50 protein-coding genes (2 of these 50 cut by a window edge) are annotated in these 57,041 nt (G+C 72.0%); 30 read left to right on the plus strand and 20 right to left on the minus strand.

The genetic code is table 11. The features are described from left to right. The 3 genes from Sco07f_RS34400 to Sco07f_RS34410 form a co-directional block, all read left to right on the plus strand. Positions 1-201: the final stretch of a formimidoylglutamate deiminase gene (locus Sco07f_RS34400; RefSeq protein ID WP_087790673.1), read on the plus strand. Its footprint begins 1,149 nt before the window's first position; only the last 201 of its 1,350 coding nucleotides appear in the window; its start codon lies beyond the left edge, outside the window; it ends in the stop codon at positions 199-201. Between the two features lie 68 nt (positions 202-269). Continuing rightward, positions 270-1,445, plus strand: a complete 1,176-nt coding sequence (gene hutI, locus Sco07f_RS34405) for an imidazolonepropionase (protein WP_108990188.1) — start codon at positions 270-272, stop codon at positions 1,443-1,445. A gap of 36 nt (positions 1,446-1,481) precedes the next feature. Next, positions 1,482-1,814 carry a hypothetical protein gene (locus Sco07f_RS34410; protein ID WP_087790675.1) on the plus strand — a complete coding sequence of 111 codons (333 nt, stop codon included), beginning with the start codon at positions 1,482-1,484 and terminating at the stop codon, positions 1,812-1,814. A 108-nt stretch (positions 1,815-1,922) separates the two neighbouring features. Here the strand turns inward: Sco07f_RS34410 and Sco07f_RS34415 are convergent, their stop codons facing one another. After that, the gene (locus tag Sco07f_RS34415) at positions 1,923-2,837 is read right to left on the minus strand and encodes an RNA polymerase sigma factor SigF (protein WP_007450423.1); all 915 of its coding nucleotides are present in this window, start codon (positions 2,835-2,837) and stop codon (positions 1,923-1,925) included. 252 nt (positions 2,838-3,089) lie between these two features. Between Sco07f_RS34415 and Sco07f_RS34420 the strand changes: the two genes are divergently transcribed. Beyond that, positions 3,090-3,467: an STAS domain-containing protein gene (locus Sco07f_RS34420; protein WP_007450416.1), complete on the plus strand. Its 378-nt coding sequence runs from the start codon at positions 3,090-3,092 to the stop codon at positions 3,465-3,467. A gap of 196 nt (positions 3,468-3,663) precedes the next feature. Beyond that, positions 3,664-4,179: an ATP-binding protein gene (locus tag Sco07f_RS34425; protein WP_007450415.1), complete on the plus strand. Its 516-nt coding sequence runs from the start codon at positions 3,664-3,666 to the stop codon at positions 4,177-4,179. Positions 4,180-4,224: 45 nt separating this feature from the next. On the opposite strand, the gene Sco07f_RS34430 is transcribed toward Sco07f_RS34425, so the two are convergent. Next, entirely contained in the window at positions 4,225-4,674 is a 450-nt protein-coding gene (locus tag Sco07f_RS34430; RefSeq protein ID WP_108990189.1) for an ATP-binding protein, read from the minus strand. Between the two features lie 224 nt (positions 4,675-4,898). Between Sco07f_RS34430 and Sco07f_RS34435 the strand changes: the two genes are divergently transcribed. The 3 genes from Sco07f_RS34435 to Sco07f_RS34445 are packed head-to-tail and all read left to right on the plus strand — an operon-like array spanning position 4,899 to position 6,615. Next, positions 4,899-5,753: a helix-turn-helix domain-containing protein gene (locus Sco07f_RS34435; protein WP_108990190.1), complete on the plus strand. Its 855-nt coding sequence runs from the start codon at positions 4,899-4,901 to the stop codon at positions 5,751-5,753. Between the two features lie 11 nt (positions 5,754-5,764). After that, the gene (locus tag Sco07f_RS34440) at positions 5,765-5,971 is read left to right on the plus strand and encodes a DUF397 domain-containing protein (protein ID WP_108990191.1); all 207 of its coding nucleotides are present in this window, start codon (positions 5,765-5,767) and stop codon (positions 5,969-5,971) included. Next, positions 5,968-6,615: a DUF1963 domain-containing protein gene (locus Sco07f_RS34445; RefSeq protein ID WP_244942211.1), complete on the plus strand. Its 648-nt coding sequence runs from the start codon at positions 5,968-5,970 to the stop codon at positions 6,613-6,615. The genes Sco07f_RS34440 and Sco07f_RS34445 overlap by 4 nt, the downstream gene beginning before the upstream one ends. A 151-nt stretch (positions 6,616-6,766) precedes the next feature. Here the strand turns inward: Sco07f_RS34445 and Sco07f_RS34450 are convergent, their stop codons facing one another. After that, entirely contained in the window at positions 6,767-8,263 is a 1,497-nt protein-coding gene (locus Sco07f_RS34450) for an MFS transporter (RefSeq protein ID WP_108990192.1), read from the minus strand. Positions 8,264-8,836: 573 nt separating this feature from the next. Between Sco07f_RS34450 and Sco07f_RS34455 the strand changes: the two genes are divergently transcribed. Beyond that, positions 8,837-9,514 (plus strand): response regulator transcription factor, encoded by a 678-nt coding sequence (locus tag Sco07f_RS34455; protein WP_007450413.1) that lies wholly within the window; start codon positions 8,837-8,839, stop codon positions 9,512-9,514. 88 nt (positions 9,515-9,602) lie between these two features. Further along, on the plus strand, positions 9,603-10,877 hold the full coding sequence (draK, locus tag Sco07f_RS34460) for a two-component system sensor histidine kinase DraK (protein ID WP_007450412.1): 1,275 nt from the start codon (positions 9,603-9,605) through the stop codon (positions 10,875-10,877). Positions 10,878-10,895: 18 nt separating this feature from the next. Here the strand turns inward: draK and Sco07f_RS34465 are convergent, their stop codons facing one another. Beyond that, positions 10,896-11,480: a GtrA family protein gene (locus tag Sco07f_RS34465; protein WP_087790679.1), complete on the minus strand. Its 585-nt coding sequence runs from the start codon at positions 11,478-11,480 to the stop codon at positions 10,896-10,898. Between the two features lie 165 nt (positions 11,481-11,645). On the opposite strand from Sco07f_RS34465, the gene Sco07f_RS34470 reads away from it, so the two are divergent. From Sco07f_RS34470 to Sco07f_RS34480, 3 genes are read left to right on the plus strand one after another with little or no spacing between them, the layout of a single operon-like run. Continuing rightward, positions 11,646-12,800, plus strand: a complete 1,155-nt coding sequence (locus tag Sco07f_RS34470; protein WP_108990193.1) for a 5-(carboxyamino)imidazole ribonucleotide synthase — start codon at positions 11,646-11,648, stop codon at positions 12,798-12,800. Continuing rightward, on the plus strand, positions 12,797-13,339 hold the full coding sequence (purE, locus tag Sco07f_RS34475; protein ID WP_007450410.1) for a 5-(carboxyamino)imidazole ribonucleotide mutase: 543 nt from the start codon (positions 12,797-12,799) through the stop codon (positions 13,337-13,339). The genes Sco07f_RS34470 and purE overlap by 4 nt, the downstream gene beginning before the upstream one ends. A gap of 5 nt (positions 13,340-13,344) precedes the next feature. Further along, positions 13,345-14,523, plus strand: a complete 1,179-nt coding sequence (locus Sco07f_RS34480) for a dipeptidase (protein WP_108990194.1) — start codon at positions 13,345-13,347, stop codon at positions 14,521-14,523. Between the two features lie 49 nt (positions 14,524-14,572). Here Sco07f_RS34480 and Sco07f_RS34485 read toward each other — a convergent pair whose 3' ends face one another. Continuing rightward, complete coding sequence (locus tag Sco07f_RS34485) at positions 14,573-15,889, minus strand: outer membrane protein assembly factor BamB family protein (RefSeq protein ID WP_108990195.1); 1,317 nt, start codon at positions 15,887-15,889, stop codon at positions 14,573-14,575. Positions 15,890-16,071: 182 nt separating this feature from the next. Between Sco07f_RS34485 and Sco07f_RS34490 the strand changes: the two genes are divergently transcribed. After that, on the plus strand, positions 16,072-17,202 hold the full coding sequence (locus Sco07f_RS34490) for a dipeptidase (RefSeq protein WP_087790682.1): 1,131 nt from the start codon (positions 16,072-16,074) through the stop codon (positions 17,200-17,202). 28 nt (positions 17,203-17,230) lie between these two features. Here the strand turns inward: Sco07f_RS34490 and Sco07f_RS34495 are convergent, their stop codons facing one another. Continuing rightward, positions 17,231-17,590 (minus strand): VOC family protein, encoded by a 360-nt coding sequence (locus Sco07f_RS34495; protein WP_087790683.1) that lies wholly within the window; start codon positions 17,588-17,590, stop codon positions 17,231-17,233. 117 nt (positions 17,591-17,707) lie between these two features. Between Sco07f_RS34495 and Sco07f_RS34500 the strand changes: the two genes are divergently transcribed. Next, complete coding sequence (locus Sco07f_RS34500) at positions 17,708-18,232, plus strand: CGNR zinc finger domain-containing protein (protein WP_054103466.1); 525 nt, start codon at positions 17,708-17,710, stop codon at positions 18,230-18,232. Between the two features lie 116 nt (positions 18,233-18,348). Here the strand turns inward: Sco07f_RS34500 and Sco07f_RS34505 are convergent, their stop codons facing one another. Then, a complete protein-coding gene (locus Sco07f_RS34505; protein WP_007450387.1) occupies positions 18,349-19,692 on the minus strand; it encodes a UDP-glucose dehydrogenase family protein in 1,344 nt (447 codons plus the stop codon). A 180-nt stretch (positions 19,693-19,872) separates the two neighbouring features. On the opposite strand from Sco07f_RS34505, the gene Sco07f_RS34510 reads away from it, so the two are divergent. Then, positions 19,873-21,045 carry an acyl-CoA dehydrogenase gene (locus tag Sco07f_RS34510; RefSeq protein ID WP_108990196.1) on the plus strand — a complete coding sequence of 391 codons (1,173 nt, stop codon included), beginning with the start codon at positions 19,873-19,875 and terminating at the stop codon, positions 21,043-21,045. Between the two features lie 141 nt (positions 21,046-21,186). Beyond that, a complete protein-coding gene (locus Sco07f_RS34515) occupies positions 21,187-22,227 on the plus strand; it encodes a vWA domain-containing protein (protein ID WP_108990197.1) in 1,041 nt (346 codons plus the stop codon). Positions 22,228-22,293: 66 nt separating this feature from the next. Here the strand turns inward: Sco07f_RS34515 and Sco07f_RS34520 are convergent, their stop codons facing one another. After that, on the minus strand, positions 22,294-22,860 hold the full coding sequence (locus tag Sco07f_RS34520) for an acyl-CoA thioesterase (protein WP_007450384.1): 567 nt from the start codon (positions 22,858-22,860) through the stop codon (positions 22,294-22,296). A gap of 119 nt (positions 22,861-22,979) precedes the next feature. Between Sco07f_RS34520 and Sco07f_RS34525 the strand changes: the two genes are divergently transcribed. After that, positions 22,980-24,257 (plus strand): LCP family protein, encoded by a 1,278-nt coding sequence (locus Sco07f_RS34525; protein WP_174855461.1) that lies wholly within the window; start codon positions 22,980-22,982, stop codon positions 24,255-24,257. A 29-nt stretch (positions 24,258-24,286) separates the two neighbouring features. Here Sco07f_RS34525 and Sco07f_RS34530 read toward each other — a convergent pair whose 3' ends face one another. Further along, positions 24,287-25,798: an LCP family protein gene (locus Sco07f_RS34530; protein WP_439959705.1), complete on the minus strand. Its 1,512-nt coding sequence runs from the start codon at positions 25,796-25,798 to the stop codon at positions 24,287-24,289. A 152-nt stretch (positions 25,799-25,950) separates the two neighbouring features. Here Sco07f_RS34530 and Sco07f_RS34535 point away from each other — a divergent pair, with 152 nt between their 5' ends. Beyond that, positions 25,951-27,006 (plus strand): glycosyltransferase family 2 protein, encoded by a 1,056-nt coding sequence (locus Sco07f_RS34535; protein ID WP_108990199.1) that lies wholly within the window; start codon positions 25,951-25,953, stop codon positions 27,004-27,006. Positions 27,007-27,021: 15 nt separating this feature from the next. On the opposite strand, the gene Sco07f_RS34540 is transcribed toward Sco07f_RS34535, so the two are convergent. The 6 genes from Sco07f_RS34540 to Sco07f_RS34565 form a co-directional block, all read right to left on the minus strand. After that, positions 27,022-28,629: an LCP family protein gene (locus tag Sco07f_RS34540; protein ID WP_108990200.1), complete on the minus strand. Its 1,608-nt coding sequence runs from the start codon at positions 28,627-28,629 to the stop codon at positions 27,022-27,024. Positions 28,630-28,708: 79 nt separating this feature from the next. Then, a complete protein-coding gene (locus tag Sco07f_RS34545) occupies positions 28,709-30,415 on the minus strand; it encodes an LCP family protein (RefSeq protein ID WP_174855462.1) in 1,707 nt (568 codons plus the stop codon). A gap of 215 nt (positions 30,416-30,630) precedes the next feature. Then, the gene (locus tag Sco07f_RS34550; RefSeq protein WP_174855463.1) at positions 30,631-32,358 is read right to left on the minus strand and encodes an LCP family protein; all 1,728 of its coding nucleotides are present in this window, start codon (positions 32,356-32,358) and stop codon (positions 30,631-30,633) included. A 240-nt stretch (positions 32,359-32,598) separates the two neighbouring features. Beyond that, complete coding sequence (locus tag Sco07f_RS34555) at positions 32,599-34,311, minus strand: LCP family protein (protein ID WP_107417673.1); 1,713 nt, start codon at positions 34,309-34,311, stop codon at positions 32,599-32,601. Positions 34,312-34,574: 263 nt separating this feature from the next. Then, positions 34,575-35,765, minus strand: coding sequence for an LCP family protein (locus tag Sco07f_RS34560; RefSeq protein WP_108990202.1), 1,191 nt, complete (start codon positions 35,763-35,765; stop codon positions 34,575-34,577). A gap of 413 nt (positions 35,766-36,178) precedes the next feature. Next, complete coding sequence (locus tag Sco07f_RS34565; protein WP_108990203.1) at positions 36,179-36,943, minus strand: TIGR03089 family protein; 765 nt, start codon at positions 36,941-36,943, stop codon at positions 36,179-36,181. Positions 36,944-37,082: 139 nt separating this feature from the next. Between Sco07f_RS34565 and Sco07f_RS34570 the strand changes: the two genes are divergently transcribed. Then, positions 37,083-38,354 (plus strand): peptidoglycan recognition protein family protein, encoded by a 1,272-nt coding sequence (locus Sco07f_RS34570; RefSeq protein ID WP_108990204.1) that lies wholly within the window; start codon positions 37,083-37,085, stop codon positions 38,352-38,354. Positions 38,355-38,518: 164 nt separating this feature from the next. Next, on the plus strand, positions 38,519-39,604 hold the full coding sequence (manB, locus tag Sco07f_RS34575) for a mannose-1-phosphate guanylyltransferase (protein WP_007450341.1): 1,086 nt from the start codon (positions 38,519-38,521) through the stop codon (positions 39,602-39,604). A 199-nt stretch (positions 39,605-39,803) separates the two neighbouring features. On the opposite strand, the gene Sco07f_RS34580 is transcribed toward manB, so the two are convergent. The 4 genes from Sco07f_RS34580 to Sco07f_RS34595 all read right to left on the minus strand — a co-directional run bounded on the left by Sco07f_RS34580 (position 39,804) and on the right by Sco07f_RS34595 (position 43,760). Beyond that, positions 39,804-40,823, minus strand: coding sequence for a DNA-3-methyladenine glycosylase family protein (locus Sco07f_RS34580; RefSeq protein ID WP_108990205.1), 1,020 nt, complete (start codon positions 40,821-40,823; stop codon positions 39,804-39,806). Positions 40,824-40,884: 61 nt separating this feature from the next. Then, positions 40,885-42,219: a coenzyme F420-0:L-glutamate ligase gene (locus Sco07f_RS34585; RefSeq protein ID WP_108990206.1), complete on the minus strand. Its 1,335-nt coding sequence runs from the start codon at positions 42,217-42,219 to the stop codon at positions 40,885-40,887. Beyond that, positions 42,216-43,175, minus strand: a complete 960-nt coding sequence (cofD, locus tag Sco07f_RS34590) for a 2-phospho-L-lactate transferase (RefSeq protein ID WP_007450327.1) — start codon at positions 43,173-43,175, stop codon at positions 42,216-42,218. The genes Sco07f_RS34585 and cofD overlap by 4 nt, the downstream gene beginning before the upstream one ends. Positions 43,176-43,265: 90 nt before the next feature. After that, positions 43,266-43,760 (minus strand): cysteine dioxygenase, encoded by a 495-nt coding sequence (locus Sco07f_RS34595; protein ID WP_087790694.1) that lies wholly within the window; start codon positions 43,758-43,760, stop codon positions 43,266-43,268. 686 nt (positions 43,761-44,446) lie between these two features. Here Sco07f_RS34595 and Sco07f_RS34605 point away from each other — a divergent pair. From Sco07f_RS34605 to Sco07f_RS34615, 3 genes are all read left to right on the plus strand, one after another. Next, positions 44,447-44,710, plus strand: a complete 264-nt coding sequence (locus Sco07f_RS34605) for a WhiB family transcriptional regulator (protein ID WP_003975777.1) — start codon at positions 44,447-44,449, stop codon at positions 44,708-44,710. Positions 44,711-44,953: 243 nt separating this feature from the next. Continuing rightward, positions 44,954-48,772, plus strand: a complete 3,819-nt coding sequence (locus Sco07f_RS34610; RefSeq protein WP_108990207.1) for a glycosyltransferase family 2 protein — start codon at positions 44,954-44,956, stop codon at positions 48,770-48,772. Then, positions 48,769-50,274: a DUF5719 family protein gene (locus Sco07f_RS34615; protein ID WP_108990208.1), complete on the plus strand. Its 1,506-nt coding sequence runs from the start codon at positions 48,769-48,771 to the stop codon at positions 50,272-50,274. The genes Sco07f_RS34610 and Sco07f_RS34615 overlap by 4 nt, the downstream gene beginning before the upstream one ends. Before the next feature lie 28 nt (positions 50,275-50,302). On the opposite strand, the gene Sco07f_RS34620 is transcribed toward Sco07f_RS34615, so the two are convergent. After that, entirely contained in the window at positions 50,303-50,755 is a 453-nt protein-coding gene (locus Sco07f_RS34620) for a metallopeptidase family protein (protein WP_063739943.1), read from the minus strand. A 295-nt stretch (positions 50,756-51,050) separates the two neighbouring features. Here Sco07f_RS34620 and Sco07f_RS34625 point away from each other — a divergent pair, with 295 nt between their 5' ends. From Sco07f_RS34625 to manA, 6 genes are all read left to right on the plus strand, one after another. Then, positions 51,051-51,473 (plus strand): DUF3499 domain-containing protein, encoded by a 423-nt coding sequence (locus tag Sco07f_RS34625; RefSeq protein ID WP_063789724.1) that lies wholly within the window; start codon positions 51,051-51,053, stop codon positions 51,471-51,473. A gap of 158 nt (positions 51,474-51,631) precedes the next feature. Next, positions 51,632-53,248, plus strand: a complete 1,617-nt coding sequence (locus tag Sco07f_RS34630) for an L-lactate permease (RefSeq protein ID WP_108990221.1) — start codon at positions 51,632-51,634, stop codon at positions 53,246-53,248. A gap of 80 nt (positions 53,249-53,328) precedes the next feature. Next, positions 53,329-54,693, plus strand: a complete 1,365-nt coding sequence (locus Sco07f_RS34635) for a phosphomannomutase/phosphoglucomutase (protein ID WP_108990209.1) — start codon at positions 53,329-53,331, stop codon at positions 54,691-54,693. A gap of 176 nt (positions 54,694-54,869) precedes the next feature. After that, positions 54,870-55,040, plus strand: a complete 171-nt coding sequence (locus Sco07f_RS34640) for a Trm112 family protein (protein WP_007450268.1) — start codon at positions 54,870-54,872, stop codon at positions 55,038-55,040. A gap of 87 nt (positions 55,041-55,127) precedes the next feature. Beyond that, positions 55,128-56,255 (plus strand): SIS domain-containing protein, encoded by a 1,128-nt coding sequence (locus tag Sco07f_RS34645; protein ID WP_108990210.1) that lies wholly within the window; start codon positions 55,128-55,130, stop codon positions 56,253-56,255. A 50-nt stretch (positions 56,256-56,305) separates the two neighbouring features. Next, positions 56,306-57,041 carry the 5' portion of a mannose-6-phosphate isomerase, class I gene (gene manA / locus Sco07f_RS34650; protein ID WP_108990211.1) on the plus strand. The gene runs 416 nt beyond the window's last position, so the window shows 736 of its 1,152 coding nt (coding positions 1-736); it begins with the start codon at positions 56,306-56,308; its stop codon lies off the right edge, out of view.

Raw genomic sequence — 57,041 nt, forward strand, 5'->3', positions numbered from 1 at the left:
GCGACCGTCGCGCTGGACTCGGTCAGGACCGCGGGGCCGCTGCCCAGGCTCGGCGCCGAGACGGCCGTATTCGCCGCGACGGCAGCGGACGTACGGCACACGGTCGTGGGAGGGCGGCACGTCGTACGCGACGGGGCGCACGCCCTCGTACCGGACGTGCCGCAGGCCCTGGCGCGGGCCGTCGAAGCCCTGCGCGCCTGACCGCCGGCCCCCGCCCACGGACGGGCCCACACCCCAGCCCCCGCCCCCACGAGGACATCAGGGACCCCATGAGCAGCAGCACCGTCATCACCAACATCGCCGCACTCGTCACCAACGACCCCTCCCTCGGCGACCACTCCCCGCTCGGTCTGGTCCGGGACGCGGCCGTCGTCATCGAGGGCGACCGCGTCGTGTGGACCGGTGAATCAAGCAAAGCACCCGCCACTGACAACCGGGTCGACGCCGAGGGCCGGGCGGTCCTCCCCGGCTTCGTGGACTCCCACTCCCACCTGCTCTTCGCGGGCGACCGCACCGAGGAGTTCAACGCCCGCATGTCCGGCCGCCCCTACAGCGCGGGCGGCATCCGCACCACCGTCGCCGCCACCCGCGCCGCGAGCGACGCGGAACTGGAGGCGTCCCTCACCCGCTACCTCGCCGAGGCCCTGCGCCAGGGCACCACGACCTTCGAGACCAAGTCCGGCTACGGCCTGACCACCGCCGACGAGTCCCGCGCCCTGCGCGTCGCCGCCCGCCACACCGACGAGGTCACCTTCCTCGGCGCCCACATCGTCGCCCCCGAACTCGCCGACGACCCCGCCGCCTACGTCGACCTGGTCACCGGCGAGATGCTCGACGCCTGCGCCCCGCACGCCCGCTGGATCGACGTGTTCTGCGAGAAGGGCGCCTTCGACGGGGACCAGGCCCGCGCGATCCTCACCGCGGGCAAGGCCAAGGGACTGCACCCCCGCATCCACGCCAACCAGCTCTCCTACGGCCCCGGCGTCCAACTCGCCGTCGAACTCGACGCCGCCAGCGCCGACCACTGCACCCACCTCACCGACGCCGACGTGGACGCCCTCGCGGGCAGCCGTACGGTCGCGACCCTGCTGCCCGGCGCGGAGTTCTCCACCCGCGCCCAGTGGCCGGACGCCCGGCGCCTCATCGACGCGGGTGCCACGGTGGCCCTCTCCACCGACTGCAACCCCGGCTCCTCCTTCACGTCCTCCGTGCCCTTCTGCATCGCGCTCGCGGTGCGGGACATGGGGATGACGCCGGACGAGGCGGTCTGGTCGGCCACCGCGGGCGGCGCCGCGGCCCTGCGCCGCGACGACGTCGGCCGCCTCGTCCCGGGCGCGTACGCCGACCTGACGCTCCTCGACGCCCCGAGCCATGTCCACCTCGCCTACCGGCCCGGGGTGCCGCTGGTCGCGGGGGTGTGGCGGAAGGGTGTGCGTAAGCTGTGACCTGCGCGTGAACCGGGGAGCGGGGGGACGGGGCGGATGGCGAGGCACTGGCGGGCGTGGGGAGCGCCATTCCTGGTGAACCTGCTGCTCGGCGTGCCGGCGGTGGTGCCGATCTGGCTCGTCTGGTACGTGCTGGCGAACGGGCCGCTGGCCGAGTACGGCGGTCCCATGCGCAACCCGACGGAGAACGACGGGATGGCGCTCTGGCTGGTGATCGTCGTCCCGGTGGTCGCGCTGTTCGGGCTCATCTGGTGGCTGGCCAATGAACCCCTGCGGCGCAGGACCGCCCTCGCCCCGCACTCGTTCTGGCTGCTGTGCGTCCTGGTGCCGTTCCTGCCGACGGCCGTGCTGATCGCCAACTCCCTCTGAAGGCTCCCTGTAAAGGCTCCCTGTGCAGGGCGCGGCAACCCGAAGGGGGGCGGCCCGATGTCGGACCACCCCCCTGGAGGGCAAGCGTCACACGGTCGGGACTGAGGACTACTCCTCGACCGTGAGCCCCTTGCGCAGCCGTACGAGTGTGCGCGACAGCAGCCGCGAGACGTGCATCTGGGAGATGCCCAGCTCCTCGCCGATCTCCGACTGGGTCATTCCCGCGACGAAACGGAGGGAGAGGATCTTCCGGTCCCGCGAGGGCAGCTCGGCGATCAGCGGCTTCAGCGACTCGACGTACTCGATGCCCTCGAGCCCGTGGTCCTCGTAGCCGATGCGGTCGGCGAGCGCGCCCTCCGCGTCGTCCTCCTCCGGCTGGGCGTCCAGCGAGGAGGCGGTGTAGGCGTTGGACGCCGCCATGCCCTCGACGACCTCGTCCTTGGACAGGCCGAGGTGCTCGGCCAGCTCGGAGACGGTGGGGGCGCGGTCGAGGCGCTGGGCCAGCTCGTCGCCGGCCTTCGCCAGGTCCAGCCGCAGCTCCTGGAGGCGGCGGGGAACGCGCACGGACCACGAGGTGTCGCGGAAGAAGCGCTTGATCTCGCCGATGATGGTCGGCATCGCGAACGTGGGGAACTCCACACCGCGCGACATCTCGAAGCGGTCGATCGCCTTGATCAGGCCGATGGTGCCGACCTGGATGATGTCCTCCATCGGCTCGCTGCGCGAGCGGAAGCGGGAGGCGGCGAACTTGACCAGCGCGAGGTTCAGCTCGACGAGCGTGTTGCGTACGTACGCGTACTCGTGGGTGCCTTCCTCCAGCGACTCGAGCCGCTCGAAGAGGGTCTTGGACAGGGCCCTGGCGTCCGCCGGAGCGACCTCGTCGTACGCGGGGATGTCCGGAAGCCCGGCGAGTGCGCCGTCGTGGTCGACGACCGCGTCGTGGTGCTCGATGGGATCCAGATGTTCCGGAGGGAGTGTCGACGTCGCTTCCTGGGTACGCGATCCGTCGAGCCGGGGTGACATGATGTCCTCCATCGTTCTCGGCATACGGCTGCCGAAGCCAAATTCGTGCACTGCGGTGTGCGGCGCCTCCAAAGCCGGCCGTGTCGGTTTACGTGTCTTACTAGCCCTACCGGGTTTACCGAGCCGACCGCAAGTGTGTTCTGTGCGGGTATGTCCGTTTGTGTGCGGTTGTTCGGGTGTCGGAGTGCGGTGGGAAGGCGTAGTGTTCGAGTGCGTCAGCAAGCAGTCACGACCTCGGGAGAGAGAAACGGCATGGACCGCGGGACGGTCGGCAGTGCCCAGTCGGGCCGGCTTCTGGTCGAGGTACGGGAAGAGGGCCCCAGTGCCGTCGTGACCCCGGCGGGTGAGCTGGATCACCACACCGCCGATCTGTTGCGCGAGCCGCTGGAGGACTGTCTCGCCAAGGGATTCAACCGGCTCGTCGTGGACTGCTCGCGGCTGGAGTTCTGCGACTCCACGGGGCTCAACGTCCTGCTGGGCGCGCGGTTGAAGGCGGAGGCGGCGGGGGGCGGAGTGCATCTGGTGGCCATGCAGCCGGTGGTCGCCCGCGTGTTCGAGATCACGGGGGCCGAAGCGGTCTTCACCCTGCATGACACGCTTGCGGCCGCCCTGGCCGACGAGTCCGACTGAGCCGTCCTTGTCCGGCCGACGGAGGGGTGCGTGTGCTTCCCGGGGCGGGCGTTTTCGCGCCGCGCCGGGTTCAGTGCCGAATACAGGGGTGTTCGTACGGTCCGGTCGGGCAGGAGAGACCCTGAACCGGCTGTGTACGACATCGCTGACTACGACTTTGAAACGTGAACTGGTGAATCGGTGAGGTGAAGCGCTGATGAGCACCACCCGGCCCTACTCGCCGGGCGACCGCGGTCCGGAGCCCGGCGGCGCTTCCGGGGCGCCGCCGTCCGCGCCCGCCGCCGTGCCCGGGGAGAGTGGCGGGCGGCAGGCCCGCAGGCTGAGCTTCGAGGACGCGAGCGGGGTCGTCCCGCTGGCCCGTGACTTCACCCGCGAGGCGCTGTACGCCTGGGGCTGGCTGCCCTCCGCCACCGCGGATCAGCGTGCCGCCGCGGAGGACGTCCTGCTCGTGGTGTCCGAGCTGGTCACCAACGCGTGTCTCCACGCGGAGGGCCCGGACGAGCTGCGCATCACCTGCGAGAAGAAGGTGATCCGGCTGGAGGTCTCCGACCGCGGCACGGGCCAGCCGGCGCCGCGGACCCCGCACCGCGCGGGACGCCCCGGCGGCCACGGGATGTTCATCGTGCAGCGACTGTGCCTGGACTGGGGCGTCGTGCGGACGCCGGGTGTCGCGGGCAAGCGGGTGTGGGCGGAGCTGGGCGCTCCCGCGTAAGGGGTTGCCGTGCCTGGGGCTCCGCCCCGGACCGCGCGCCCCGCGCTATCCCCGCACCTCGAACCACAGCAGCTTCCCGGCACCGCGCGGAAGCACGTCGTCACCCAGCGACCACCCGCCCCACGAGTCGGCACACGCCCGCACGAGCTGCAACCCGCGCCCGCCCTCCGCGTCGCCCGGCGGGGTGGGGGCCGCACGGTGTCCTCCCGGCGGTTCCGCGAAGGGGGAAGGGACGTGCGGGCTGCTGTCCCACACCCCGACCCGCAGCCGCCCGTCACTCAGCGCGGTGAGCCGCAGCGAGCACGGGCCGCGGGTGTGCCGGTAGGCGTTGGTGACCAGCTCCGACGTCAGCAGTTCGACGCTGTCCAGTACTTCGTGCCGCCCGTGTCCGCCGAGGACGGCCCGTACGGTCACCCGTGCGACGCGTGCGGCTCTGGGGTCGTGAGGGAGGCGGAGGGCGTAAGCCCAGGTGTCGGACGGGGATACGGTGCCCATGAAGCAGCCTTTCGGGAGGGAGGGGTTCGGCTGCCCAACGGCCGCGCCGGGCGGTGGCTGTGCCCAGGGGGTGCGCTTTCGGCTTACGGGGGCGGGGAGTTGGGTGGTGGAGCGAGACTCACCATAGAGGGTTCGATGTGATACTTAACATCGAACAGAGTGGAAGATTTACATTTCCCTCGTGTGAGTGATGCGAGGGAGCGCGCCGTGACGAGAGAAGGACCGTGCCGCCCAGCACCCCGCCCACCTTGCGCCAGCAGCGCCTCGGCGCCGAACTCCGCAAGCTCCGCGAGCAGTCGGGGCTGACGTCGACTGCCGCTGCCGCGCTCCTCGGCCTCAAGCAGGCGCAGATCAGCAGCATCGAATCGGGCCGCTACGCCGTGGGCGCGGACCGGGTGCGCACCCTCGCGCGTGCGTACAGCTCCTCGGAAGAAGCACTGGTGGAGGCACTGGTCGCCATGACGGGCGGCCGTACCCGTGGCTGGTGGGACGAGTACCGGGACTACCTCCCGGTCGGCCTGATCGATCTGGCCGAGCTGGAACATCACGCGACCGCGCTGCGTGTGGCTCTCCCACTTCACATCCCCGCGTTGTTGCAGACCGCCGACCACGCTCGGGCCATGTTCAGGGAAGCCGTCCCGCCCTTCCGGCCGTACGAACTCGAGCACCGCCTCTCGTACCGCATCAAGCGTCAGGAGGTACTCCATCGCGTCGACGGCCTTCCCTACACGGCACTGGTGCACGAGGCGGCGCTACGGATGCAGTACGGAGGGCCGGACGTCACCCGCGCCCAACTGCTGCACATCCTCGAAGCGAGCGAACAGGCCAACGTGACCGTACGGGTCATCCCGTACGCCTCGCTCCACTTTCCGGGCAACGGCCAGCCCTTCGACTACGCGGCCGGTCCGGTCCCGCAACTCGACACCGTCCAGCTGGACACCCACCACGGCGGTTGCGAGTTCCTGGACGCGGAGGCCCAGCTCTCGAAGTACCGGACCCTCTTGGACCGCATGGAGGCCTGCGCGCTCGACGTCGCCGCCTCCCGCACATTCATCGCACACCTCGCACAGAACCTCTGAAAGGCAGCAACGTGCAGCCCCTCACCTGGCGCAAGTCCACCTACAGTCCCGACGGTTCGAACTGCCTCGAGATAGCCACCACCCCGGCGACGATCCTCGTCCGGGATTCCAAGACCCCGAACGGGCCCCGCCTCGCCCTCCGTCCCGCCACGTGGACGCGCTTCGCCGCACACACCGCCGCGGACGCCCACGGACGGAACTGGGGTTCTCGACCGTGACGACCACTCTGATGACGTACGCCGGCCCGGTCGACGACCTGGCGCCGGTGACACGCACCGGCGGCGTTCCGCTGGTGCCGGCCGGGTTCACCTGGCCGCAGTGCGCGGAGTGCTCGGGACCTATGCAGTTCCTCGCGCAGTTGCCGGTGACAGTCCCCGGCGCCCAGGACGTCGAGGCGGCCGCGGTTGCCGAGCACGTCCTGTCGGTCTTCATGTGCCAGAACGACCCCGGGCTGTGCGACGAGTGGGACCCGGTCGCGGGTGGCAACCGGGCGCTGCTGTTCCCCCGTGCCGGACTCACGCCCGCCCAGGTGCCGGCGGGAGACGAGACCCTGCTGGCAGAGACCTGCGGCATCGACTGCACGGCGCGGGACGCGGCTCCCTACGGCGAGGCGCGCGATAAGTGGGCGGAGGCTCACGGCCGTCCCGTGCGGGACGTCCTCGGCCAGCTGGGCGGTACTCCGTCGTGGCTGCAGCACGACGAGACGCCCGCCTGTCCGTCGTGTGCGCGGCCGATGAGCTTCATGGCCCAGCTCGAGGAGGGACGCGACCACCGGACGGCGATGAACTTCGGTGGAGGCGGCTGCGGATACGCCTTCGCGTGCGCGCCGTGCGAGGAGGGCTCGTTCCTGTGGCAGTGCTGACCGGCGGCCGCTGCTGAGAAGACGTCGTTGCGAGTGGCGCTCGGAGCACTCACGTTCTCGGGTTGCTCGGCGCCGTTCCAACGCCCGGAGGGCCACCCCATCCGTCGGACGAGGTGACCCTCCGAGAAGAAGCGGGCGTGCCCGCAGGGGCTCAGCGCACGTCGCCCATGAGTTCCTTGACGCGCTTGCGGTACATCCAGATCGCGACGCCCGCGACCACCGCGAGGGTGGCCTCCGCGGCGACGATGCCCGTCCTGTTGAGGTCGACGCCGGCGATGGAGAGCAGGCCGGTCGTGGCGTCACCGGCGGTGACGGCCAGGAACCAGACGCCCATCATCTGCGAGGCGTACTTCACCGGCGCCATCTTCGTCGTCACCGACAGGCCGACCGGGGAGAGCATCAGCTCACCGCAGGTCTGGACGAAGTAGATCGCCACCAGCCACAGGGCCGCCGCCTTGTGGCCGCCCTCCGCGATGCCCAGCGGGGCCAGGAAGAGGAAGAAGGACGCGCCGACCAGGACCAGGCCGAAGGAGAACTTGACGACCGTGCTCGGCTCCTTGCCGCGGCGGTTGAGCGCCAGCCACACCGTGGCGAAGACCGGGGCCAGGGCCATGATGATGACCGGGTTGACCGACTGGAACCAGGAGACCGGGAACTCCCAGCCGAAGACACTGGTGTCCGTCGAGGAGTCGGCGAACAGCGACAGGGTCGAGCCGCCCTGGTCGTAGATCATCCAGAACACGGCCGCGGCGACGAAGAACCAGATGTACGCCGACATCTTGGACTGCTCCGCGCGGTCCAGGGACTTGTCGCGCTTGATGTTGGTCAGCACCAGCACCGGGACGATCACGCCGAGCAGGGTCAGCGGGACCAGGATCCAGTTCAGGGTGTAGTGGCCGGAGAAGCCGACGATCGCGTAGAAGACGACGGCCAGCGCGGCCCAGAACGCGGCCTTGCGCAGCGTCGAGGTCTTCTCCTCGAGGGACAGCGGCTTCGGCACCGTGCTGGAGTGCGGGGCCAGGTGGCGGCTGCCGATCAGGAACTGGATCACGCCCAGGCCCATGCCGACCGCGGCGAGCGCGAAGCCTAGGTGCCAGTTGACGTTCTCGCCGATGGTGCCGATGGTCAGCGGCGCCGCGAAGGCACCCAGGTTGATGCCCATGTAGAAGACGGTGAAGCCACCGTCGCGACGCGGGTCGTCGGGGCCGCTGTAGAGCTGGCCGACCATCGTGGAGATGTTGGCCTTCAGCAGACCCGAGCCGATGGCGACCAGGCCGAGGCCCGCGTAGAACGTGCCGGAGGACGGCAGCGCCAGCGTGAGGTGCCCGAGCATGATCACACCGCCGGCGATGGCGACGGTCTTGCGGGGGCCCCAGACGCGGTCGCCGAACCAGCCGCCCGGCATCGTGAGCAGGTACACCAGCGAGAGGTACACCGAGTAGATCGCGGTCGCGGTGCCGGCGCTGAGGCCGAGACCACCCGGGGCGACGAGGTACAGCGGGAGCAGGGCCCTCATGCCGTAGTAGGAGAACCTCTCCCACATCTCGGTCATGAAGAGTGTGGCCAGTCCGCGGGGGTGGCCGAAGAAGGTCTTCTCGGAGCCGGGGGTGCCCGGGGTGACCGAGTCCTTCGTCAGGCTGGACGCCATGGTCGATCCTTGCTGGTCGGGACGCGCTCATGAGGCGATGCGCGCCCGGTGGGGGGCGGCCGGCACCGGCGGCCTTCCCCGCCCGTCCCACGCCTGGGGGATTCCGCTCCGGATTGCGAAGCGGTGGGCGGCGGCCACCGGGATCCACGCCTCCGTGCGCGTCACTGCACGCGGTGAGGCCCGGCCACAGGTCATTCCTTTCAAGGCCGGCCGTGGGGGCCGGCCCGCACACAAAAGAGACCTTCAGCGTCGAACTGTCGCCAAAGGTCCTCTGGGTGCTACAGGCGCTGATTCACCATACGGCAGGACACCGCCCGGTATGGAAGGACTTGAGACGTGAATCACAGGTGACTGTGGAACCACGAACGATCTTTCGAAGGTTTCCTACAGGATGACACCCCACAGCCGCAGGTGCGGATGCGGGTGGCCGGGGACGGGCCGCGCGGCGCACATCCGGCACATGCCCGGCTTGTCCCCGAGTAGTCCACAGGTGACGCACAGGTGGTGCGCGGGCGGGAATGCCCTGGGGCGATCTTGCCCCGGGCGTTGCTCCGAGCGGTCTACCATCAGGTCATGACCCGTGTACTGCTCGCCGAGGACGACGCGTCCATCTCGGAGCCGCTGGCCCGCGCACTGCGCAGGGAAGGGTACGAGGTCGAGGTGCGTGAGGACGGACCCGCCGCACTCGACGCGGGGCTTCAGGGCGGCATCGACCTGGTCGTGCTGGACCTCGGCCTGCCGGACATGGACGGCCTCGAGGTCGCCCGCCGGCTGCGGTCCGAGGGCCATGCCGTGCCGATCCTGATCCTGACGGCGCGCGCCGACGAGGTGGACACCGTCGTCGGTCTCGACGCGGGCGCCGACGACTACGTCACCAAGCCCTTCCGCCTGGCCGAGCTGCTCGCCCGGGTCCGGGCCCTGCTCCGGCGCGGCGCGGTCGAGCCCCCGCAGCCGCCCGCCACCCACGGCGTGCGCATCGACGTCGAGTCGCACCGGGCCTGGATGGGCGAGGAGGAACTCCAGCTCACCGCGAAGGAGTTCGACCTGCTGCGGGTCCTGGTGCGCGACGCGGGCCGGGTCGTCACCCGCGACCAGCTGATGCGCGAGGTCTGGGACACCACCTGGTGGTCGTCGACCAAGACCCTCGACATGCACATCTCCTGGCTGCGCAAGAAGCTCGGCGACGACGCGGCCAACCCGCGCTACATCGCCACCGTGCGCGGCGTGGGCTTCCGTTTCGAGAAGAACTGAGCCGAGAAGAACTGAGCCGAGAAGAACTGAGTCGAGAAGAACTGGGCGAGCCCGCGAGGGCCCGCGCGGGCGACCCGGGTAAGAGGACATGCGCCGTCGACTGATCCAGTCCACGCTCGCCGTGGTGCTCGTCGTGATCGCCGTCTTCGGCGTCTCCCTCGTCATCGTCGAGACCCGGACCATCAGCAGCACCGCCCAGGAGCGGGTCGACCTGGAGGCGGTGCGGCTGGCCAGCATCGTCGACAGCCGGCTCATCGGCACCGGCTCCGTCGACGAGCGGTTCCTGCGGGAGCAGATCCGCGACGCCCGGTACGCCGTGATCCGCATCCCCGGCGAGCCGGTCATCGAGGTCGGCAGCAAGCCGTCCGGTGACGTCCTGCGGGGCAAGGCCACCGGCGAGGAGGGCGAGACCGTCCTCGTCGAGGAGCCCAGCTCCTCGGTGACCCGGGAGGTCGGCCGGACCCTGCTGATCATCGGCCTGGTGGCGCTGCTCGCGGTGATCGCCGCCGTACTGCTGGCGATCCGGCAGGCCAACCGCCTCTCCTCCCCGCTCACCGACCTCGCCGAGACCGCCGAACGCCTCGGCTCCGGCGATCCGCGCCCGCGGCACAAGCGGTACGGCGTCCCCGAGCTGGACCGCGTCGCCGACGTGCTGGACTCCTCCGCCGAGCGCATCGCCCGGATGCTCACCGCCGAGCGCCGGCTGGCGGCCGACGCCTCCCACCAGCTGCGTACGCCGCTGACCGCGCTGTCGATGCGGCTGGAGGAGATCACCCTCACCGACGAACCGGAGACGGTGAAGGAGGAGGCGACGATCGCGCTGTCGCAGGTGGAGCGGCTGACGGACGTCGTGGACCGGCTGCTGACCAACTCCCGCGACCCGCGCAGCGGCTCCGCCGTCACCTTCGAGCTGGACGACGTCATCCAGCAGCAGATCGCCGAGTGGCGCCCCGCCTACCGCAGCGAGGGGCGGGCCATCGTCAGCTCGGGCAAACGCCATCTGACGGCCGTGGGCACCCCGGGCGCCGTGGCGCAGGTGCTGGCCGCGCTGATCGAGAACTCCCTGATGCACGGCGGCGGCACCGTGGCCCTGCGGACCCGGGTGACCGGCAACCAGGCCGTGGTCGAGGTCACCGACGAGGGTCCCGGCGTCCCGGGCGACCTGGGGGCGCGGATCTTCGAGCGGGCGATCAGCGGGCGCAACTCCACGGGCATCGGCCTCGCCGTCGCCCGCGACCTGGCCGAGGCGGACGGCGGACGGCTGGAGCTGCTCCAGGGGCGTCCGCCGGTCTTCGGACTGTTCCTGTCCCGTACGCCGCCACCGAAGAAGCCCTCGGGGGAGGGCGGTCAGACGGTGCGCTGAGGGCGCGCGGAGAGCGGGTCAGCGCTGACCGGCGGGGGCGCCGTCCGTGCGGGGGAGCGCGGTGGGGTGCTCGTGCTCCAGGAAGGTCTCGGCCCGCGTCGGCGCCGGTTCACGGGCGGGCAGCGCCCGGAAGACCCAGCTGCGGTACGACCAGAAGCGGAACAGGGTGCCGATCCCGATGCCGAGGAACTTGAAGATGTTGCTCTGGAGCGGGCTGTCCCAGCCGAACCCGTACGTCGCCGTGTAGAGCACACCGTTCTCGATCACCAGCCCGACCGCGCTGAACAGCAGGAACAGCGACATCTCGCGGGTCCGGCCGCTCTTGTCGCGGTCGCGGTAGGTGAAGTACCGGAAGCCCACGTAGTTGAAGGCGATCGCGACGATCGTGGCGATGATGCTGGCCCGCACCACCTGGAGGTCGGTCGTGTGCCGGACGAAGTTGAAGACGAGGAGGTTGACCAGCACTCCCGCGCCGCCCACGGCGCCGAACTTCACGACCTCGCGCACGAGCCGGTCGATCCGCCCCCGCATTCCGTCGCGGGGCGCGTCGGGCGCGTCGGGCGCGGAGGGAGCCGTGTGAGCACCCGAGGAACCATGTCCCATGGCCGTGCAGGCCCCCGTCCATCGATTGGCGTCAATCCGTTCATGCTAACCACCCGGACGCGCGATCTTCCTGCGGACGGACGCACGGGGTCCGGAACGGGCGCGGGGAACGGCGGGAAACGGCCGGTAAACAGGTGGGCTCCGCGCGGCCGATACGCTAGGGGTGTGACGTTCCCCGTAGTCGGCATGGTCGGCGGTGGCCAGCTCGCTCGTATGACACACGAGGCGGGCATCCCGTTGGGCATCAGGTTCAGGCTTCTCAGTGACACTCCTCAGGACTCCGCGGCGCAGGTCGTGAACGAAGTCGTCGTCGGCGACTATCGCGATCTGGACACGTTGCGCGAGTTCGCGCGCGGCTGTGACGTGATCACCTTCGATCACGAGCACGTGCCGACCGAGCACCTCAAGGCCCTGGAGGCGGACGGCATCCCCGTCCGCCCCGGCCCGGAGGCGCTCGTGCATGCCCAGGACAAGGGCGTGATGCGCGCGAAGCTCGACGCGATCGGTGTGCCCTGCCCGCGGCACCGGATCGTGAGCGATCCGGCCGACGTGGCCGCCTTCGCGGCGGAGGGCGCCGCGGAGGGCGGCGACGGTTTCCCCGTCGTGCTCAAGACGGTCCGCGGCGGGTACGACGGCAAGGGCGTGTGGGTCGTGGACTCCGTGGAGGAGGCCGCCGAGCCCTTCCGCGCGGGTGTGCCCGTGCTGGCGGAGGAGAAGGTCGACTTCGTCCGCGAGCTGGCCGCCAACGTGGTCCGCTCCCCGCACGGCCAGGCGGTGGCCTACCCCGTCGTCGAGTCCCAGCAGGTCAACGGCGTCTGCGACACGGTGATCGCCCCGGCGCCCGACCTCGACGAGGAGCTGGCCCTGCGCGCCGAGGAGATGGCGCTCGGCATCGCCAAGGAGCTGGGCGTCGTCGGCCACCTCGCCGTCGAGCTGTTCCAGACCCGCGACGGCCGCGTCCTCGTCAACGAACTGGCGATGCGCCCGCACAACTCCGGTCACTGGACCATGGACGGCGCGATCACCTCGCAGTTCGCCAACCACGTCCGCGCGGTCCTCGACCTCCCCCTCGGCGACCCGCGCCCGCGCGCCAGGTGGACGGTCATGGTCAACGTCCTGGGCGGCGACTACCCGGACATGTACTCCGCGTACCTGCACTGCATGGCCCGCGACCCGCAGCTCAAGATCCACATGTACGGCAAGGACGTGAAGCCCGGCCGCAAGGTCGGACACGTCAACACCTACGGCGACGACCTGGACGACGTGCTGGAGCGCGCCCGTCACGCTGCCGGATACCTGAGAGGGACGATCACCGAATGAGCCAGGCCAGCCCGGCGAGCCCGGTCGTAGGCATCGTCATGGGGTCGGACTCCGACTGGCCCGTCATGGAGGCCGCCGCCAAGGCACTCGACGAGTTCGAGATCCCCTACGAGGTCGACGTCGTCTCCGCGCACCGCATGCCGCACGAGATGATCGCGTACGGCGAGCAGGCCGCCGGACGCGGACTGAAGGCCATCGTCGCGGGCGCGGGCGGCGCCGCCCACCTGCCCGGCATGCTCGCCTCCGTCACCCCGCTGCCGGTCATCGGCGTCCCGGTGCCGCTGAAGTACCTGGACGGCATGGACAGCCTGCTGTCCATCGTGCAGATGCCGGCCGGCGTCCCCGTCGCCACCGTCTCCGTCGGCGGTGCCCGCAACGCCGGGCTGCTGGCCGCCCGCATCCTCGCCGCCCACGACGAGGAGCTGCTCGGCCGGATGCGCGAGTTCCAGCAGGAACTCAACGACCAGGCCACCGAGAAGGGCAAGCGGCTGCGCAACAAGGTCGCGGGCTCGACGGCCGGCTTCGGCTTCGGGAAGTGAGCCGGATGACCTCCCTGGACCGGGCCCGCGATCTGCTGCGCGAGTTCCCCGTCGTCGACGGGCACAACGACCTGCCCTGGGCGCTGCGCGAGCAGGTCCGCTACGACCTCGACGCCCGCGACATCGCCGCCGACCAGTCCGCCCACCTGCACACCGACCTGGCCCGGCTGCGCTCCGGCGGCGTCGGCGCGCAGTACTGGTCGGTGTACGTCCGCTCCGACCTGCCCGGCGCGGTGACGGCGACGCTGGAGCAGATCGACTGCGTACGGCGGCTCATCGACCGACACCCCGGCGAGCTGCGCGCCGCGCTGACCGCCGCCGACATGGAGGCGGCCCGCGCCGAAGGCCGTATCGCCTCCCTCATGGGCGCCGAGGGCGGCCACTCCATCGACAACTCGCTGGCCACCCTGCGCGCCCTGTACGCGCTCGGCGTGCGCTACATGACGCTCACCCACAACGACAACGTCGCGTGGGCGGACTCGGCGACCGACGAGCCCGGCGTCGGCGGCCTGTCGGCCTTCGGCCGCGAGGTCGTGCGGGAGATGAACCGCGAGGGCATGCTGGTCGACCTCTCGCACGTCGCGGCGACGACGATGCGTGACGCGCTGGACACCTCCACCGCGCCGGTGATCTTCTCCCACTCGTCCTCCCGCGCGGTCTGCGACCACCCGCGCAACATCCCGGACGACGTCCTGGAGCGGCTGCCCGCCAACGGCGGCATGGCGATGGTGACGTTCGTGCCGAAGTTCGTGCTCCAGGCGGCCGTGGACTGGACCGCCGAGGCCGACGAGAACATGCGCGCGCACGGCTTCCACCACCTCGATTCCAGCCCCGGGGCGATGAAGGTCCACGCCGCCTTCGAGGAGCGCGTCCCGCGTCCCGTCGCCACCGTCTCCACGGTCGCCGACCACCTCGACCACATGCGCGAGGTCGCCGGCGTCGACCACCTCGGCATCGGCGGCGACTACGACGGCACGCCCTTCACCCCGGACGGCCTCGACGACGTCTCCGGCTACCCGAACCTGATCGCCGAGCTGCTGGACCGCGGCTGGTCCCAGGCCGACCTGGCCAAGCTCACCTGGAAGAACGCGGTCCGGGTGCTGGACGCCGCGGAGGACGTGGCCCGGGGGCTTCAGGGGACGCGGGGGCCGTCCAACGCCACCATCGACCAGCTGGACGGCTGAGCGCGCGTGCGGGTGCGGAGGAATCCCCGCACCCGCACGGAACGCCGTCTCAGCTTCGGGTCCGGTAGGCGGTGACCGCGTGGCTCTCCTCCGCGAGGGCGACGCCGACGTAACCGTCGCTGACGTAGGGGGCGATGCCCGGCCGGGTCTCGACGTCCTCACCGGTGGCCGCGTCCACCACGACCGGGCCGTTCTCGGCGGTGGTGCCGTAGACCAGCCCCTCGCGCACCAGGGTCACCTTCGGGGCGGCGCGGGTCCCGGCCTCGTCGGGCAGCGCCCACCGCTGCTCGCCGGTCGCCGCGTCGTAGGCGGCCACCTGGTCGGTGTACGTGCAGACGGTGACGGAGACCCCGTCGTAGCTGCACTCGCCGTCCGGCGCCGTGTCCTCCGGGAACTGCCGCACCTCGTCGCCGGAAGCGGCGTTCAGCAGGAGCGCCCCGTCGTCCCGGTCGTCGGTCACGTACCCGCTCGCGACGACCGTTTCCGGGCCCGCGGCGGAGAGCCGTTCGGCGGCCAGGCGGGGTTCGGACCACCGCTCCTTGCCGGTGGCCGGGTCGAGGCCCACCACCCGCCGGTCGGTTCCGTCCTCGTCCAGCCGCAGCCCCACGACGGTGTCACCCGCCAGGACCGCGCCCTCCTGGAAGGTGCCCGGCGCCGACCAGACCTTGCGGCGGCTGTCGAGGTCGATGCCGAAGAGCTGCCCGTGGCCCATGACGACGACGGTGCCGCCGCTGCGCCCGACGACCTCGCTCTGGCCTTCCTCGACGGAGTAGTGGCGCTCGGCGAGCGGGACCTCCGCCGACCACGCCTTGGTGCCCTGCGAGGTGTCCGTGGCCATCAGCTCCAGCGCGTCGTGCCCCTTGGTCGTGCCCTCGCCCGGAACCCTCCCGACCAGGGCGGACAGCACCAGCGTCGTGCCGCCGTGCTCCGTGACGAGCGGCTTGCGGGCCGTGTTGCCGCCCACCATCGGCCCGAGGTCGTCGAGCCGGGACAGCGGCTCGCGCCGGGGCGTGATCAGGACCGGGTCGCTGTCGACGTATCCGCTGGCGATCTCCAGGCCGTCGGGCCGCGCGATGTACGCCACCCCCTTGTGCAGTGCGATGGGCAGCGGGTGCTGCACCCCCGCGATGGCGACGTTGCCCTCGCCTGCCGAGTCGGGAAGGACGACGGCCCGGTCCGTCGAGAACCGTTTCGGCGCCTTGACAGCCCGTATCCCGTCGGCAGGTGCGGCGGTCGGTCCGGCGTCCCCCTTGCCCGCAGAGCCGCCGTCCCCGTCCCCGTCGCCGCCCGATGCCCCGCATCCGCACAGCGCGAGTGCCGCCACCACCACCGCGACGGCACCCCGTGCGGCCACTGCGTGCTTCATGCGCTCCCCCTTTTGTCGATCAAGACGGAGCAGAGGATAGCCAAGGCACGTGCTCCGCACCGAGCCGCCGCCGAGCGGCCGGGACGCGGCGCCCGTACCCCCGAACGCCCCACCCACCAGGAAGCCCTTACCGCTCCGTGCCACGGTGGCCGTATCTCACGACGACCGTACGGAGCACCGCCATGGCAGATCTCCAGGACGACCTGCACACCGGTACCGAGGCCGGTGGGCTCGACGACCTGCCCGTGCCGCTCGCCGCGGAGTCCTTTCCGCCGGAGCCCTACGCGCCCGTGTCCGACCCCGACGACGAGCCGCTGACCCGGGCGCACGCCGTGCTGGCCGCCCACCCCGTCGCCGACGGCTGCAACGGGCTGCCCTGGGCGCTCAGGCACCTGCCCTGGTACGACCTGGAGCTGGGTGAGAGCGCCGTCGACACCGACGTGCCGCGGCTGCGCGAGGGGCACGTGGGGGCGCTGCTGTGGTCGTTGCACCTGCCCGAGTCCGTCGACGGGGACCGTGCGGTCGGCGCCACGCTGGAGCAGCTGGACCTGGTCAAGACGGTCGTGCGGGCCCACCCCGAGGGCCTGCGCCTGGCGTACGACGCGGGGCAGGCCATCGACGCCCGCAACTGCGGCCGGGTCGCCGTGCTGCCCGGTCCCGCCGGCGCCGCCGCCCTCGGCGACCGCCTGGGCATCCTGCGCTCCCTGCACGCCCTCGGCCTGCGCGCGCTGACCCTGTCCGGGGTGAGCTGGGCGGGCGAGGCGGGGCTGACCCGGTTCGGCGAGGAGGTCGTCCGCGAGATGAACCGCCTCGGTGTGGTCGCCGACCTCTCCGGCGCCAGTGCCGAGACCGTCCGCCGTACCTTCGCGGTGTCCAAGGCGCCCGCGCTGTGCACCCGCTCCGCCGCCCGCGCCCTGCGCCCGCACCCCGCCAACATCCCCGACGACCTGCTGGTGGAGCTGGGCGCGGCCGGCGGCCTGTGCATGGTGCCGCTGACCGCCGAGCAGACCGGCCCGACCGTCCGGGACGTCGCCGACCACCTCGACCACGTCCGCACGGTGGCCGGCCCGCAGAGCGTCGGCCTGTCCGGCACCTACGACACCGGCACCGCCCACCCGCTGGAGCTGGGCGACCCCTCCTGCTACCCCCGGCTCGTCGCCGAACTGCTCCGCCGCGGCTGGGACGAGGCGGACGTCGCCCTGCTGACCTGGGGCAACGTCCAGCGCGTCCTGCGTGCGGCGGCCTTCACGGCGAAGGCGGCCCAGCTGCGCCGCGAGCCGTCCACGGCGACCATCGCCGACCTGGACGGCTGAGCGGGCGGCGCTCCCCGGGCGCGGCGGCTCAGCAGGCGCAGAGGCAGAACGGGTGTCCCGCCGGGTCGGCGTAGACCCGGAAGGTCCGGGTGCGGTCCTCCGCGTCCAGCGGGCGGGCACCCGCCTCGAGGACGGCCTTCTCGGCCGCGTCCAGGTCCGTGACGGTGAGGTCGAGGTGGAACTGCTGCGAGTCGTCGGGCGCGGGCCACTTCGGCGGTACGAAGCCGGGGGCGGCCTGGAACGCCAGCTCTCGTCCGCCCGGCAGCTTCAGGTCGACCCAGTCGCCCTCCCCCTCGACGGTGCCGCCGAGCACGTCGGCGTAGAAGCGGGCCAGTGCGCGGGGCTCGGGACAGTCCAGAACCACGGGACCCAGTTCGGCGACAGCCATGACTTCCTCCTTGAAGCGTGCGGTCAAACGTGCGGTCAGTTGTTGTCGGTTACCTGTAAGGACGGGTAACCGGTAACGGTTACTGCATGCTGCCGTATTGGCGGTAACGTCGCAAGCATGAGTGAGCGATCGCCCGCGCCGGGCGGCCTGGAACTGGTCGAGGCCCTGGTGAACACGCTGCTGGACATCGAGACGGGCGCCGACTCGCTGGACACTCCGGAGAACCGGGCGCGCTTCGGCCTGACGGAGGACGACCTGCCCGCGGCCCGCGAGCTGCGCGAGTCCCTGCGCGCCACCCTGCTCGCCCACGCCGGTCATCCGCCGCACCGCGCGGTGACCCCGCTGGGCGAGCTGCTGGCCGCCGCCCCGCTCGTCGTCACCGTCGACGCGGCCGACGGCGCGGCCGGCCTCGCCCCGGCCTGCTCCGCCCCGGGCGGGGAGGGCTCCCTGACCGCCCGCGTCGCCGCCGCCGTCGCCCAGGCGCTGGTGGACGGCACCTGGAGCCGCTTCAAGGCCTGCGAGGCCCCCGACTGCCACTGGGCGTACTACGACCGCAGCCCGGCCGGACGCGGCCGCTGGTGCTCCATGCAGGTGTGCGGCGCCCGCGCCAAGATGCGCCGGTACCGGGCCAAGGACTCGTAAACACCGTCCGTTTCACCGGCCGCCCGGCCGCGCCCTGCGGCAGAATGCGGACGGACGCCGGTTCGGCCGACTGAGCCTCGGCCGAACCGGCGTCCGTCCGCGCCCGTCCTGGCGGACTAGGCGGTCGGGCGGCCCATCGCCCGGTACGTCCAGCCGGCCTTCCGCCACAGCGTCGGGTCCAGCGCGTTGCGCCCGTCCAGGATCACCCGGGCCGCCGCCGCCTCGCCCAGCACCTCCGGGTCCAGCTCGCGGAACTCCCGCCACTCGGTGAGGTGCAGGACGACGTCCGCGCCCCGCACCGCCTCCAGCGCAGAGCCGGCGTACCCGAGGGTCGGGAAGAGCCGCCGGGCGTTGTCCATGCCCTTGGGGTCGTACACCGTGACCTGGGCGCCCTGGAGGTGGACCTGCCCGGCGACGTTCAGGGCGGGGGAGTCCCGTACGTCGTCCGAGTCGGGCTTGAAGGTGGCGCCCAGCACGGCGATCCGCTTGCCGAGGAACGGGCCGCCGCCCAGCGCCTGCCGGGTCAGCTCCACCATCTGGCCGCGCTGGCGCATGTTGATCGAGTCGATCTCGCGCAGGAAGGTCAGTGCCTGGTCGGCGCCCAGCTCACCCGCGCGCGCCATGAAGGCGCGGATGTCCTTGGGCAGGCAGCCGCCGCCGAAGCCGATCCCGGCCCGCAGGAACTTCCGGCCGATCCGGTCGTCGTACCCGATGGCCTCCGCCAGCTTGGCCACGTCGCCGTCGGCGGCCTCGCACACCTCCGCCATCGCGTTGATGAACGAGATCTTGGTGGCGAGGAAGGAGTTCGCCGAGGTCTTCACCAGCTCGGCGGTCGGGAAGTCCGTGACGACGAACGGCGAGCCCTCCGCGATCGGCGTGGCGTACACCTCGCGCAGCAGCTTCTCGGCCCGCTCGCTGCGCACGCCGACCACGAGCCGGTCGGGGTGCAGCGTGTCCTCGACGGCGAAGCCCTCGCGCAGGAACTCCGGGTTCCAGGCCAGCTCGGCCTCGTGGCCGGCCGGCGCGTGCTCGGCCAGGTAGGCGGCCAGCCGGGCGGCGGAGCCCACCGGCACCGTCGACTTGCCGACGACCAGCGCGGGGCCGGTCAGGTGCGGCGCGAGCGAGGCCAGCGCGGAGTCGACGTACGACATGTCGCAGGCGTACTCGCCGTGCTTCTGCGGGGTGTTCACACACAGGAAGTGCACGTCGCCGAAGGCCGCGACCTCGGCGAAGTCGGTGGTGAAGCGCAGCCGCCCGCTGGAACCCTCGATCCCGGCGACGTGCTTGGCCAGCAGCTCCTCCAGGCCCGGCTCGTACATCGGGACCTGGCCCCGCTGGAGCATCTCGATCTTCTCGGGCACCACGTCGAGACCCAGCACCTCGAAACCGAGCTCGGCCATGGCCGCCGCGTGCGTCGCGCCGAGATAACCGGTACCGATCACGGTGATCTTCAGGGCCATGGGTGCTCCAGAGGTGTACGGCATGGGTGCGCGCCCGAGCATATCGGGGGCGCGGGAAAAGCCCTTCGGCCGGCTGTCGTCAAGCTCACCTATCCACGAACGCGGGCGGGCTCTAAAATTTGGGTTACTTAACGGTAGTTAGCGTGCCCAGCATCACCGCGTTTTGGAGCGTGAGACACCTTGGCCGGATCGGCTGACTTCGACCTGTACCGCCCGTCGGAGGAGCACGACATGCTCCGCGACGCAGTCCGCTCGCTGGCCGAGGCGAAGATCGCGCCGTACGCCGCCGCGGTGGACGAGGAGGCCCGCTTCCCGCAGGAGGCCCTGGACGCCCTCACCGCGAACGACCTGCACGCGGTGCACGTCCCCGAGGAGTACGGCGGCGCGGGCGCCGACGCGCTCGCCACGGTCATCGTGATCGAGGAGGTGGCCCGCGTCTGCGCCTCCTCGTCCCTGATCCCGGCCGTGAACAAGCTCGGCTCGCTGCCGGTGATCCTCTCCGGCTCCGAGGAGCTGAAGAAGAAGTACATGACCCCGCTCGCCAAGGGCGACGGCATGTTCTCCTACTGCCTCTCCGAGCCCGACGCGGGCTCCGACGCGGCAGGCATGAAGACCAAGGCCGTCCGCGACGGCGACTTCTGGGTGCTCAACGGCGTCAAGCGCTGGATCACCAACGCCGGCGTCAGCGAGTACTACACGGTGATGGCCGTCACCGACCCGAGCAAGCGCTCCAAGGGCATCTCCGCCTTCGTCGTCGAGAAGTCCGACGAGGGCGTCTCCTTCGGCGCCCCGGAGAAGAAGCTCGGCATCAAGGGCTCCCCGACCCGCGAGGTCTACCTCGACAACGTCCGCATCCCCGCCGACCGCATGATCGGCGCGGAGGGCACCGGCTTCGCCACCGCGATGCAGACGCTGGACCACACCCGCATCACCATCGCCGCCCAGGCCCTCGGCATCGCCCAGGGCGCCCTCGACTACGCCAAGGGCTACGTCAAGGAGCGCAAGCAGTTCGGCAAGCCGATCGCCGACTTCCAGGGCATCCAGTTCATGCTCGCCGACATGGCCATGAAGATCGAGGCCGCCCGCCAGCTCACCTACGCGGCCGCCGCGAAGTCGCAGCGCGTGGCCGCCGGAGGTGGAGAAGGCGACCTCACCTTCCAGGGCGCCGCCGCCAAGTGCTTCGCCTCCGACGTGGCCATGGAGGTCACCACGGACGCCGTCCAGCTGCTCGGCGGCTACGGCTACACCCGTGACTACCCGGTGGAGCGCATGATGCGCGACGCCAAGATCACCCAGATCTACGAGGGCACCAACCAGGTCCAGCGCATCGTCATGGCGCGCAACCTGCCGTAGCGGCAGGGGAGTTGTGCGGCGAGGGGCGTCCGGCGACGGGCGCCCCTCGTTCGTCGTGACCGATTGTCAGTGGTGGGTGAGACGGTGGATCCATCGAGTCGGGAAGCCGCTGATCGGCAGTCGGTAAGAGGGGGATCCGCCATGTCCGGACGCCAGAACTACATCAACCACGTCGCTCTCGTGCTGGACGCCAGTTCGTCCATGTCCCGCCTGAGCCGCAAGGTGGTCGAGGTCGCCGACCAGCAGATCGCCTACCTGGCCCGCCGCTCGCAGGAGCTGGACCAGGAGACCCGCGTCACGGTGTACGTCTTCGCCGACCGCGTGCAGTGCGTCATCTACGACAAGGACGTGCTGCGGATGCCGTCCCTGAAGCAGATGTACCGGGTCGGCGGCATGACGGCGCTGCTGGCGGCCACGCTCAAGTCCCAGCACGAGCTGGCACAGACGGCCCAGCTCTACGGGGACCACAGCTTCCTCACCTTCGTCCTCACCGACGGCCAGGAGAACGTGAGCCACCGCTGCCCGGACGCACCCGCCAAGGACCCGCGCGCCCTGGTCCAGGCCGTGTCCAAGATGATCGAGACGCAGGAGGACAACTGGACGCTGGCCGTCCTCGTGCCCGACCAGATGGGCAAGCGCGAGGCCATGCAGTACGGCTTCCCGAAGGACAACGTCGCCATTTGGGACGCCACCAGCACCCAGGGCCTGGAAGAGGCCGGACAGGTGATCCAGGAGGCCACCGAGAAGTTCATGGTGGGCCGCACCAAGGGCATCCGGGGCTCGCGGGCCGTCTTCTCCACCGGCGCGGACACGGTCAACAAGGACACCATCAAGGCGGCCGGGCTCGCCCCGGTGGAGTCGTCGAAGTACCGGCTGGTCGACGTGACCCGCGACGTGGCGATCCGCGACTGGGTCGTCGAGTGCGGGCACACCTACCGCACCGGCGGCGCGTTCTACCAGCTGAGCAAGTCGGAGAAGGTCCAGCCGAAGAAGCAGATATCGGTGCTGGAGAAGAAGACGGACCGGGTGTACACGGGGCCCGAGGCCCGCGCCCTGCTCGGCCTGCCGGACATCGAGGTCCGCATCAAGCCGGACCACAACGACGACTTCACGATCTTCGTGCAGAGCACGAGCGTGAACCGGAAGCTGGTCCCGAACACCCGCCTCCTGCTCATGCTCTGAGGCCCCTGCCGCCCCCGACGCCGAGCGTCGCGCTCCGGGCGGAGGCCGGTCCCGTCAGTCGTCCCGTCAGTCCTCGTAGCCCTCCGCCACCCGGCGCTCCCGCAGCTCCATGATCGCGCGGCGGCGGGCCAGGCGGTGGGTGCGGCGGATCTGGGCCTCCTGGTAGCGGCGCTTGTCCTTCTCGGTCTCGGGCAGCACCGGCGGCACCGTGCGGGGCTTGCCGTCGGCGTCCACGGCGGCGAAGACCAGGTAGGCCGAGCCGACCTGGGTGGCCGGCGTGGACTCGTTCCAGCGCTCGGCCATGACCCGGACGCCCACCTCCATGGAACTGCGGCCGGTCCAGTTGACCTGCGCCTTCACATGGACGAGGTCGCCGACGCGGACCGGCTCGAGGAACGCCATCTCGTCCATGGACGCGGTGACGGCGGGTCCGCCGGAGTGCCGTCCGGCCACGGCGCCCGCCGCGTCGTCGACGAGCTTCATGATCACACCGCCGTGCACCGTGCCCAGAAGGTTGGTGTCGCTGTGCGTCATGATGTGGCTGAGGGTGGTGCGGGAGGCCGAGGTCGGCTTGCCCGGGATCTCCGGGAGCGCCTGCTGCGCGGCCGAGGCCTGTTCTGCCTGGTCTGTCATGCGCTCCACCTTATGCCGGAGCTGCACCGGCGTGATTTTGTGTCGGGTTCGCAACAGCACTGCCCTGATTTTCCGACATACCTTGTAACGCCCACAGGGCAGCCCGGCACACTGGGCCCATGAATGATTGGCCCGAGGGATGGTCCGGTGACAACCGCGGCCGCGGATACGGACGCGGCAGCGCGAGTGCACGGCCCGAGAGCGCCCGCGTGATGCGTCAGGTCCGCCGCGGCGCGACGCCGCCCGGCCCGGGCCCGTCGGCCCCGCCGTACGGCGCCGGGGTGCCCCAGCAGCCGTCGTACACCGACGGCCAGGGGCACGGCGGCGACGGCTACGACAGCGGCTACAACACCGGCCAGGTCTACGGCGGCAGCGGCGGCGGCCAGGGCCCCGGCCGCCAGGCGCAGGGCCGGCCCGCGCCGGACTGGCGCCGCCGGATCAAGTGGACCGCGATCACGGTGGTGACCGTGCTGGTCGTCACCACCGTCGGCACCTACTTCTGGGCCGACTCCAAGCTCAACCGCGAGGTCGACCTGTCCAAGGTCATCGAGCGGCCCGAGGCCGGCGAGGGCACGAACTACCTGATCGTCGGGTCCGACAGTCGCGAGGGCATGACCGACGAGCAGAAGAAGGACCTGCACACCGGATCCGCCGAGGGCAAGCGCACCGACTCGATGATGATCCTGCACACCGGGGACAACGGGTCGACGCTGATCTCCCTGCCCCGCGACTCGGACGTGGAGATCCCGAGCTTCGTCGGCTCCGAGTCCGGCAAGAAGTACCCGGGCACCGGCCGGCACACCAAGCTCAACGCCGCCTACGCCGAGGACGGCCCCGAGCTGCTGGTGCGCACCATCGAGCACAACACCGGGCTGCGCCTGGACCACTACGTGGAGATCGGCTTCGCCGGCTTCGCGAACATCGTGGACGCGGTCGGCGGCGTCGAGATGGACATCCCGCAGGACATCAAGGACAAGAAGTCCGGCGCCGACTTCAAGAAGGGCAAGCAGACCCTGAACGGCGAGGAGGCCCTCGCCTTCGTCCGTACCCGGTACGCGCTGGCCGGCTCCGACCTGGACCGCACCAAGAACCAGCAGAAGTTCCTGTCGGCGCTGGCGGGCCAGGTGGCCACCCCGTCGACGGTCCTCAACCCGTTCAAGCTGTACCCGACCATGGGCGCCGGCCTGGACTCCCTCATCGTCGACAAGGACATGGGCCTGTTCGACCTGGCGAGCATGTTCTGGGCGATGAAGAGCGTCAGCGGCGGCGAGGGCACCTCGATGAACATGCCCATCTCGGGCAGCGTCGGCGGCAACCTCAAGTGGGACGACGCCAAGGTGAAGAAGCTCGTCGAGGAGCTGAAGAACGACGAGAAGGTGACCGTCTCCGGCAACTGAGCAGGTGCGCGCCGGTCTCCCCGGCGCGCTCACTCCTCGCCGCAGACCACCTCGTCGCCCCGCACCACCGTGCCCGACTCCTGCGGCGGGTCGGCCGGCCGCACCTTCGCCACCTTCTCGAAGTCGGCGCCCGCGATCACCTTCAGCGTCGCCCCCTGCCCCTTGACGGGCTTCAGCTCGCTGCCGGGCAGGGCGGCGGCCAGCGACTTCGCCGACTGGTCCCAGCGCGGGTCGTAGGCGACGACGGTCCGCTCGACCGCCCGGTCGGCGGCGTTGCGCGGCGCCTTGGTGGTACGGAACCCGGTCGCCGCCAGCGCCTCGTCCACCCGCTTGCCGAGCCCCGGGGTGCGGGTGCCGTTCTCCACCTGGACGCGGATCTGCTTCGGGTCCACCGGGACCCGCACCGGCTTCGGCCCCTTGGGCTTCGGCTTCGGCGCGGCCAGCGGCTTGTCCTCGCGCAGGGCGTCGAAGATCCGCTCCGACTTCACCGGGTCCCACTTCAGGGTCGATCCGACGCCCTTGACGGCGTAGCCCATCTGCCCGATCGGCACGGTGGTGAACTCGGAGGACGACGGCGAGAAGTTCCGCATCGCCCGCCCGAGCGTCAGCAGCTCGTCGGTGCCGAAGCCCTGGTCGGCGCGGACCGAGCCGAGGACGGCCCGGGTGACGTCACGGAACTTCAGCGGGTTCAGCAGGATGCCCGAGGAGGTCGCCCGGTCGATCAGGGCGGCCATGAAGCGCTGCTGGCGCTTCATCCGGCTCAGGTCGGAGGCGCCGTCGAGGTGGCGTGAGCGCACGTACTGGAGCGCCTGCCCGCCCATCAGCGTGTGGGTGCCGGGGGCGAGGTCGAGTCCGGTGTAGCTGTCCTTGAGCGGCTGGACGGTGCAGATCTTCACCCCGCCGAGCACGTCCACGGTCTTCATGAAGCTGGTGAAGTCGACCTCCAGATAGTGGTCGATCTTCACGCGGGTCATGTTCTCGACCGTGCGGATGGTCAGCTGCGGGCCGCCCTCGGCATAGGCCGCGTTCAGCTTGAGCGGATGCCCCTCGTGGTGCTCGCCCGTGGTGCGGTCGGTGTGGCCGGGCGTCTCGGCGTACGAGTCGCGCGGCAGGCTGACCACGCTCGCGCGGTCCCGGTCCTCCGAGATGTGCACGATCATGATGGTGTCGGTGCAGTGGCAGGGGGCGCCGCCCAGCTTGTACTTGCGCCGCTCCTCCTCGGTGATCTCGTCCCGGCCGTCGGTGCCGACCATCAGGACGTTCATGCCGTCGCCCGCCCTGGGCCGGTTCTTCATGTCCTTGAACGCGTCGACCCGCGAGATGTCCGATTCCAGGCCGGTGAGCACGGCGTGCCCGATCCCGGCGGAGCCGAGCACCACCACCGACAGCGCGGTCACCGCCCGCATGGCCCAGCGCGGCCTCTTCCGCCGTACGGGGGGCCTCGGCGGGCGCCGGGACGGCCGGGAGCCGCCGTGCTGCGACGCGGGCCCGCCCCGGCCGGTCGAGGCCGGGACCCGGGACGAGCGGGGCGGCGTGGGCAAGGGGACACCTCCGCGGGGACGGGCCCCTGGGCGTGGAGCGTGAGGCCGGACGTGGGATTCGTGAGCACCGTAGGCCCATACGATCTGCTGCCCGGCGCTGTGACCCCCGCGGCGCGCACCCGTGTCCCCCGTTCGCGGTAACGTGAGCACCGATGAACGCCAAGTCCGACGTGCGGCTGCCCGCCGTTTCCGTGATCATGCCCGTCCTCAACGAGGAGCGGCACCTGCGCGGCGCCGTCCGCGCCATCCTCGCCCAGGAGTACGCCGGCGAGATGGAGGTCGTCATCGCCGTCGGTCCGTCCTCGGACCGTACGGAGGAGATCGCCGCCGAGCTCGTCGCCGAGGATCCGCGCGTGCACACCGTGCCGAATCCCACCGGCCGTACGCCCGCCGCGCTGAACGCCGCGATCAAGGCCTCCCGCCATCCGGTGGTCGTCCGCGTCGACGGCCACGGCATGCTGTCGCCGAACTACATCTCCACGGCCGTACGGCTCCTGGAGGAGACCGGCGCGCAGAACGTGGGCGGCATCATGCACGCCGAGGGCGAGAACGCCTGGGAGGACGCCGTCGCCGCCGCGATGACGTCGAAGATCGGCGTGGGCAACGCGGCCTTCCACACCGGCGGTCAGGCGGCTCCGGCCGAGACCGTCTACCTCGGCGTGTTCCGCCGCGAGGCGCTGGAGCGGCAGGGCGGCTACAACGAGGAGTTCGTCCGCGCCCAGGACTGGGAGCTGAACTTCCGCATCCGCGAGGCCGGCGGCCTGATCTGGTTCTCGCCGGAGCTGCGGGTGTCCTACCGCCCGAGGCCGAGCATGCGGGCGCTGGCCAAGCAGTACAAGGACTACGGCCGCTGGCGGCACGTCGTCGCCCGCTACCACTCCGGCTCCATCAACCTGCGCTACCTCGCCCCGCCGACCGCCGTGTGCGCCATCGCGGCCGGTGTCGTGGTGGGCGCCGCGCTGACCCCGTGGGGCTTCGTCGTCCCCGGCGGCTACCTCGCGGCGATCGTCGCGGGCTCGCTGCCCGCCGGCAAGGGGCTCGGGCTGAAGGCGCGGGCGCAGATCCCGGTGGCGCTGGCGACCATGCACATGTCGTGGGGCTGGGGCTTCCTGACCAGCCCGAAGTCGCTGGCCAGGAAGGTCATCGCCTCACGGCGCCCGGCGGTCCAGCCGGATCCGGGGGCCACGGACGCCGCCGGGGCGCGCTGACCCGGCCCGTTCCCCTCAGGACCAGGTGAACGCCGGGTTCACCTGCATGCAGGCGCTCTCGTCGGCGCCGTTGAGGGCCTCGGCGGACTCGGGGGTGCTGTCGTCGCTCCCGGGCGCCCGGTACGCCGTGCCCTCGCGCCAGTCGGCGCCCACGACGAGGGTGACGCCGGACACGGCCGTCGACCGCTTCACCGAACTCGCCGGAACACCCAGGGACTTGGCGACGCGCCGTGCGTCGCCCTCCAGGTCGGCGCTCGGGTAGCGGATCACCGTACGGTCCTCGCTCGGCAGCACCGACGGGTCCGCGACGGCCTTCGTGAAGCCCCGTTCCACCAGGAGCCCGGCGATCGCGTTCGCGCGCCCCGGGGCGGTGCCCAGCTCGTCCGTGCGGGTGCCGTTGCGGACCTGGACCGCCAGCTCGTCGTCGGGTGCGGCCGGGTCGGCCGGAGGCTCCGGTTCGGCGTCGGGCTTCTTCTCCGCGTCCTTGCCGTCCAGGGCGATGTCCTCGCGCACCAGCCGGAACAGCTGCTCCGCGTCCTCGGTCGGCTCGACGCGGGCGCCCACATACCGGTTGGGCATCGTGGTCATGGTGATGCGCTCGGGCTTCACCGTGCGCAGCTCGTTGCTGAGGTCGTACAGCTTCTTGACGGAGTCCAGGCCCGGGTCGACGGTGAGTGCCTCGGTGGCCTCCTCGGCGAGCCTGCGCAGCCTGTTCGGGCTGCTGAGGGTCGCGTTCTCGCGCAGGACGCGCACCATCGAGTTCAGGTACATGTGCTGGGCCTTGGCCCGCGCGAGGTCGCTGCCGTCCTCGAAGCCGTACCGGGTGCGCAGCCATTGCAGGGCCTGCTCGCCCTTGACGGGGTGGGTGCCCTTCGCCAGCTTCAGACCGGAACCGTGGCCCTGGCCGTCGCGCGAGTGGATGTTGGCGTCCACACAGACGGGGACGCCGCCGACGGCGTCCGCCATCGAGACCACGCCCGCGAAGTCGACCATCACGAAGTGGTCGATGTGGATGCCGGTCAGCTCCTGCCAGGTGGCCACCGTGCAGCCCGGACCGCCGTGGCCGAGGCTCTGGTTGGTCATCACCCGGCCCTCGCTCGCCGGGTACACCGTCCCGTCGTCCGGGTCGGTGCACCTGGGTATCTCCAGCAGGGTGTCGCGCGGCATGCTGACCACCGACATGTTGCTGCGGTCGGCGGACAGGTGCACCAGCATCTGCACGTCCGCCAGCGGCGTGGAGCCGAACGTCTCGCGGGCGCCGCCGAGTTGCTGGTTCTCCTCGCTGTCCCGGGCGTCCGAGCCGATGACGAGGATGTTCAGCGGGGTCTGCCCGGCCGCGTTCGGCGTCGGCGCGGCGACCTTGTTGTCGCCCAGGTTCAGGGCGTCCTGCTTGATGTTGTCGTTGAGGTGCTCGTAGTAGAGGTAGCCGGCCCCCGCCGAGCCGGCCAGGACCACGGCGATCAGCACCGCGGTCCAGCGCAGGGCGCGGCGGCGCCGGCGCGGACGGGGGTCCTTCGCCTCCTCGACACCGTTGTCGCCGTCCCCCCGGACGGCCTCCGCACGCTCGGAGGCGGCTGCCGCCTCCTCCTGCGTGTCCTCCCCCTGCACACCGCTCCGCGTCATGTCCGCGCCCCTCTCCCCACCCCCGCGCCACCGCACGGGCCCGTCGCCGTCCTGTGAGACGTACGACAGGCCCGTCAGGTCAACTGGCGCACAACTTCTGGTCGGCCGTGGACGCGTTGTCCAGCTCCGGCTTCTCGACGGATGCGGCGTCGAGTTTGACTCCGGCGCCCTTGAAGTCCTTGCCGAGGGTGAGGGTCATGGCGGGCAGGCCCTGGGAGTTGGTGACGCTCTCGCCGGGCTTCATGGCGGCGCCGGACAGGCCGAGGATCTCGGCGAGGGCGCGGGCCTGGTCGGCCTGGTCGGGGGCGTACTCCAGGGTGGTCCTGGCGATGTCGGCGGGTGCGTTGCCCGCGTTCTCCGACTTGGTGACGCCGGCCTGGTTCTGGAGGTAGGTCAGCTCCTGTCCCGCGCTGCCGGTGGGGGCGCCGCCGTTGAGGACCCGGACGCGGACCTCGGAGGGCTCGGACTTCGCGCCCTCCAGACGCGCGGCGACGGCGGCGTCCTCCTTCTTCTTCTTGTCCTTCTTCTTCTGCTCGACCTCGGTGAAGGAGACGTCGTTCTTGATCATGTCGAAGACCTGGGGGGCCTTCGCCTCGTTCACGACCACCGTCGCCTTGACCTTCTCGGCCGGGTTGTCGAGCACCGGCACGGTGGCGAACGTGATGTTCTTCGGCGGCACCTTCTTCAGCTCCAGGGCGATGTCCTTGAGCGTGCCCACGTTGCCGATGGCGCTGTCCACGGTGAGGGCCTTGGTCGCGGCCTCGGCGAGCTTCACCAGCTTGGTGGGGCTGGTGAGGGTGTCGCTGGAGGACATCTTGCGCATGAGCGAGCCCAGGAACTGCTGCTGCACCTTGATGCGGTCCAGGTCGCCCTCGTTGCCGAAGGCGTGCCGGGTGCGGACGAAGGCGAGGGCCTGCTCGCCCTCGACGGTGGACTCGCCCTTGGGGAGCTGGAGATGGGACTTCGGGTCGTCCACGGCGTGCTCCACGCACACGTCGACGCCGCCGACCGCCGAGGTCAGCGTCTTGACCGCGTTGAAGTCGGCCATCATGAAGTGGTCCGGCTTGATGCCGGTCGTCTCCGTCACCGTGCGCATCGTGCAGCCCGCGTCCCGGCCGAGGTCGCCCAGGCTCTGGTTGAAACGGACGCCGGAGGTACCGGGGATGACCTTCTTCGTCCCGTCCTCCTGAGTCGTCTCGCAGTCGGGGATGTCGACGATGAGGTCGCGCGGGATGCTGAGCGCGGTCGCGTTGGAGCGGTCCTCGGCGACGTGCAGCAGGATGTTGGTGTCCGCGTGTCCGGCGCTGCCCTTGTCGCCGTAGCCCTCGTTGCCCTCACCGGTGCGCTTGTCGGTGCCGATGATGAGGATGTTGAAGGCCTCGTCCTTGCTGAAGCTGCTGCTTCCGGCGTTGCCGACGTCCGTCGTCGAGACGTTGCCCTCGAGGTGCTTGAGGTAGAGGTAGCCGCCGACGCCGGTCACGAGGACGACGAAGGCCATGCTGCCGCCGGTCCACAGCAAAACCTTCTTGCCCTTGGACTTCTTCTTCTCCGGCCGGCGTCCACGCCGGCCGGGCACCGGCTCCTCGGGCTCCGGGCGGCGCCGCCGCTGGGGCGGCACCTCGCGGCCCGGAGCAGCCGTGCGGCGCCCCTCCGTGCGGGGCTTGGGAACGGACGACTGCGGTGCGGAAGGGGACAGTCGCAGTTCGTATTCACCGGTACGTGGATTCAGCACCCACTGGTCTGCGGGATCGACGTCGTCTGCCCGCCCACGTCCTTGCGCGTCCACGGTTTCCCAATCCTTCGTCGGGGGCCACGCGGCGCCTTCCTTCGAAGGCACCCGGTAAAGAGTCAACAAGTGCACGACGCCAGGGCGGACCTCGCGGCGGGGGGCACTGGAGCCATTGGAGCGCTCACACTATCCGCCCGGTTCGGCATCGAACGACCCTGGTGTCACGCTCGTCACCCCTACAACAGGGCATTCCCTCCTATTTTCGCGAACTCCTACCATCGGTAGGGCTTGTAGACGTCCATGCACTTGCTGGTGTCCGAGCCGTTGATGGCGTCGCTGTTCGTCGGAAGGTCCCCGGCCTCGGGTGTCTCCTGCTTCGGATAGGACGCGCCGTCGCGCCAGTCAGCTCCCACGACGAGAGTGATCCCGGACACGTCCGTGGACTTGCGCACCGCGTTCGCGGGGATCCCCAGCGCATCGGCGACGCGGCGTGCGTCGCCCGCCAACTCGTCGCTCGGGTAACGGACGACGGTCCGCTCCTCGGAGAGCGCCGCCGAGGTGTCCTTCGTCGCCTTCGCGAAGCCCTTCTCCACCAGCGTCCCGGCGACCGCGCCGGCCCGGCCGGTCACCGGGCCGAGGGTGGCCGACCGGGTGGCGTTCTGGACGAGGACGCCGATCTCGGAGTCGGCGGCGGGCTCGTCGGAGGGCCGGCCGGTGGCGTCCTTGCCGTCGCCGTTGCCGTCGCCCTTGCCGGTGTTCTCGGCGGTGTCCTTCTTGCCCTTCTCGCCCTTGTCGTCGAAGGACACGTCGTCGCGGAGCATCGCCCACATCTTGTCGGCGTCGGGTGCCGGGAGCAGGTGGTTGCCGTCCTCGGGGTCCTCGACCGTGGGGATCGTCGTCATGGTGATGCGGTCCGTGGGCACCGTCTTGAGCTGCATGCCGAGGTCGTACAGCTTCTTGACGGTGCCGATCTCCTCGGAGACCGTCAGCGACTTCGTGGCGGCCTCGGCCAGGCCCATCAGCCTGCCCGCGTCGGTGAAGACGTTCTGGCTCTTGAGGGTGCGGATCATCGAGTTCATGTACATGTGCTGGGCCCGGGCCCGCAGCGGGTCACTGCCCCAGGCGTGCCGGGTGCGCAGCCACTTGAGGGCCTCCTCGCCCTTGACCTTGTGCGAGCCCTTCGTCATCTTCAGGCCCGAGCCGCCGGGCACGCCGGGCAGCGGGCGGTCGTGCACGTTCTGGTTGACGCAGACCTCGACGCCGCCGACCGCGTCCGCCATCGAGACGACGCCCGCGAAGTCGATCGTCATCCAGTGGTCGATGTAGACCCCGGTGAGGTTCTCCCAGGTGGCCAGGGTGCAGCCGGCGCCGCCGCGGGCCAGTGACGTGTTGATGATGGCGTTGGTCGCCGGGAACCTCTCCCCGGAGTCGGGGTCCTTGCACGCGGGGATGTCGACCCGGGTGTCCCGGGGGATGCTCACCACCGCGGCACTCTTGCGGTCCGCGGCCAGGTGGATCAGCATCTGCACGTCGGCCAGCGGCGGGTTGTCGCGGTGGTTCTTGCCGCCGCCCAGCGCCACGTTGGCGTCGGAGGCCCGGCTGTCGGAGCCGAGCAGCAGAATGTTCAGGGGCGTCTGTCCGGCCGCGTTCGGCTCGGTCTTGTGCGCCTTGGAGTCGCCGCTGCTGCGCTCGCCCTTGTCGATGTTGCCGTTCAGGTGCCGGTAGTAGAGGTATCCGGCGCCGGCCGTGCCGAGTATCAGCACCGCGAGCGTGGTCGCGGACCATCTCAGCGCGCGGTGCCGGCGCCCGGAGCGCCGTCGCCCGGAGCGCCTGCCGTTCCTGCCCCCGTGGCCCTGCGGCCCGTCCGGTCCTTTCGGGCCCTCCGGCCCGGCGAGGCCCGTGGCGCCCTCGTCCCGGCCGCGGCGACCGGCCCGCCGGCCGCGGGCGTGCCGGACGGTGTCCGGTCGCGTTCCCTCCCCGCGCACACTGCTCTGCGTCATGTCCTCTCCCACCCTCGGGCCCGCGGACGTGGTCCCGCACGCGACCTGTTCGCACAGTTGGACGTACGAAGCCCCTCGTTGGCTGTACGGCGACCGGTGGATTGTTCACCGGGGACCGACCGGTCGACCGAGCGGCCGACGGACCGCCAGGACGAAGGACCGCTTGACCGACCGACCGGCCGATGGACCCGGCCGGCCGATGGACTGTCGTACTGTCAGACGCGCGTGGAGCCCCTCAGGTCACTTCGCGCACTCGACCTTGTCCGCCGTGGACTTCTGGAGGTCCTCCGGTGCCTTCGCGGAGGTGGCGTCGAGTTTGACTCCGGCGCCCTTGAAGTCCTTGCCGAGGGTGAGGGTCATGGTGGGCAGGCCCTGGGAGTTGGTGACGCTCTCGCCGGGTTTCATGGCGGCGCCGGAGAGGCCGAGGATCTCGGCGAGGGCGCGGGCCTGGTCGGCCTGGTCGGGGGCGTACTCCAGGGTGGTCCTGGCGAGCTCGGCGGGGGCGTTGCCCGCGTTCTCGGACTTGGTGACGCCGGCCTCGTTCTGGAGGTAGGTCAGCTCACGCCCCGCGCTGCCGGCCGAAGCGCCGCCGTTGAGGACGCGGACGCGGATCTCGGAGGGCTCGGACTTCGCGCCCTCCAGACGCGCGGCGACGGCGGCGTCCTCCTTCTTCTTCTTCTCCTTCTCCTTCTTCTTGACCTCGGTGAAGGAGACGTCGTTCTTGACCATGTCGAAGACCTGCTGGGCGGGGCCCTCCTTGAGGACGACCGTCACCGGCGTCTTCTCGGCCGGGTTGTCCTTCACCGGCACGGTGGCGAAGGTCAGGTTCTTGGTGTCGAGCTTGCCCAGCTCGAGACCGAGGTCCTTCAGCTTGCCGATGTTGTCCAGCTTGGAGTCGACGGTCAGCGCCTCGGTGGCCGCCTCGGCCAGCTTCACCATCTTCGTCGGACTGGTGAGCGTGTCGTTGGACTTCAGTTTGCGCATCAGCGAGCTGAGGAACTGCTGCTGGAGCTCGATACGGCTCAGGTCGCCGCCGAAGCCGACGGAGTGCCGGGTGCGGACGAAGGCGAGCGCCTCCTCGCCCTCGATGGTGTGCTCGCCCTTCGACAGGTTCAGGTGCGAGTCGGGGTCGTTGATGTCCTTCGCCAGGCAGACCTCGACGCCGCCGACCGCGGAGGACAGGGTCTTGACCGCGTTGAAGTCGGCCACCATGAAGTTGTCGGGCTTGACCCCCGTCAGCTCGGTGACCGTCCGCATGGTGCAGCTGGGCGTACGGCCGCTCTGACCGAGGCTCTGGTTGAAGCGGACGCCGGAGGATCCGGGGATGACCTTCGTGCTCCCGTCCTCCTGCGTGGTCGGGCAGTCGGGGATGTCGACGATCAGGTCGCGGGGGATGCTGAGCGCGGTCGCGTTGGACCGGTCCTTGGAGACGTGCAGCAGGAGCGTGGTGTCGGCGTGGCCCGCGCTGCCCTTGTCGCCGTAGCCGTCGTTGCCGGAGCCGGTGCGCTTGTCGGTGCCGATCAGCAGGATGTTGATCGCCTGGTCCTTCTGGAACCCGCCGGTGCTCGCGCCGTCGTCGGGGAGGGACTCGATGTTGTCGTTGAGGTGCTGGAGATACAGATAACCGGCCGTGCCGACGGCGAGGATGACGAACGCCATCGTGCCGCCCGTCCACAGCAGTATCTTCTTGCCCCTCGACTTCTTCTTGGCCTTCTTCTTCGCCGGCCGCCGGCGGTCGCGCCGTCCCGGCGGCGGCTCCTCGGGCGTCGCACGGCGCCTGCGCGGCGCGGGAACCTCACGCTCCGGTGCCGGCGTGGCCCGGCGGGGGCCCGGAACCGGTGATTGCGGTGCGGAAGAAGGCAGTCGCAGTTCGTAGTCACCGGTGTCCGGATTGAGTACCCACTGGTCTGCGGGGTCGATGTCCTCCGCCTGCCCACGGCCTTGCGCGTCCACGGTTGTCCGAATCCTCCGTCGGGGCCACGCGGCGCCCTCCCCTCCGGGCGCCCGGTCTCGCTCACGTCAACTCAGTGCGTGGCCGGGGAACTCCGCGGCCGGGCACACCGGATCGCTCACACTAACCGGCACACCCGGTGCGGGGCGACGGCAGTGACGTATTCCACGAGCCTTACAAGTGGGCAATACGGCGCATTTCTCGGACAATTGTCCGCTCGCGCATGTCGCTTTGCACTCGGAGTTGCCCCTTTTTGGAATGCGCTTTACTCGCAGACGTCCTCGTCGGCGGTGTTCCCGCTGAACGTCGGCGCGGGGGAGTCGGCGTCACCGGCGGTACCGGAATTCCCGGTACCGCCGGTCTCGTCCCGCCGGTCAGCGGCGATCGTCACGGGCTCGTCCGTCCGCAGCCGGGTGAACAGCCTCTCGGCGTCGGGCTGCACGAGCTGGTCCCGATTGGCGTCGCCCGCGTACGACTCCCGGGGGACGGTCAGGAACTGCACGCGTTCGGTGGGAATCCCGCGCAGGCCGCGCACAAGGTCGTACAAACCCCGCAGACTCGCCAGATTCGGGTCTGTCGTGAGTGACGACGTGGCCGCGTCCAGAACGGGGTACAGCTTCACCGGATTCAGCAGAACGCCATTGCTCTGCACCTTGTTCACGAGCGCCCCCAGAAAGCGCTGCTGCCGGTCCATCCGGTCGGTGTCGCTGCCGTCGCCGAGCGACTTCCGGGCGCGGACGTATCCGAGCGCCTGCTCCCCGTCGAGGGTCACCCTGCCCGCGGGCAGTTTCAGCTTGGCGTCCTCGTCGTCGACCGGCTTGCGCAGGCACACCTCGACGCCGTCGAGCGCGTCGACCATCTCCTTGAAGCCCTCGAAGTCGACGACCACGTGGTGGTCGATCCGGATGCCGGTCAGCTTCTCCACCGTACGGATCGAGCACGCCGAACCGCCCGCCGCGAAGGCGTAGTTGAACTGCGTGAACGCCGGTTCGGTGAGTGACCCGTCGGGGCGGTGGCAGCCGGGGACGTTCACCATGAGGTCGCGGGGGAGGGAGACGGCGGTGGCGCTGTCCCGGCCCGCGGCCAGGTGCAGCAGGATCGTGGTGTCCGACCGTTCGGTCCCGGAGTCCCGGCCGTAGCGGGAGTTGCCGTCCCCCGACCGCGAGTCCGACCCGATCAGGAGCACGTTCTGCGCGCCGCGCACCAGTGAGGTGGGCCGCTCCTTCTCGTACCGGGCGAGTTCGGCGGCGGCCGCCTCGTCCGACGTGATGTTGCCGCTCAGCTTGGCGTACACCGCCCACCCGACGCCCGCCGCACCCCCGGCCAGCACGACGACCACGATCCCGGCGATCCCCAGCCGCCGCCTGCGCCGCCGCCGCTTCAGCCCGCCCCCGCTCGCGGACGCCCCGTGCCCCGCCTCCCCACCGGAGGCCGCCGTACCCGCGTCATCGCCCACGCCTGCCTCCGTCCACACCAGCGCGCTGGTACGACCATGCCCCGGGGGAGCACGAAAGACAGAACGGACCTAGCCCGAACGGGGCACGCCCTTCACCACTCGAGCTGCGGGCGGTCGTGCCGCCGGTTCGGCTCGGGCGGGCGCAGGCGGCACCCCGTCAGCGCCGGGCCGCGCACCCCACCCGGGCACCAGCACCTCCGCCGGGCACCGGCACCTCTGCCGGGCACCGGCACCTCCCCGCCGGGCACCGGCACCTCTGCCGGGCACCGGCACCTCCCCGCCGGGCACCGGCACCTCTGCCGGGCACCGACACCTCCGCCGGGCACCGACACCCCCGTCGGGCACCGGCACGCACCGGCTCACCGCCCCGCCGGCGTCACCTCACCCCCGGCCCGCCAGCACCCCGCGGAACCTCACCGCGCCGTCACCGACACCCGCTCCGCCTCGATCCGCTGATCCACGACACCCGCCCCCGCCAGCTCCAGATGCCGGCACAACACCACCGACCCCCCGCTCGCCAGCGGCCCGTACAACCCCGCGCTCAACCCCTCCCACGTGTCGTACGGCAACCCCGACAGGATCCGCGCCCCCGGCCCCGTCAGTCCCAGCCCGGACGCCTCCGCCCGAGCCCGCTCCACGACCTCCGCCCCGCTGAACTCCCGGCCGGCCACGATCAGTGCCGGTGCCTCCGGATCCACCGGCGCGTACGGCGCGAACCGGTCACCCTGCCCCGGCACCTCCACCGCGTAGTCGGCGAAGCCCTCCGGCGCCGCCGGCGCGAACCGCCCCCCGAGCGGCCGCAGCGCCAGCGCGATCCGCGGACCGGAGCACGCCCGCGCCGCCTCCAGCGACTCCGGCTCCGGCCCGCTCACGACCACGTCCGCGGCCTTCGGGTCGCCCGCCACGTCGGCGACGACGCCCACCGACGCGCAGGCCAGCAGCCACACCGCCGTCTGCCAGTGCGCGGGCAGCAGCAGCGCGACCCGGTCGCCGGGTTCGACGGACAGTTCGTCCTGGAGGAGGTTGGCGGTCTTGGCCACCCAATTGGCGAAGGTGGCCACGGACAGTTCGACGCGTTCGCCCGTGGCGTCGTCGTAGAAGGTCACCAGGGGGCGTCCCGGGTCCGCGGCGAGCGCGGAACTCAGCAGGTCGGCAGGGGTGCGGTCGGTCGCGTTCACCCGCGCAAGCGTACGCGGGCCCGGCGCGGCGCACCCAGCGGCCGACGGACCGCGCCACCACCGGATCGGACGAGAGGACCCGACGCTCCGTCAGATCCCAAATGGACATATTTGTCTGACGATGTACAAAATCAGGGGCATGCGTGGATTCCTAGCTTCCTCGACCGGTGTCACGTGCGCGGCGGCCCTGGCCCTCCCGCTCGCCCCGCCCGCGGCAGCGACCACCTCCCCGACCCCACCCGTGACGCGTGCGGCGGCAGGACCCGAGGCGTACGCCGCCGGCGGCACCCAGTCCCTGCCCCTCGCCTCCCGGAGCGGGGACCGGGCACCCGGCGCGGCCGAACAGGGCCTGGTCCGCCGGGACGTACGGCCCTTCTCCCTGGTCGGCGTCGTCTGGGACAACCCCGCCACCGAACTCCACGGCCGCGTCGAGGTCCGTACCCGGGCCACCGCGACCGGCGCCTGGTCCGGCTGGCGGGAGCTGGAGACCCACAACGCCGACCACGCCGCCGACCCGGGCACCCCCGAGAGCACCTCGGGCCGTGTCCGCGGCGCAACCGCACCCCTGTGGGTGGGCGAGGCCGACGGCGTGGAGGTGCGGGTACGCGCGGAGACCACCCCCGAGACTGCCCGGACCGCCCCGGCCCGCTCCCGGCTCCCCGGCGGCCTGCGCCTCGAACTCGTCGACCCCGGCAAGGCCGCCCCGCCGCCGGCGCACCGCGCGCGGACCGAGGCCGCCGAACCCGCCGAGGCCGCCCAACCCGCCGTACTCCCCGCCCGTAGCGCCCGGCAGAAGACCAAGCCGCACGCCGGCCCCCGCCCGCGCATCACCACCCGCCGCGGCTGGGGCGCCGACGAGAAGCTGCGCGAGAAGGGGTTCGTCTACACGAAGAAGATCAAGGCGGCCTTCGTGCACCACTCGGACACCGGCAACAACTACCGCTGCTCACAGGCGCCGTCGGTCATCCGCGGCATCTACCGGTACCACGTCAACAGCATGGGCTGGCGCGACCTCGGCTACAACTTCCTCGTCGACAAGTGCGGAAACATCTACGAGGGCCGGGCCGGCGGCGTGTCCAAGCCCGTACTGGGCGCCCACACCCTGGGGTTCAACTCCGACAGCGTGGGCATCGCCGTGCTCGGCACGTACAGCTCGAAGAAGCCGTCGTCGGCGGCGCTGAAGGCGATCGCCCGGCTCACCGCGTGGAAGGTCGGGCTCTACGGCATGAATCCGCGGGGAAAGACATACCTGAAGTCCGGGGGTGGCAACCTCTACCCAAAGGGCGAGAAGGTACGACTGAACGTCATCTCCGGTCACCGCGACGGCTTCGCCACGAACTGCCCCGGAAAGAAGCTCTACGCCAAGCTCGGCACGGCCCGCGCGAAGGCGGCGGCGTACCAGGGACGCTGAGGACCGCGGAGGATCGTGGAAGACCGCTGAGGGCCGCTGAGGACCGCGAGCGACCGCTGAGGACACACCACCGCACGGTCGTCGAGGGTGCCACGGAACGGTCTGCATACACTGGCCCGCCGAAAGACAGTTCGGCCGGTCCCGGCAGGAAGCAGAGACGACAGGTGACAGAAGCGATCCTCCTGGTCGGCGGCAAGGGCACGCGGCTTCGCCCGCTCACGGTGAACACGCCCAAGCCCATGGTCCGGGCGGCCGGAGTGCCGTTCCTCACGCATCAGCTGGCGCGGGCCAAGGCGGCCGGCGTCGAGCACATCGTGCTCGCGACCAGCTATCTGGCCGAGGTCTTCGAGCCGTACTTCGGCGACGGCTCGGCGCTCGGCCTGCACCTGGAGTACGTCACGGAGGAGGAGCCGCTCGGCACGGGCGGCGCCATCCGCAACGTGGCCTCCCGGCTGCACTCCGGCCCCGAGGAGCCGGTGCTCATCTTCAACGGCGACATCCTGACGGGCCTGGACATCGGCGCACTGGTCCGCACCCACGAGACGACGGGCGCGGACGTCTCCCTGCACCTCACCAAGGTCACGGACCCGAGGGCCTACGGCCTGGTCCCCACGGACGACGCGGGCCGGGTGCTCGCCTTCCTGGAGAAGCCGCAGACCCCCGAGGAGATCGTCACCGACCAGATCAACGCGGGGGCGTACGTCTTCCGTCGTTCGGTCATCGACACGATCCCGGCGGGGCGCCCCGTCTCCGTCGAACGCGAGACCTTCCCCGAGCTGCTCGCCACCGGGGCCCACCTCCAGGGCATGGTCGACTCCACCTACTGGCTGGACCTGGGCACCCCGGCGGCCTTCGTACGCGGCTCGGCCGACCTGGTCCTGGGCCGCGCCCCGTCACCGGCGATACCGGGCCGCTGCGGCGACCGCCTGGTCCTGCCCACGGCTCAGGTGGCGCCCGACGCCAAGCTGGCCGGCGGCACGGTGGTCGGCGAGGGCGCCTTCGTGGCGGAGGGGGCGCGCGTCTTCGGCAGCACGATCCTGCCGGGTGCCGTCATCGAGCCGGGTGCCGTCATCACCGACTCCCTCATCGGGACCGGCGCCCGCGTCGGCACCCGCTCGGTGCTGGCCGACACGGTCATCGGCGACGGCGCGATCATCGGCGCCGACAACGAACTCCGCTCCGGCGCCCGCATCTGGTGCGACGCCCACATCCCCCCGGCATCCTTGCGCTTCTCGTCCGACGCCTCGTAGCTGCGAGCAAGTCGTGCCGCCCCCCCGCCCGGTAACTGCGGGCAGTCGTGCCTCCCCCAGTGCCTGAACGGCCTGGGAGGGACCCCCAGGGCGGCACGGGTGGGCGCAGGCGGCACCCGGCCGGCGCCGGTCCGCGTAATCCATCCCCGCCTCGCACTCACGCCGGGCAACCGGCATACACCGGGCCGGCGGAGCAACGTCAGAGCCGCTCAATCCCCCGCGGAGCCATCCGCGGCGCCCGCCTCTCCGGCACCCGCCCACTCAACAGCACCAACCGAGCCGCCCGATGCCGCTGCCCCGCATACGGCTCCAGCAACCGCAGCATCTCCGCGTCGTCCGCATACCGGTCCCCGCCCAGCGCGAACCCCACGATCCCCGGCAGATGCAGGTCCCCCACCGTCACCGCGTCCGCCGCCCCGTGACTGCGCTGCACGGTCTCCGCCGACGTCCACGGCCCGACCCCCGGCAGAACCTCCAGCCGCTCCCGCGCCGCCGCCGGCTCCATCCGCGCCGCCTCCTCCAGCCGCGCGGCGACCCGCACCGCCCGCAGGACCGTCGCCGCGCGCTTGTCGTCCACCCCGGCCAGGTGCCACTCCCAGGACGGGATCAGCGCCCACGTCCGCGCCGCCGGCATCACACACATCCGCCCGGGCGCGGGCCCCGGCGCCGGCTCCCCGAACTTCCGCACCAGCAGCCGCCACGCCTGGTACGCCTCCAGCGTCGTGACCTTCTGCTCCAGGACCGAGGGGATCAACGACTCCAGCACCAGCCCCGCCCGCACCAGCCGCAGCCCCGGCCGCCGATGCGCCGTGACCGCCAGCAGCCGGTGCCGCGGCACGAACGCCGACGGGTCGTCCTCGGCGCCCAGCATCCGCGGCAGCTGCTCCAGCAGCCACTCCGCCCCCGGCCCCCACGCCTCGCCCCGCACCTCGCCGCCGCGCGCGGTGACCCGCAGCGTGCCCGGCCCGGCGGGCGTGCGGCTGGCCCGCCACACCGACCCGTCCGGCATCGTCCGGAACGTCGGATCGCCCGGCCCGCGCCGCAGCGGCCCGAGCACCAGCCCCAGGTCCAGCGGCCCGTCCGGCACCCACACCCGTACCGCACCCGGCGCGGCGGCCTGCCGGGGTACGGCGGTCGGGGGTACGGCGGCCGGGGGCACGACGGTCTCCCCGCCGCGCACCGTGGCGCGCGAGGGGCGGGGAGCGAAGCGTCCTGCCACGAGAGAGGTCCTTGGGAGGAGGGGGTGAGCCTCTACGAGGGTAGAGGCTCGGGAAGACGGCTCACCGCACCTCGATGAAGGCTCCCGCGTCCCGCTCGGGCCGCGCCTTCGGCTCCTCGGCCGGATGCCCGACCGCCACCGCCCCCATCGGGTCCCAGTCGCCCGGCAGCCCCAGCACCTCACGCACGACGTCCCGGCAGAACATCGTCGAGGACACCCACGCGGAGCCCAGCCGCTCCCCGGCGAGCGCGACGAGCAGGTTCTGCACGCCCGCGCCGGTGGCGACCACGAACATCTCCCGCTCGGCCCCGTCGCGGCGCGCGTCCCCGTAGGTGTGCGAGCCGTCCATGACCAGGCAGGGCACGACGAGGTAGGGCGCGTTGCGCAGGACGTCGCCGCGCCGCACGCGCTTGGCGACGGACTCCTCGCTCTTGCCGTCGCGCCGCAGGTCCGCGATCCAGGCGTCCCGCATCGCGTCGAGCAGCCGGGTGCGGGAGTCCTCCGACTCCAGGAGCACGAACCGCCACGGTGTCGTGTGGTGCGGCGCCGGTGCGGTCACGGCCGCGGCCACCGCCCGGCGCACGGCACCGGGGTCGACCGGCTCGTCCGTGAAGGCCCGTACCGTACGCCGCTGGGTGACCGCCTGCCGTACCGCCTCCGAGGTGCCGAGGCGGAACATGTCGTCGCGCGCGCCGCGCACCATCGCCCGCGCGCCCTCGCCGTCGTCCCCGGCGACGACCACCTGCGGCAGCCCGCGCACGACGGCGACGGGCAGGCCGGCGGCCTTGCCCTTGACCAGGTCCCCGGCGGCGGCCAGCTCGTCGGCGGTGGCGACGACGGTGGCGCCGAGCGGATTGCCGTGCGCGTCCGTGCCGCCGCGCAGGTCGTCGAGGACGCGGACGCCCGCGGCGCCGATCGCCACGTCCGTGAGCCCGGACCGCCAGGGGCGCCCGAAGGTGTCGGTGACGATGACGCCGACGTCCACGCCGAGCGTGTCGCGCAGTCCCTCGCGGATGCCGCGCGCGGAGGCGTCGGGGTCCTCGGGGAGCAGCAGTACGGTCCCGGCCGGCGTGTTCGACGCGTCGACGCCGGCCGCCGCCATGACCAGACCCTGGCGGTTCTCGACGATGCGCAGCGAGCCGCGCCGGGCCACCACCCGCACGGTCTCGGCGTCGATGGCGGCCTCCCGGTCGGCGGCCTCGACGACCCGGCCCTCGGCCTTGGACACGATCTTGGACGTGACGAGCAGCACGTCCCCGTCGGCCAGTGCGGGCTCGGCCGCCGCGATCAGCTTGGCCAGGTCGTCGCCGGGCCGCACCTCGGGCAGGCCGGGCAGGGCCCACACCCGGTAGCCGTCCCGGCGGGCGGCCTCCTCGTCCCGTGTCGGCTCGCTCACGCCACCCGCACCTCCTCCGCCAGCGTCAGCGCCTCGCGGGCCATCTGCGCCGTCGCGTCGAGGCCGGACATCATCAGCGGTACGGCACGGCAGAGGATCCCGGCGGCCTTCACGCGGGTGACGGCGTCCGCGTCGACCGTGTCGACCAGCCAGCCGTCGAGCAGTCCCGAGCCGTAGTGCTCGGCGACGGCGGCGGCCGTGGACTCCACCCCGACCGCGGCGAGCACCTTGTCGGCCATCCCGCGCACGGGCGCGTCGCCGACGATGGGGGAGAGGCCCACCACCGGCACTCCCGCGTCGGCGATCGCCTCCCGGATGCCGGGCACGGCGAGGATCGTGCCGATGGAGACGACCGGGTTGGAGGGCGGGAAGAGGATGACGTCCGCCTCCGCGATGGCCTCCAGGACGCCGGGCGCGGGCTTGGCCTGCTCGGCGCCGACCGGCACGACGGCCTCGGCGGGGACGGAGGCGCGCAGGCGCACCCAGTACTCCTGGAAGTGGACCGCCTTGCGCTCGCCGTCCAGCTCGACCGCCACGTGCGTCTCCACACGGTCGTCGGTCATCGGGATGAGCCGTACGCCGGGCTTCCAGCGGTCGCACAGCGCCTCGGTCACCGCACTGAGCGGGAAGCCCGCGGTGATCATCTGCGTCCGCACGATGTGCGTGGCGAAGTCGCGGTCGCCGAGGCCGAACCACTCGGGTCCGACGCCGTAGGCCGCGAGCTCCTCCTTGAGGTGGAAGGTCTCGTCGGCCCGCCCCCAGCCCTGCTCCTCGTTGATGCCGCCGCCGAGCGTGTACATCACCGTGTCGAGGTCCGGGCAGACCTTCAGCCCGAAGAGGTGGATGTCGTCGCCGGTGTTGCCGATGACCGTGATGTCCGCGTCCGGCGCGGCCTGCCTCAGACCACGCAGGAACCGGGCACCGCCGATGCCGCCTGCCAGAACCACAATGCGCATGGGCCCAGTCTCGCAGGCGGGTACGACAGTGCGTCAGCCAGTCGTCACCGTGTCAGCCGGTCGGCAGGGCGGCTGCCGGTCGGCAGCGTGTCAGCCGGTCGGCAGGGCGGCGGCCGAGCACTGCGGGGAGTGCATCGGCATCTCGGTCAGGCCCGGGTAGTAGAGGTGCAGGCTGACCGCCGGCTCCAGCGCGTCGTTGACCACCTCGTGCACGTGCCCCGGCGCGAACACGTGCTGCGTACCGGCCTCCCACGCGCGCGTGCCGCGTGCCGTGCGCTCGGTGAGGGTGCCCTCCAGGACCGTCCACACGCCGGAGGAAGGGCCGTGGTCGTGGCGTCCGCTGCCCTGTCCCGGCAGCCAGGACAGCAGCCAGACCTCGTACCCGGGGCCGGTGCGCAGCCGGTGGTACCAACGGGTCGTGGCGTCGTAGCGGACGAGGTGCTCCCACTCGGAGCGGTCGGCGGCGACGGTGCGGAGCAGACCGGCGAACTCGGCGACGGTGGCCGGGTGCTCGCGCGGGGGCTGAAGGAGGTGGGGGACTTCGAGGATGTCGCCGGCGATCTGGAGGTCGCTGTCGCTGTTCATGGGTGCGTGGTTCCTCGGCGGAAGAGTGCGGCGGAGCGGAGCGAATGACGAAGAACGCCCTGGTGGGGCGGGAGTGGAGCAGTCGAGTCGCGTGGACTCGGGGACAGCCGGAGCGCGGTCGGCTCAACAGCTGGAACAGCGGCAACAGCTACAGCGAGCGCGGGCAGCACCGTGGGACCCGGCGGTGCGGGTCGAGGCGAGCGCCAAGTTCGCGAGCATGCCCCCAAGAACAGCGGTTCACACCAGCACTGTCAACTCGATGCCCGTTATGTGGGACATGTTTCACCTCATCCGGTTGATCGTGTTGCCGAAAGGTTTGCTCAGACGACTTCCGGGACACATGGCGCACAAGCCGGGCGCACAACCCCCGTTGCGATCCCGTGATCCGAATGTGATCAGGTTCGCTTCGGCGCGTGTATCGGAACGGGATCGATCGCCGGGGCGTCCTTCCTGGTGCAGGTGTTGAACGGGACGGGCCTTCCGGCGGCTCTCATCGCTATGTCAAGGTTTATGGCGATTTGAACACTTACTGCATTGCCTTGGTTCCGCAGAGTGAATAAGGGGCCCAATAGCAGATCTCGGCTTGACTCGCCCGGAGCAGCACACTTGTAATTTCACTCGTGTCGTTCAGCCGGAATCGATAACGGCTGGATCACGGGGACGCGAAAGACAGACGAGGGGCGCACATGACCGAGCTGGTGCAGCAACTGCTGGTCGACGACGCGGACGAGGAACTCGGCTGGCAGGAGCGCGCACTGTGCGCCCAGACCGATCCCGAGTCCTTCTTCCCCGAGAAGGGCGGGTCCACCCGCGAGGCCAAGAAGGTCTGCCTCGCCTGTGAGGTCCGCTCCGAGTGCCTCGAGTACGCCCTTGCCAACGACGAGCGCTTCGGCATCTGGGGCGGCCTGTCCGAGAGAGAGCGCCGCCGCCTGAAGAAGGCCGCGGTCTGAGCGTCGGGGTCTGAGCACCGACGCCCGAGCGTCGAAGCCTGACGCGGCGGCAGAAACGGCCTGGGCGGACGGTCCGGGCACACGGTCCGAGCAGCGGGAACGGCCCGTCGCCGGTGGGTTGTCCACAGGCGGCGGGCCGCCCCTGTGTCCAGCCGATAGTGTGGGCGCTCGTCCGAGACGCCCCGCCGCTCCCCACGGGCACGGGCGTCCACCGCAGTCCACCGAACCGGGGCCCGTACCTCGATGTCCGTGCAGAGTCACACGGCAGCCCAGCAAGACCTCGCTGCCACACCTGAGTTCCCGCGTCACGTGGTGACCGCGGTCCTCGTCGCCCACGACGGAGCCCGCTGGCTGCCCGACGCGCTCGCCGGGCTGCTCGGCCAGGAGCGCCCCGTCCAGTACGCCGTGGCCGCCGACACCGGCAGCGCCGACGAGTCCTCCCGGCTGGTCGCCGACGCCCTCGGCGACGAGCGCGTGCTCCACCTCGCCCGGCGCACCGGCTTCGGCCAGGCCGTCGAGGAGGCCACCCGCACCGCCCCCGTCCTCACCCCCGAGGAGCTGCCGTACCTGAGGCGGCCCAGCGGCTGGGACCCCGTCACGCGCAGCTGGCGCGACGACGCCTACGACATGCCGGAGCTGCCGCACGGAGAGCCGGTCCAGTGGCTGTGGCTGCTGCACGACGACTGCGCCCCCGAACCCGACGCCCTCGCCCAGCTGCTGCGCGTCGTGGACACCGAGTACGAGCTCGGCCGCGACGACGTCGCCGTCGTGGGCCCCAAACTCCGCGGCTGGTACGACCGCCGCCAGCTGCTCGAGGTCGGCGTCTCCATCGCCAACTCCGGCCGCCGCTGGACCGGTCTGGACCGCCGCGAACAGGACCAGGGCCAGCACGACCACGTCCGCACCGTGCTGTCGGTGTCCACCGCCGGCATGCTGATCCGGCGCGACGTCTTCGAACGGCTCGGCGGGTTCGACCGCCGACTGCCCCTGATGCGCGACGACGTGGACCTGTGCTGGCGCGCGCACGCCGAAGGACTGCGCGTCCTCGTCGCCCCGGAGGCGGTCGTCCGCCACGCCGAGGCGGCCTCGCGCGAACGCCGCGCCGTCGACTGCGCGGGCCGCACCACCGCCTCACCGCACAAGGTGGACAAGGCCGGCGCCGTCCACACCCTCCTCGTCAACGTCCGCACCGCCGCCCTGCCCTGGGTGCTGCTGCGCATCGTCCTCGGCACCCTGCTGCGGACCGTCGCCTACCTCGTCGGCAAGGTCCCCGGCCAGGCACTCGACGAGATCCGGGGCCTGCTGAGCGTCCTGCTGCGCCCCGAGCGCATCATCGCCGGCCGGCGCGAACGCGGCCGCCCGCAGGTCGAGAAGGACGAACTGCGGCCCCTGTTCCCGCCCCCCGGAGCCACCGTCCGCGCCACCGTCGAGCAGGTCGCGGGCGACCTCTTCGGCAGCTCCGACGCCGAGGCCGCCGCGGGAGCCGGACGGCACGGCGGGGGCATCGAGTCCGGACCCGGCGGCGACGACGCCGACTTCCTGGAGATCGAGCAGTTCGCCCGCCTCAAGCGCATCGCCCGCAAGCCAGGACCGGTGCTCTTCCTGGTGCTGCTGCTCGTCTCCCTGGCCGCCTGCCGCGCGCTCCTCGGCGGCGGCGCCCTGGCGGGCGGCGCGCTGCTGCCCGCACCGGCCGGCGCCGGCGAGCTGTGGTCGCGGTACGTGGACGCCTGGCACACGGTCGGCACCGGCGGCACCGCCTCCGCGCCGCCCTACCTCGCGATCCTCGCCACGTTCGCCTCCGTCCTGCTCGGCTCCACCGGACTGGCCGTCACCCTGCTGCTGGTCTGCTCGGTCCCCCTGGCGGGCGCCACCGCGTACTTCGCCTCCCGCCCACTGGTCCCGTCCCGGCTGCTGCGTGCCTGGGCCGCCGTCGCCTACGCCTTCCTGCCCGCCGCCACCGGCGCGCTCGCCGGCGGCCGCATCGGCACCGCCGTCCTCGCCGTACTGCTGCCGCTCGTCGCACGCGCGGGCGTCGCCGCCTCCGGCCTGGCCAACTCCTCCGGCGTCCGCGGCAGCTGGCGCGCCACCTGGGCGTACGCCCTGCTGCTGACCGTCACCACCGCCTTCACCCCCGTCGTGTGGCCCGTCGCGCTGGTCCTCGGCATCGGGGTCCTCGCCCTGCGCCGCGCCGAGATCACGGCCTACGGACCGCGCTTCCTCGCCCAACTCGGCACGCCGCTGCTGCTGCTCGCCCCCTGGTCGCTGTCGCTGCTGCCGTTCGGCTTCTTCGACGAGGCCGGCCTCGAGTACGGCTCCTCGGCCGCCTCGGCGCTCGACCTGCTCGGTGCCAGCCCCGGCGGTCCCGGCACGGTCGGCGGGCTGTTCCTCTTCGGCATCGTGCTGGCCGCGCTGGCGGCGCTGCTGCGCTCCGAGCGGCAGCCGGCCGTCCGGACGGCCTGGGCCGTCGCCCTCGTCGCCCTCGTCTTCGCGGTCCTGTCCAACCGCTCCGCCTGGGCCGGACCCGCCACCCTCGTCTACGGCATCGCGCTGCTGTCCGCCGCGGCCCTCGGCGCCGACGGGGCGCGCTTCCGGGTGGCCGAGCAGAGCTTCGGCTGGCGCCAGCCCGTCGCCGCCCTGATCGCCCTCGCCTCGGCCCTCGGCCCGCTGATCGCCGCCGTCGGCTGGATGATCGGCGGCGCCGACGGCCCCGTGGAACGGCGCGACCCCGTGCAGGTGCCCGCGTTCGTCGCCGAGGAGAGCCACACCCGCGACCAGGCCCGCACCCTCGTCCTCGACAGCGACTCCGCCGCACACGTGCGCTACATGCTGGTCCGCGGCTCCGGCGCCCGCCTCGGCGACGGCGAACTGGCCTCCGGCGACGGCGGCAACAGCACCCTCGACAAGATCGTCGCCAACCTCGTGGCCGGCTCCGGCGCCGACCAGGCCGACCAGCTCGGCGGGTTCGCCGTGCGCTACGTGCTCGTGCACAAGGGCGCGCCCCGCGAGGTCACCCGCGTCCTGGACGCCACACCCGGACTGAGCAGGCTCAGCCAGCAGGACGGCAGCGGACTGTGGCGGGTGAACCAGGAGGTCGCGCGCGCGACCGTCGTGGCCGGCGAGAAGTCCGACGCCGGGAAGTCCAAGTCCGGCGAACCCGTGCCAGTGGCGGCCGGGCCCGTCGAGATCCACACCGACATCGAGTCGGGCCCCGACGGCCGGGTGCTGCGCCTCGCCGACACCGCCGCCGAGGGCTGGACGGCGACCCTGGACGGCAAGCCGCTCACCCGCACCACGGTCGACGGCTGGGCCCAGGGCTTCGAACTCCCGGCCTCCGGCGGTCGGCTGGACGTCACCTACGAGGCCCCGTTCACGCACACGGCCTGGCTGTGGGTCCAGGGACTCCTCGGTCTCGTCCTCGTCGTCCTCGCCCTGCCCGGCAGGCGCCGCGACGTCGACGACGACCTGCCCGACGAGCAACTCGTCCCCGCCCAGGCCGCCGACGGCGAGGGACGCCGGGCACGGCGCCTGCGCGCCCAGGCCGAGGCGGAGGCGGCGGAAGCCGGAGCGGGAGCGGGCGTGGACCCGGGTCCCGAGCCGGCGGGCGACCCGATGGGCGACCCGGCCGGGGCACCCGAGGTCCCCGAGCCGCCCGCGGCGCCGCCCGTGCCGGTTCCGCAGCAGCAGGCGTACGGCACATGGGACACGACGACCGGGTACCCCGGCGCCGAGTACGGCTCCTACGACGGCGGCTACGGCGGCGAGCAGTACCAGGGCGCCCAGCAGTACGACCCCGGCGCGTACGCGCAGCAGCCGTACCAGGCCGACCCGTACCAGCAGGACGCCTACCAGGGCGGTCCCGGCGGCCAGGCCGCGCAGTACGGGACGGGCGGCCAGTACGACCCGTACGCGTACGGCGACCCGGCGCAGGGTCAGGAGGCCGGGTACGACCCCGCGTTCGACCAGGCGTACGGCCAGGGCGGCTACGACACGCCGTACGACCCCTCCCAGCCCCGGCAGCCCCACGGCACGGGCAGTGAGCGTCCCGACGGGAGCCAGCAGTGAAGCGCACGACCCTGTCCCTGATCGCCTGCGCGACCGCGCTCGCCGCCGTCACCGGGTTCGCGGCGGTGTCCGCCCCGGGCGACTCCGGCCCGGACACCGCGGCGCCCGCCGCCCGGCTGCCCGTGGAGCGCACCAGCCTCCTGTGCCCGGCGCCCAGCACCTCCGACCTCGCCGAGACCGCGTACACGTCCTTCACGCCCGTCACCAAGGGCGCCGACGAGAAGGGCAGCGCCGCGCTCGTGGCGGCGGAGCCGGCCGGCGCCACCGACGACGGCAAGGACGGGAAGGACGAGGAGGACGGGAAGGACGAGAAGCCGGTCGTCCAGCCGAAGGCGCCCGGCACACCGGTCGGCGGGAAGACCACCGGCGCCGACGCCCCCGCACTGATCGGCACCGCCGAGGGGAAGAGCGCGCCGGGCTGGACCGTCCAGCAGACCACGGAGGTCGCCGCCGGGACGGGCCGGGGACTGCAGGGCGTCAACTGCACCGCCCCGGACACGGAGTTCTGGTTCCCGGGCGCCAGCACCGCGACCGGCCGCACCGACTACGTGCACCTGACCAACCCCGACGACTCGGCGGCCGTCGTCGACATCGAGCTGTACGGCAAGGACGGAGCCCTCAAGTCCACGGTGGGGGAGGGCGTCACGGTGCCGCCGCACGGCAGTGAGTCCCTGCTGCTGTCCACGCTCAGCGACGTGAAGCAGACCGACCTGACCGTGCACGTCGGCGTGCGCAGCGGGCGGCTGGGCGCCGCGGTGCAGGCCCTGGACGACAAGACCGGCGGCGACTGGCTGACCGCGGCCGCGGACCCGGCGAGCGACCTCGTCATGCCGGGCATCCCGAAGGACGCCACCGCCGTACGCCTGGTGCTGTTCACGCCCGGCGGCACCGACGCCGACCTGAAGGTGCGCCTCGCCTCGCCGTCCGGGCTGATCACGCCCGCCGGTCACGAGACGGTGCACGTCAAGGCCGGTATGACGACCGGCGTCGACCTCGGCGAGGTCACGCGCGGCGAGGCGGGTTCGCTGGTCCTGACGCCGACGGACCGGTCCGTGCCGGTCGTGGCGGCGGTCCGGGTCGTGCGGGGCAAGGGCGACGAGCAGGAGTCCGCGTTCATTCCGGCCTCCGAGCCGGTCGGCGCCCGCGCGACGGCCGCGGACAACCGCGCCAAGCACACCACCCTGGCCCTGTCCGCCCCCGACGGGGCCGCGAAGGTCAGGGTCACGGCGTCGGCGGGCACCGAGGGCGGCACACCGGCGACCAAGACGTACACGCTCAAGGCCGGCACCACCCAGAACGTCGACGCACCGGTACCGGCAGGGCTCAAGGGCTCCTACGCGCTGACCGTCGAGACGGTGTCGGGCGGCCCGGTCCACGCGTCGCGCACCCTGACGGGCTCGGACGACGACGTGGCGTCCTTCACCGTCCAGACCCTCCCCGACGACCGGGGCACGGTCTCGGTGCCGAACGCGGACGAGGACCTGTCGGTACTGCAGAAGTAGTGGCCGGGGGCGACCGGGCCCCCGCCGCTCAGTCCTCCCCGTACCGGGGATCCACCGTCTCCGGAGTCAGCCCCAGCAGCTCCGCGACCTGTTCGACGACGACCTCGTGCACCAGCAGTGCCCGCTCCTCGCGGCCCTTGGTCCGGATCTCCACCGGCCGCCGGTAGACGACCACCCGTCCCCGCCGCCCGTCCCGTGAGGGCACCGTGCCCCCGAGCGGTACGGCCTCGTCGTTCCACGCCTCCCCGGCCGCGGCCGGCCGCGGCACGTCGAGGACGAGGAAGTCGATGTCGGCGAGCTGCGGCCACCGCCGCTCCAGGCGCTCCACCGAGTCCTGCACCAGGTCGGCGAAGGCCTCGCCGCGGCTCGCGGCGAGCGGCACCTGCGGGGGTGCCACCGGGCCGCGCATGCCCCGGCCGTGGCGATCACGACGGCGGGGTCCTGGGCGGCCGGCATCACGGGGCGTCACGGGGTTGTCCATCACTGGTGAAGGGTAGTCCCCGCCGGGCCGGCCTGCCCGGCCCGCGGGCCCACGGGGGGCGGCGTGGCGGCAGGTCACTCGGCCTGTTCCCGGATGACCATTCCAGCCAAGGTTGGGCTCGATTTCGTATCTCTCCGTGACCGCGGAACTCAAGGCAAATGTCGTTGTTTGTATCGGGTCGTGACCGCTTCCCGAGCCGTACGGGCCTCGCGCGATCGGCGTCCGCGCAGGTCGAACGGGGGTGCGTGGGAGGGGCCGTAGGTCGTTTCACGCCACGACACGGGGGTGTGACCCGGTGGCGAGTCGTCGCGGCCCGCTCAAGAGTGCGGTACCGTCCAACATCGTGAGCCCTGTACGTCGCTGTTCGCGCACCGCCTGCGGCCGTCCCGCCGTCGCGACGCTGACGTACGTCTACGCCGACTCGACCGCGGTCCTCGGCCCGCTCGCCACCTACGCCGAACCCCACTGCTACGACCTGTGCGCCGAGCACTCCGAGCGCCTCACCGCCCCGCGCGGCTGGGAGGTCGTCCGGCTGCTCGACGGGTCGGCCCCGGCCCGCCCCAGCGGCGACGACCTGGAGGCACTCGCCAACGCGGTGCGCGAGGCGGCCCGGCCCCAGGAGCGGGCGGCCGAAGCGGGCGGCGGCGCCCGGACGGCCGACCCGATGGAGGTCGCGCGCCGCGGCCACCTGCGCGTGCTGCGTTCGCCGGACAACTGAGCCCCGTTCACCCCGTTCAGGGGACCCGCACCTTTCACTCGTAGTGGCCTCGGTCACATCCGTTGCTGCACACCCATTGACGCCTCGTTGTCGCGGACACGACCATTCCGGGAGTCGCGAGAAATCGCTTTCGCATGGCGGAATCCGGGGAGGCGTCCGTGTACGTGCAGGAACTGGAACCCGTCGCCGGTTCGCTCGGCCTGTCCGCCCTGGTGGCGGCCCTGCCACTGGTGATCGTCCTCGTCCTGCTGGGCGGCGTCCGCATGAAGGCGCACCTGGCGGGCCTCATCGGCCTCCTGGCCGCCGTACTGGTCGCCTGGCTCGCGTACGGCATGCCGCTGGACCAGACGGCCTCCAGCGCCGTCCAGGGAGCGGTTTTCGGCCTCTTCCCCATCCTGTGGATCGTCGTGAACGCCCTGTGGGTCTACCGGATGACCGTCCGCACCCGGCACTTCGACATCCTGCGCCGCTCCTTCGGCCGGCTGTCCGACGACCCCCGCATCCAGGCCCTCGTCGTCGCCTTCTGCTTCGGCGCCCTCCTGGAGGCCCTCGCCGGATTCGGGGCGCCCGTCGCGATCTGCTCGGTCATGCTCGTCGCCCTCGGCTTCGACCCCGTCCGCGCCGCCGTCGTCTCCCTGGTCGCCAACACCGCCCCGGTCGCCTTCGGCGCGATGGGCACCCCGGTCGTGACGCTGGCCCAGGTCACCGGGCTGCCCCTGGACGACGTCGCCTCCGTGGTCGGCCGCCAGACACCCCTGCTCGCCCTCGTCGTACCGCTGCTCCTCGTCGCCCTGGTCGACGGGCTGCGCGGGCTCCGCGAGACCTGGGTGCCCGCACTGGCCTGCGGAGTCGCCTTCGCCGTCGCCCAGTTCGTCGCCTCCAACTACGTCTCCGCCCAGCTCGCCGACATCGCCGCCGCCCTGATCGGCGCCGGCGCCCTGGTCGCCGTACCGCACTCCCGCAGGCCCGCCGCCGAGCCCGTACGTGCGTCCGTACTGACCGGCGCGCGCAGCGAGGAACTGGACGAGCAGGACTCCGCCCGTGAGGTCGTGCGGGCGTACGCGCCGTACGCGCTGATCGTCGCCGTCTTCTCCGTGGCGCAGATCCCGGCGGTCAAGGACTGGCTGGCGAAGGCCACGCAGTCCTACGACTGGCCGTTCCTCGACGTGGCCGACCCCGAGGGCAACCCGGTCGGCGGCAACGTGTTCTCCTGGCCGATCGTCTCCACCGGCGGCACGCTCGTGCTGTTCGCCGGGCTGGCCACGGCCGTCGTCCTCGGCGTGCACGCGCGCGTGGCGGTCAGGGAGTGGCTCGCGACCGTGCACGAACTGCGCTTCGCGATCCTCACCGTCACCTCGGTGCTCGCCCTCGCCTATGTCATGAACCTCTCCGGGCAGGCCGCCACCATCGGCCACTTCGTCGCCGCGGCCGGTGCCGGGCTCGCCTTCCTCTCCCCGGTGCTCGGCTGGTTCGGCGTCGCCGTCTCCGGCTCCGACACCTCGGCCAACGCCCTCTTCGGCGCCCTCCAGGTGACCGCCGCGCGGGAGTCCGGCCTCTCGCCGGAACTGCTGGCCGCCGCCAACAGCTCCGGCGGCGTCCTCGGCAAGATGATCTCCCCGCAGAACCTCACCATCGCCTGCGCCGCCGTCGGCCTCGCGGGCCGCGAAGGGGACCTGCTGCGCAAGGTACTGCCCTGGAGCCTCGGCCTGTTGCTGGTCATGTGCCTGATCGTGGTCGGGCAGTCCACGGTGGTCCTCGGCTGGATGCTGCCCTGACCTCAGGGAACCTTCCGGGCGGCCCGCCGGTCCCTACGGGTAGTTTGTGGGCTCCGACAGGACTTTCAGGAAGGTTGGCCGTGGCTGCTGATCTGTCGCAGATCGTGAAGGCGTACGACGTGCGCGGTGTCGTCCCCGACCAGTGGGACGAGTCGCTGGCCGAGCTGTTCGGCGCGGCCTTCGTCGAACTGACCGGCGCGGACGCCATCGTCGTCGGCCACGACATGCGGCCCTCGTCCCCGGGCCTGTCCGACGCCTTCGCGCGCGGCGCGGCGGCCCACGGCGCCGACGTGACCGGGATCGGCCTGTGCTCCACCGACCAGCTGTACTACGCCTCCGGCGCGCTGAACCTGCCGGGCGCCATGTTCACGGCCTCGCACAACCCCGCCCGGTACAACGGCATCAAGCTGTGCCGCGCGGGCGCCGCCCCGGTCGGACAGGACACCGGCCTCGCCGAGATCCGCGCCCTGGTGGAGCGCTGGAGCGAGGTGGGCGCCCCGGAGCCGACCGCCCGCCCCGGCACCGTCACCCGGCGCGACGTCCTCGACGACTACGCCGCCCACCTGCGTTCCCTCGTCGACCTCACCGGCATCCGCCCCCTCAAGGTCGTCGTCGACGCGGGCAACGGCATGGGCGGCCACACCGTCCCCTCCGTCTTCACCGGCCTGCCCCTCGACCTGGTGCCGATGTACTTCGAACTGGACGGCACCTTCCCCAACCACGAGGCCAACCCCCTCGACCCGGCCAACCTGGTCGACCTCCAGCAGCGCGTCCGCGAGGAGGGCGCCGACCTCGGTCTCGCCTTCGACGGCGACGCCGACCGCTGCTTCGTCGTCGACCAGAACGGCGACCCGGTCTCCCCGTCCGCCGTGACCGCCCTCGTGGCCGCCCGCGAGCTGGAGCGCAACGGCGGCAAGGGCACCGTCATCCACAACCTGATCACCTCCTGGTCCGTCCCGGAGGTCGTACGGGAGAACGGCGGCACCCCGGAGCGCACGCGCGTGGGCCACTCCTTCATCAAGGCCGAGATGGCCAGGACCGGCGCCATCTTCGGCGGTGAGCACTCCGCGCACTACTACTTCCGCGACTTCTGGAACGCCGACACCGGCATGCTCGCCGCCCTCCACGTCCTCGCCGCCCTCGGCGAGGAGGACGGCCCGCTGTCCGCCCTGGTCGCCGCGTACGACCGCTATGCCGGCTCCGGCGAGATCAACTCCACCGTCGCCGACCAGCAGGCCCGCCTCGCCGCGATCCGGGCCGCGTACGAGGGCCGCGACGACGTCACCGTGGACGACCTCGACGGCCTCACCGTCCAGGCCCCCGACTGGTGGTTCAACGTCCGCCCGTCCAACACCGAGCCCCTGCTCCGCCTGAACGCGGAGGCCCGCGACGAGGCGACGATGACGAAGGTCCGGGACGAGGCCTTGGCGATCATCCGGGCTTGAGCGGTCGGCTCGACTCCTCATCCCGCCGAGTCGGGTGGTGAGTGGGCCCAGGCCGGGGGCCAGGGGGCTCTGCCCCCTGGCGGGGTGCAGAGGCGGGGCCCCTACACCCGGCCCGCACCGGCGGTACCCTGACCAGCACATCCACACAAGCCCCACCGCCCCCGAAGGGAACCCCCATGCCGCTCGAAGCCGGCCTCCTGGAGATCCTCGCCTGCCCGGCCTGCCACGCCCCCCTCAAGGAGCAGGACGCGGAGCTGATCTGCACCGGCCAGGACTGCGGCCTGGCCTACCCGGTGCGCGACGGCATCCCCGTCCTCCTCGTCGACGAGGCCCGCCGCCCCGAGTAACCGCCGCCCAGGCGACCGGCAACCCGGCGACGACCCCGCGCACCCGCGCAATCGAACGAACGCCCCGGCGATCGGAGACCTGCCGCCATGCTCGACGAATCGCTCCTCGACGCCCCGGAGCGCCTCACCGAGGCCGACCGCCGCGGCCTGCTCCGCGGCGCCGCCGAGGCCGGTGCGCGCGTCCGCACCGCCGCCCGGCACGCCGCCGAGGCAGGCGTCGGCAACCTCAAGCCGGACGGCCGCCCCCGCGCCGTACTGATCGCCGGACCGGGCGCCGCCGCCACCCACGCCGCCGACCTCCTCGGCACCCTCGCCGGCGCCGGCAGCCCCGTCACCCGCCTCGCCCCCACCGGCGTCGCCCCCGCCGCGGGCGCCCTGCGCTGGGAACTGCCCGGCTGGGCCGGCTCCGTGGACCTCCTGCTGATCGCCACCCCCGACGGCACCGAGCCCGGCCTTTCCCTGCTCGCCGAGCAGGCCTACCGCCGGGGCTGCACGGTCGTCGCCGTCGCCCCCGCCCGCTCCCCGCTCAACGACTCGGTGAGCGCCTCGCGCGGCCTGTTCATCCCGATGGCGACCGCCCCGTACGACCACGACGAACCCCTCGCCGGTGCCGCACCCGGCGTCCTGTGGGCGCTGCTCACCCCGCTCCTCGCGCTGCTGGGCCGCACCGGGCTGCTCGAGGCGTCGCCCGAGGCCATCGACAAGGTCGCCGACCGCCTCGACCGCGTCGCCGAACGCTGCGGGCCCGCGATCGTCACCTACAGCAACCCCGCCAAGACCCTCGCGGCCGAACTGGCCGACTCCCTCCCCGTCGTCTGGACCGAGGGCAACTCCGCCGGACCCGCGGGGCGCCGCTTCGCCGCCGCACTCGCCGAACTCTCCGGCACCCCCGCGGTCGTCGCCGACCTGCCCGAGGCCCTCGCCGCGCACAGCGCCCTGCTCGCCGGGCAACTCGCCGCCGGCGCCGACCCCGACGACTTCTTCCGCGACCGCGTCGAGGAACCGGCCGCCCTGCACGCGCGCGTAGTGCTCCTGCGCGACCGGCCCACCGGTGGCCTCACCGCCGCCCCCAACGCCCGTGAGCTGGCCCTCGGCCACGACACGCCGATCAGCGAGCTGGAACCGGAAGAGGGCGGCGAGCTGGAGACCCTCGCCGAACTGATCGCCATCACGGATTTCGCCGCCGTTTACCTGGCGCTCGCCTCGGGAGCCTGACCCCGGCGCACCATCGCCCACGCACCCGCACGCACCGGCAGAGAGAGCCCATGGACCGCCTCGACAACACCGTCCGCCCCTACGCCTGGGGTTCCACCACCGCGATCCCGACCCTGCTCGGGACCGAGCCGACCGGCGAACCGCAGGCGGAGATGTGGATGGGCGCCCACCCCGGTGCCCCCTCCCGCACCGACCGCGGCACCCTCGCCGAGGTCGTGGACACCGACCCCGAGAAGGAACTGGGCGCCGCGTCCGTCGCCAGGTTCGGCCCCCGGCTGCCCTTCCTCCTCAAACTCCTCGCCGCCGGCGCCCCGCTCTCCCTCCAGGTCCACCCCGACCTCGCGCAGGCCGAGCAGGGGTACGAGGACGAGGAACGCCGCGGCGTCCCCCTGGACGCCCCGCACCGCAACTACAAGGACGCCAACCACAAGCCCGAACTGGTCTGCGCCCTCACCGAGTTCGACGGCCTGTGCGGCTTCCGCGCCCCGGCCGAGACCGCCGACCTGCTCGACGGACTCGGCGTCGCCTCCCTCAAGCCGTACGTCGACCTGCTGCGCGCCCACCCCGAGGACGCCGCCCTGCGCGAGGTCCTCACCGCGATCCTCACCGCCGACCCCGAGGAGATGTCCCGGACGGTCACCGAGACCGCGGCCGCCTGCGACCGCCTCGGCGGCGCCTACCGGCCGTACGCCGGCATCGCCCACCACTACCCGGGCGACCCCGGCGTCCTCGCCGCCATGCTCCTCAACCACGTCCGGCTCCAGCCCGGCGAGGCCCTCTACCTCG

It is taken from the genome of Streptomyces coelicoflavus (genome assembly GCF_003112555.1).
In the GTDB taxonomy this organism is placed as follows: domain Bacteria; phylum Actinomycetota; class Actinomycetes; order Streptomycetales; family Streptomycetaceae; genus Streptomyces; species Streptomyces coelicoflavus.

Coding starts and splice junctions, on each gene's coding strand:
- Sco07f_RS34505 (WP_007450387.1), bottom strand. CDS start 19,692: ATGGCCCTGAAGATCACCGTGATCGGTACCGGTTATCTCGGCGCGACG.
- Sco07f_RS34495 (WP_087790683.1), bottom strand. CDS start 17,590: ATGGCTGTCGCCGAACTGGGTCCCGTGGTTCTGGACTGTCCCGAGCCC.
- cofD (WP_007450327.1), bottom strand. CDS start 43,175: ATGCGCATTGTGGTTCTGGCAGGCGGCATCGGCGGTGCCCGGTTCCTG.
- Sco07f_RS34455 (WP_007450413.1), top strand. CDS start 8,837: ATGACCCGTGTACTGCTCGCCGAGGACGACGCGTCCATCTCGGAGCCG.
- Sco07f_RS34640 (WP_007450268.1), top strand. CDS start 54,870: ATGCCGCTCGAAGCCGGCCTCCTGGAGATCCTCGCCTGCCCGGCCTGC.
- Sco07f_RS34550 (WP_174855463.1), bottom strand. CDS start 32,358: ATGACGCAGAGCAGTGTGCGCGGGGAGGGAACGCGACCGGACACCGTC.
- draK (WP_007450412.1), top strand. CDS start 9,603: ATGCGCCGTCGACTGATCCAGTCCACGCTCGCCGTGGTGCTCGTCGTG.
- Sco07f_RS34645 (WP_108990210.1), top strand. CDS start 55,128: ATGCTCGACGAATCGCTCCTCGACGCCCCGGAGCGCCTCACCGAGGCC.
- Sco07f_RS34450 (WP_108990192.1), bottom strand. CDS start 8,263: ATGGCGTCCAGCCTGACGAAGGACTCGGTCACCCCGGGCACCCCCGGC.
- Sco07f_RS34595 (WP_087790694.1), bottom strand. CDS start 43,760: ATGAACAGCGACAGCGACCTCCAGATCGCCGGCGACATCCTCGAAGTC.
- Sco07f_RS34540 (WP_108990200.1), bottom strand. CDS start 28,629: ATGACGCGGAGCGGTGTGCAGGGGGAGGACACGCAGGAGGAGGCGGCA.
- Sco07f_RS34410 (WP_087790675.1), top strand. CDS start 1,482: ATGGCGAGGCACTGGCGGGCGTGGGGAGCGCCATTCCTGGTGAACCTG.
- Sco07f_RS34535 (WP_108990199.1), top strand. CDS start 25,951: ATGAACGCCAAGTCCGACGTGCGGCTGCCCGCCGTTTCCGTGATCATG.
- Sco07f_RS34520 (WP_007450384.1), bottom strand. CDS start 22,860: ATGACAGACCAGGCAGAACAGGCCTCGGCCGCGCAGCAGGCGCTCCCG.
- Sco07f_RS34415 (WP_007450423.1), bottom strand. CDS start 2,837: ATGTCACCCCGGCTCGACGGATCGCGTACCCAGGAAGCGACGTCGACA.
- Sco07f_RS34430 (WP_108990189.1), bottom strand. CDS start 4,674: ATGGGCACCGTATCCCCGTCCGACACCTGGGCTTACGCCCTCCGCCTC.
- Sco07f_RS34490 (WP_087790682.1), top strand. CDS start 16,072: ATGGCAGATCTCCAGGACGACCTGCACACCGGTACCGAGGCCGGTGGG.
- purE (WP_007450410.1), top strand. CDS start 12,797: ATGAGCCAGGCCAGCCCGGCGAGCCCGGTCGTAGGCATCGTCATGGGG.
- Sco07f_RS34480 (WP_108990194.1), top strand. CDS start 13,345: ATGACCTCCCTGGACCGGGCCCGCGATCTGCTGCGCGAGTTCCCCGTC.
- Sco07f_RS34620 (WP_063739943.1), bottom strand. CDS start 50,755: ATGGACAACCCCGTGACGCCCCGTGATGCCGGCCGCCCAGGACCCCGC.
- Sco07f_RS34605 (WP_003975777.1), top strand. CDS start 44,447: ATGACCGAGCTGGTGCAGCAACTGCTGGTCGACGACGCGGACGAGGAA.
- hutI (WP_108990188.1), top strand. CDS start 270: ATGAGCAGCAGCACCGTCATCACCAACATCGCCGCACTCGTCACCAAC.
- Sco07f_RS34485 (WP_108990195.1), bottom strand. CDS start 15,889: ATGAAGCACGCAGTGGCCGCACGGGGTGCCGTCGCGGTGGTGGTGGCG.
- Sco07f_RS34525 (WP_174855461.1), top strand. CDS start 22,980: ATGAATGATTGGCCCGAGGGATGGTCCGGTGACAACCGCGGCCGCGGA.
- Sco07f_RS34420 (WP_007450416.1), top strand. CDS start 3,090: ATGGACCGCGGGACGGTCGGCAGTGCCCAGTCGGGCCGGCTTCTGGTC.
- Sco07f_RS34570 (WP_108990204.1), top strand. CDS start 37,083: ATGCGTGGATTCCTAGCTTCCTCGACCGGTGTCACGTGCGCGGCGGCC.
- Sco07f_RS34500 (WP_054103466.1), top strand. CDS start 17,708: ATGAGTGAGCGATCGCCCGCGCCGGGCGGCCTGGAACTGGTCGAGGCC.
- Sco07f_RS34515 (WP_108990197.1), top strand. CDS start 21,187: ATGTCCGGACGCCAGAACTACATCAACCACGTCGCTCTCGTGCTGGAC.
- Sco07f_RS34425 (WP_007450415.1), top strand. CDS start 3,664: ATGAGCACCACCCGGCCCTACTCGCCGGGCGACCGCGGTCCGGAGCCC.
- Sco07f_RS34465 (WP_087790679.1), bottom strand. CDS start 11,480: ATGGGACATGGTTCCTCGGGTGCTCACACGGCTCCCTCCGCGCCCGAC.
- Sco07f_RS34610 (WP_108990207.1), top strand. CDS start 44,954: ATGTCCGTGCAGAGTCACACGGCAGCCCAGCAAGACCTCGCTGCCACA.